The following is a 49,316-nucleotide window of genomic DNA, read 5'->3' as shown; positions in this document are numbered from 1 at the left end:
TGCCTGTCCAGTGGCTGTATAAGCTGCTTGGCAAAACGACGTTTAAGAGCACCCTGATCGGCGGGGTCGCCTCCCTGCCCGGCATGATGTGCACCTGCTGTGCCGCCCCGATTGCGAGCGGCCTGCGCAAGCGCAACGTGTCCGTCGGGGCGGCGCTCGCTTTCTGGCTCGGCAACCCGCTGCTGAATCCGGCAACGCTTATCTTCATGGCTTTCGTGCTGTCCTGGAAATTCACATTGCTGCGCATTGTTCTGGGACTGGCCCTGACGTTCGGCGTGAGCTACTTCGCGAACCGCTTTGCCGGTTCCTCCGAAGTGCCGGAACCGCTGGAGGAAGCAACGGTCGTCAAGGAAACGGACCGCGGACCTTTCCTGTTCCGCTGGGTCAAGAGCCTCGGCTTGATGATTCTAAGCGTCGTTCCGGCATACCTGATTGCCGTCCTGCTGCTGGGTGCTTTCCAGTCCACCCTGTTCCCGGTATGGGTAGGCGGCGGGATCGCTGCTATTATCCTGTTCGCCGTCGTCGGCACGCTGTTTGTCATTCCGACGGCTGCCGAAATTCCGATCATCCAGTCCTTTCTGTCCCTGGGCGTCGGTTCGGGCCCAGCCGCAGCGCTCCTCGTGACGCTCCCGGCAGTCAGCCTGCCGTCCATGCTGATCGTGGCCAAGTCGTTCCCGCGGAAAGTGCTGCTGTTCGTGTTCGGCGCGGTCATCGTGACCGGACTAATCAGCGGCCTGCTGGGCGCTTGGCTGCTGTAATTGCGGTGATACGCATATAAAATCAAAGCAATCCATCCACAGGAATTTCGTGGATGGATTGCTTTTTTTCTTTGGGCTGGATAAATGAATGGGAGGCAAAGAAAAATGTAGGCGATTTTTAGTTGACTACTCAACTTAATTGCGTTATCATTTTCGTAGATCAAGTTTACAAGTCAACTAAACAAAAATCAAAACGCACACTCGTTGCCCAACTGCAGCGGTGTGAGCAGAAGGGTGAGATACGTATGGTTAGCGGAGCATTTCCTTACGAAAAAAAGCGTCAACGCGTTTATGATTTAGAGATGGCTTATATAGAGGTCGGCAGTGGTGATCCGATCGTTTTCCTGCATGGTAACCCTTCCTCCTCTTATCTATGGCGCAACATTATTCCTTACGCACAAAACGCCGGGCGCTGCATTGCCCCCGATTTAGTCGGGATGGGAGATTCCGATAAACTGCCGGTTAGCGGTCCGGACGCCTACACCTTCACCCAGCACCGGGAATACCTCGACGAGCTTCTTAACAAACTTGGGATTTATGATAAGATCACCTTCGTCGTACACGACTGGGGCTCTGCTTTGGGATTTGATTGGGCGCGGCGGCATCCTGGCGCTGTGGACGGTATCGTGTATATGGAAGCGATTATCAAACCCAGCAGCTGGAGCGAAATGCCGGAACAAGGGCGTAAAATATTTCAAGCGCTGCGGTCTGAAGAAGGTGAACAGATGATACTGGAACAAAACTCATTCCTCAATGTCAATCTCCCCGTTAATGTCATCCGTCAGTTAACGAAGGAAGAGCAGGAGCAGTATCACCGCCCCTTTGTCGAACCAGGGGAAGGTCGTCGTCCGATGCTCTCCTGGGCCAGGCAGCTTCCTTTTGACGACGGGTCAACGACGGAGGTGAATGAAATTGTCGCGGCTTATGGCGACTGGCTGGCACACAGCCCCGTCCCCAAATTATTCATCCATGCCGAACCGGGAAGGACTTCGCCATCCCAATTGGATTTTTGCCGCAGTTGGCCAGATCAGACCGAAGTGACGGTGCCAGGGCTTCATTACCCGATGGAAGATGCCCCCGATATGGTTGGGGAGGCCCTTGCCTCTTGGTTGAAAAGGCTGAAATAGAGCTTGGACCAAATCTGCTTGTGGAGAGGAGAACTTGATCAGATGACCTTTTCTCGAAGGGAAGTCCTATCGGATGAATTGCTGTCATGGACAGGTGTAACGGTTAGCCCCCACCGATTCGGCGGAATTGAGTTTCTTTATGGGGGAAAAGAAATAGGTCATATACATGGGGACCATCTGGTTGATCTGCTCTTGCCCAAATCGAAACGGGATGACGTGGTAGCCACCGGTCTTGCCAACCCGCATCATATGTTCCCTCATTCGGGTTGGGTATCTATTCATTTGAAGTCTGAAAAGGACATGACCAACGCAGCTGAACTTTTGCGCTTCAAGTATGAATATTTGGTGAACAAGATAGATGGCATCCGTTCGGAAAAAGAAACAAGCGGCTAAAATCCAGCCGCTTGTTTTTTTGATGTTCTGGGTTGTTTGTGGCAACCATGGTCCGAACGGAAAACGATGACCGCGGGTCACTTATAAATGCGAACCTCCGGTCGCATCGAGCATTTGCCCCGTCACCCAGCGGCCGTCCGGTGAAGCCAGGAAAGCGACGGCATCCGCGACGTCCGCGGCCTCTCCGATTCGTCCAAGAGCGGACATTTCCGCCGCTCCCTGACGGGCTTCCGGCGTGTTCAGCCAAGAGGCGTTCACATCGGTGTCGATAATGCCGGGGAGCACGGCGTTGACGGTAATGCTGCGCGGACCCAGCAGCTTCGCAAGGTGCAGCGTAAAGGTATTCACCGCCCCCTTGGTCATGTTGTAGGACATGATATGCGGAAATGCAATTCGGGTCACACCTGAAGAAATATTGATAATCCGTCCTCCGTCCCGCAGCCGATCCATCGACTGCTGCACGAGAAAGAACGGCGCTTTCACATTCACGGCAAACACCTCGTCAAAGTCTGCCTCCGTTGTTTCTTCCATCGTTTTCGATGTTCCGATACCGGCATTGTTCACCAGAATGTCATACTGGCGGCTGCCTGTCCGCCGGGTCAGTTCGGCATCCAGTGATTCAAGCAGACGATGGACACCTTGGATGTCCTGAAGATCGGCACCGATGGCAAACGCCCGGCCTCCCTGTTCCTCAATCATCTGTACGACCTCGTCCGCTGCATCCCTGCGGCTGCCGTAGTGGACCGCAACAAGCGCACCTTCAGAGGCAAGACGCAGTGCAATGCCCCTTCCTATTCCCCGGCTGCCTCCGGTCACGAGAGCTGTTTTTCCTTCTAATCTTTTCATCCCTGCTCACTCCTTCTTCTCTTCTGTGGTTTGTAAACCCACTGTACACCCTCCCCTTAAGGGGAGAGTCAACACCTGGAGTGAGCCTTTGTCTAAAAATAAAGAATCAAGTGCTAAAGAGTACCGCGCAGCGGGAGGAAGACTTCGGACCTCCGGAATTTTCCGTACATGTCTCGTTCGGCGGCAATATAGACTTCACGGACCGGCTCACCGGGTAACGGTTCATATCCCTGCGAAGCGGCCCATTCCATGACATGCGCTGCTGCAGGACAGTGGGCGGCATAGGGGTTGCAGTCATGAATCAGAGATGCGGCGGTTTCATAGCCGGGCAGCTCTACAATGCGGACGCGACCGCGCTCTGGCGTCGGTTCCTCAAGAGGAAATGCCACTTCGATGTCAATGACTTCCCTTTCGCCGTTCCCGCCCGCGTCATGCCAGAGAAGAATCAACGGTCCGTCCGCTGTTCCGCAGCCGTTAGCCATGACATAGTCCCTGACCTCATTAACCAGCAGGCAGAGGTCCTGCCGCGGGATCGTATCCCTGACCGAGGCGGCCCATTGCGGCTGCAGCTCGCGGAGCGTTACGGCTTCGGATCCATCCACCGCAGCCGCCCCGACTTGTTCCAGCCGCTGCATTCTCCGGTCGATTTCTTCCAGCTGACGCTGTGCTTCCTCGATGGCGGTCTCCAGATCAGCCCGCTTCATAGCGAGCGTATCCGCAGCCGTACCGGGCGTTCCCTCCTCCTGAAGCAGCGGAGCGATCTGCTCCAGTGTCAGCCCAAGCTCTTTAAAAGCTCGAATGCGTTCCACCGTCAGCAAATGATCGGCGGAATAATACCGATAGCCGGAGCTCTCGTCCACAGCGGACGGTTTCAGAATCCCCAGCTCATCGTAATAACGCAGCGTTTTGATCGATATCCCGCTCATTTTGGCAAAAGCGCTGATTTTAAACATGTTCTTCCGTTCCCTTCTGAGGTATGATCTCAGCTTCATTGTATGGAGGTACTGCAGCTGCGTCAATTAGGGATTGGTAAACACCTAACTATTCTGAACTACCCCAAAAAAAGGCTGCAGTCCAGGGCATCCATGATGCCTCCAGATTGCAGCCGTGGTGATCTTAGCTCAATTTTTAACTAGTGAACCGGAGAATATTCCTTCCCTTCGCCGCCTGCGGGAGCAACCTCCGCTGTATGATCCAGCTTTTTGCTGCCCATAAACAGTGCCGCAAGCAGGGCCAGAATCGCAGGCACGCAGGCCCATGCGAACGTCTGGACGATTGAAGAAGCGAGCATCTCGGAAATGTTATGCAGCACTTCAGGCGGAATGAGCGAGCGTGTCTCCGGAGCCAGCAGCGCATGCGGGTCCTTGATATCGAGCCCCGCCGGCATCGCCGCTGCTCCTCCCGCGTTTGCTGCGCCAGCCCCCGCAGAGCCGAACCTTTTCGTCATTTCATGTGTAAACGAATGGCTCTGAATCAATCCGAAAGTCGTGATCCCGATGGTCATGCCGAGCGAGCGCAGGAAGTTCAGCGTCGAGCTCGCCGTTCCCCTTTGGCGGTAGTCCAAACCATGAATGGCTGCGTTTCCGAGCACCGAAAACGACGCGCCGATTCCAAGCCCGATCAGAATCATATAGATCGTCACGATCAGCCGGGTCGAGTTCACCGATAAGGTGGCGACCAACGCCGTGCCGACCAGGAATAACAGCAGCGTCGGAATCAAAATGTTCCGGTACGGCATTTTGTTCATCAGACTGCCGCCCAGCGTCGCCGTGACGACCGAGCCGACCATCATCGGCAGCAGCACCAGCCCCGAATTAGTGGCCGAACCGCCCAGCACACCCTGGATAAAAATCGGAATGTACACCGAAGCCGCGATAAACGCCGCGCCGCTGAACAGGCCGACCAGGACGCTGGTAGCGTACAGCCGGTTTTTAAACAATCCGAACGAAATAACCGGCTCTTTCGCTTTGGTCTCGGCATACAGGAAGGCGATCAGCAGCACCGCAAATCCTCCGAACAAGGAGAGGATTTCCCAGGAATCCCAGGCGATTTCCTTGCCGCCCAGCTCCAGGGCGAACATGAGGCAGATCACCGCTCCCAGCAGCGTAAAGGCGCCGAACCAGTCGATCGGCTGCTTGGAATGCTCATGCGACTCCTTGTAGAAAAACGCCACCATGATGAAGGCGATGACGCCCAGCGGCAGGTTGATGTAGAAAATCCACTCCCAGGCGATATGATCCGTTATGTACGCCCCGAGAAGCGGTCCGAAAATGCTGGACATGCCGAACACGGCGCCGAACAAACCGCCGAGGCTGCCGCGCTTCTCCAGCGGGACCGCATCGAACATGATCGTAAACGCGATCGGGACCAGCGCTCCGCCGCCAATACCCTGAACCGCCCGGTACAAGGCCAGTTCCGTGATCGTGGTCGCCGTGCCGCACAGCGCAGACCCCAGCATGAACAGAATAATCCCGAAGACAAAAAACTTTTTGCGGCCGTACATATCCGACAGCTTTCCGAAGATCGGCATCCCGGCCATTTCCGCCACCATGTAGGCCGAGGTGACCCATACAAACTTATCCATGCCGCCGAGCTCACCCACGATATTTCCCATGGCCGTGGCGACGATGGTGTTATCCATCGAGGCCATCAGGATGCCCAGCAGCAGGCCGGCGATGACGACCGGAAGACTGCTTTTTTGTGCAGGTTTCACGTTCTCAAACACTCCTTTAATTTCTGATTTCTCTGTAACCGATTCTGAGTGTAAACAAAAAAGTATGACAACTGTATGTCATACTTCTGAGTATTTCCGAATCATTTTTTTTAATTTGGCGTGGACAGCCTCCCGAAGCTCCGTGGGCTCCTTCACCTCGGCCCCGTCGCCGAAGCTGAGCAGCATCGGGATGAGCCACTGCGTTCGCTCCATATGCTCTAGGGTAATGCTGAGCAGGAACGAGCCGTCGTCGAGATACGTTTTCTCCGCTCCATAGAAATAGTCCATCGCTCTCGCCAGGCAGTCGGCGGAAAAATGAATTACCGCATGCACCGGGTTTCCTTGGTTGTGCAGCTGCTTAAACGTCACTTCCTCGGGAGCCGCATGCTTGTGCTTCGTAAAATGCTCGCCCATCGCCTGCAGGTCGGCCATCCGGGACAGCCGGAATTTCCGGTAATCCTGGCGGTCCCGGCAGTAGGCGAACAGGTACCAGACGTCGTACTCGTAAATCAGCCGCACCGGCTCCACGACGCGCTCGGTCTTCTCGTTTCTGGCGTTGATATATTTGAAGCGCACGACACAGCATTCCGTGATCGCCGCCCGCAGCAGCCGCAGAGAGTCATTATACAGCTGCCGGCTCGCTAGATTCATCGACAACACCGGCGAATCCTTTTCGTGCTGGATGGTCTTCAACTTTTGAATCGTTTCGGCCGCCTTTTCGTCCTCGAACACGGTCGACATGCTGGAGAGCAGCGTCACGAGCGACCCGACGTCATACGAACCGAGCAGGCTTTTTTCCATTTTATAATCCTTGATAATGCCGAAACCGCCCTTGACCCCTTGGTAGGACACCACAGGAATGCCAGCCGCGCAGATGACATCGATATCCCGGTATATGGTCCGCTGCGAAACGTTGTACTTCTCGGCCAGCGCCGACGCGGTAATAATTTCGTGATTCAGCAGCATGTAAATCATCGATATGATGCGTTCGAGCTTCAATGCGTTTTCCTCCTGCACCTGTTCGCCGCCGTTCTTCAAACGGTTAGCAGTTCTCTACGCCTCATTATAATTTACAGTACTTCTTCAGCGCAAAACTATTTAGCAGGATGAGCGCGATTTTGGCATGGGCCGCCTTCTTTACGCCTCCACGGTCTGCGGCTCGACGTTACCTCTTGCCGTTTGCCGGTTTTGCCGAGCCTTCAGAGCCGAGCCAAGCAGAACAACCAGACTAACCGCGGCAATACCGGTTAACACGGCTGTCGAATGATTCCAATCCAGGCCCCGGCCGAAGAAGAACATTTCACGCAGCCCTTCCACCATAAACCGCATCGGCAGCCAAGGGAACACGTAGTCGCGGTAGAACGATCCCATCATCTCGGCTGGAAGGCTCAGCAGGGGAGCCCCGAAGAAGAGCAGCAGGACAAACAGCACCATCGACTTGAGCCCTGCCCAGGACAGCACGGCGGAGATCATCAGGAAAAAGGCAAAGTAGCATAGTGACAAAAATATCGCAGTAGCCGTTCCGTCCGGAATATGGAGTCCCCAGCTCCCGGCAAACCAGGTCAGACCGAACCCGGCAATAAGTGCCAGAACAGCTCCCGCGACGGTCTGGACTACTCGGGCAGCGAGCAGAGACCGGCGGTAAGCGAAGTTCAGCTTGCTGATGACGAGATAGAATATAACCCCGCCCAAGATGCTGCCCATCCAGATCGGCTGGAATAACGACACCGGCGCGTTGCCGTTCGCCGTATGGGTGCCTGTCTCATGGACATTTTTTACGTCCTTCGCAATAGGCGCCGCCAGCACGGATGCCTGCTGCACCGTAACCTTGCCGCTCTGCTTACCGGCTGCAGCCAGCAGGTCAGCGCGGATCTTCGCATTCATCGTGTCGACGATTTGGTTGAGCACCTGACCGGCCATGGTGGAAGCCGAAGCGCTCATGCCTTGGTTCACGTAAATGCGCAGCTGAGGCTGCACCGGTTTATCCGTGAGCAGCGTCGCTTGATTCTGGCTGAAATCGGCCGGAACCACCAGCGCGGCATAATATTTCTGTTCATCCAAACCGGACATCGCTTCCTTTTCCGTGTTTACATGAACCCATTCAATCGCCGGTCCATCTGCTGAAGCCGTGGATGAAGTCTGCTGTTTAATCATACCGGTCAGCGTTTCTCCCATATTTGTCGCGGTTCCGTTCGGCAGCGTCACGCCTTGATCCTCGCTGACCAATGCGATCGGCAGGCGGACCGGGGTCGGATTTATGGTCGGAATCATCGCCAAACTAAACACAAATATAACGGCGGCTACGATCAGCGGCAGTACCCACACCAGCTTTTGCTTCATCAAAGTCATTTCACTCATCACTCCTATGCCTTTATAGTTTGTTCAAGATAATGAACATCGCGTTGATTATCTCGGGCAAACTCATTATAATAAGAGCGCATAGACGGTTCAATAAACAATAATCCGGAATGTGCGCATTACTCGACACATTCTTTTAAAGTGTCTACCTCGGATTCAAGGAGTGATCACATGGACGGAAACACAGACCGGCGGATCGTGCGGACGCGGCTGGTCATCCGCGATGCGCTGACGGAGCTGATTGAGGAGAAGGGCTTTGAAGCCGTATCTGTAAAGGATATTACGACTCGGGCGAATATTAACCGGGGAACGTTTTATTTGCATTACCGTGACAAATTCGACCTGCTCGAGCAGAGCGAAGCCGAAGTGATTGAGGGGATCATCGCGATCATTACGAAGGCAACGTCAGAGGATCTGGAAACGTACCGGGAAACCGGCATTTCGGTCTCCCTGATCGTTACCGTGTTCGAATATATTGAGGAGCATGCGGCTTTTCTCAAAGCCATATTGGGGCCAAAGGGAGACGTGTCTTTCCAATCGCAGCTGAAAGCGATGTTCCGGAAAAATCTGCTGGAGAAAAATTTATCGCCGCTGATCCGCAAAGAGAACCTGCAGGTCCCTGCCGAATACTTCCTGTCATATGTGTCTTCCGCCCATCTCGGCATTATCCAGCAGTGGCTGATGAGCGGAAGACAGGAAACGCCGGCAGAGATGGCACGCATTCTGTCGCTGCTCACGTTCCGGGGTCCTTTCTTTGCCGCAGGCATAGCCGTATCGGATCCTAAGGCTTGATGCCAACGACGGTAAGCATGTACATCGTTATGGATTCAGCCTCAGACTGAACCCATTGGCGGTACTCCCGCTCCGCGCGCTCATATTCCCCGCGTGTTATGAATCCATCGCGTTCCATCTGCGGCCCCCGGCTGGAAGCGGTATCCGCCCACAGGCCGGACCGCTGCGCATAATCGGGATCATCCCGTCGCACCTCTTCATGGCAGGGCGTGGCCTTGACCTGTGCAAGTCCTGCCTGCTGCAATAAGTCCGGGAGATCGTCCGCAATCCGGTTGTTCAGGCCAGCATCCTCACGCCAGTTCAGATACGCGGAATAAAACGCGAGCATGCTGGCAGGCGGCTGCGGCGACCAGGCGATTTTTTCGTGGTTATAGTCGGCAATGACGATCTTCCCGCCAGGCTTTATCGCCTTTACCATAGCCTTGAGCGCCGTTAACGGATCGGGGAGCCAGACCATGAGCCTTGAGCAGGTGACGATATCAAACCCAGGACAATCCTCCATTGCTTCCTCAAGCGAATAGATATCGCCTTCCGTAAACGATAGCCCGGGAACTTTTCCATGCGCTTGCTGCGCCTGCTTAATCAAACGGGGGTTTTGATCCACCCCGACTACGCTGCCTTCCGGACCTACGGCTTCCGCGATGCCGCGGGTAATAGCTCCCGTGCCGCATCCAACATCAAGGACCGACATGCCCTTCGTTAACATTCCTTGCAGGATGGGATGCGATAATGCCAGCGTTCTGGCCTGAAGAACATTCGTCAGTTTGCCGGATAATTCGGTACGCCGGGTCATCGGCTCATTATTCATTTGCTGCCGCCTCCTTTTAACCGGATAATTGGGTTCTGATTAAGCTTACACAAAGGACTGTTATAGTTCTAATATATAAATCGTATAGATATAATAGATTTTAACTATAAAAACCGTCATCCACGGCAGCCGATCAGGAAAGCTGGAGGCTTCCCTTCCCCATTATTCAGGCGCCGCAACAGAAAAAAGAGCCTCGTTGTCATCAACGTGGGCTCCTTCCCAACCATACCCTAAACTTTATAAGTGCTGACTGTTTCATTCCAGCCGGGATCCGGACTTCCTTAGAACGCAATGGCTGCCGCTGGCTGAACCTTCGCAAAATCACGGAACATCCCGTTGTATTCCTCGATAATCTCCCGGGCGGTCCTGCCGCCTTGGTCATACGTCGTGTGGGCGTCTTCAACGACCACCACCTCGTAGCCCAGCTGTCCAGCGCGCTTGCTGGTAGCTTCAACGCACAAGTCGGTTTGAATTCCGGACACGATCAGCCTCTGCACGCCAAGCGAATTCAGCTTCTCCTGCAGGTCCGTCTTGTGAAACCCGTCGGGCGTAAATTTCTGTACGACGATCTCTCCTTCGGCAGGTGCGATCCGGGACTGGATCTGCCATGCAAAGCTGTTCGGCTCCAGCTGCTCGCCCGGTTCTTCGTTATGCTGAATGTACACGACAGGTACACCGCTTGAGCGCGCGTCCGTGACAAGACCCTGGATCTTGTCCAACAAAGCTTCGCCGTCGAAAACGGGATATTCCGGTACGAACATGCCTTCCTGCACGTCAATGACCAATAATGCGGTACCGCTGCTCATTTTTGCTTTCCCCTTCCAGAATGGAATTCATTGGCTCTGTGTTCATTCCGCATGCTGTCTTGAAATCATCATACCGGAACATACGTTCCTGGTCAATGCGAAATTATGCTATGCCGTGAACCACTCTGGGTAATGCTCCCGCAAATACCGCAGCTTAATCTCGGTCTGGCCTGCCCCGCCGCCTTCATGTCCGTTGAACGGATAGATGACGATGTCCTTGTCGCTTTGAATCCGGTTATAGGTCGCGAAATACATCTGGGGAGGACAGGTTTCGTCCTTGAGTCCAACGCTGGCCAGTACCCGGCACGCGATACGATCGGCCATATTCATCGTGTCAAAATAGCTCAGGTTGTCCATTACAAGATCCGTCTGCTCCGGGTGGCGGTTTAAGTACTCGGCTACCGCAGCAAAAGCTCCGTGGTTGCCTTCGATCCGGCAGACGAGATTGCTGTTGCTCGGCACGTCAACCATCGCCAGCATAGGACGGTCGTCCAGGGCGGATACCGCCGTCCCGAGCGCACCGCCTTGGCTGCCGCCCTCGATCACGATTTTTGAAGCGTCGATATCCGCTTGAGCGCAGGCAAAATCGATCGCCTTCAGCGCATCCATGTATGCATACCGGTAATAATATTCCCATTTGTTATGTACGCCTTTGCTGGCCACGTTCGCCACATATCCGTGCGAGTATGAAGCGCTGTTGCCGGTCCGTCCGCCTTGGTCACGGCAGTCTACCGACAATACAGCCATCCCCATCATCACCCAGTGCATCAGCTCGGAAGGCTTGCCCCTGCTGCCGGTAAAACCATGGTAATGAATCAGGCAGGGATATTTCTCTTTGTTCTCAAAATCGGGAACGATCAGCCAGCCGTAAATTCTCGTCTCATCCATTCCGCAATACGAAACGTCGTATACCTTCACGTGCCGCGCTGGATATTCGATCTGCGTACGCTCCGGGTCCAGCGGGACCTCCTTGGCCTGCCTGATGGTCGTCTCCCAAAACTCGTCGAAATCGTCTTTCTTGGTGAGAGGGGGAAGGTAACTGTACAGTTCCTTCGACACCTCGTCTGTGTAGCCCATCGGTTCCATCCTCCTTCATAACAAGCAGTATACCGGATATGCCCCGTTTTTGCACCGGTATTTGCCTCGGTCCTCTGATAAGATAATTGGCAACTCCGGGCGATCCCAAAGGTCAGAATCAGCTTCTGCTCCACATACCCTGGGGACGTTGTTTAGGCACGTCAAATTCCCCGCAACACGAAAAAACCGTGAATTCTACCGTCCTACGCGGATAGAAACACGGTTTGCCCGCACGCTCTTCAGCTTGCTTGTCATGCCTCTGGCTCGCCCATCAGCCAGCGGTTTGACTCATTCGCTTCCGTAAACTCCTTAATGTCGTAGGAGGCATAGTAACGCTCCTTAATAAAAGGATCCTGCATGACCCAGTCCTCAACCTCTTCGGCGCTGCGTCCGCTGAAGACCATCACCGCACCGTCCTCGTCTGTAAAAGGTCCGCATAACCGCAGACAGCCTAACCGGCTCATCGCCTCAAGATGCTGAACATGCTGCTCTAATAAATCCTCGCGGAGACTCCCGGTTTGTTTATTCCCTAATAACACCAGAAAGCTTCTCATGAGATCCCTCCATCCGAATGTACGTTCTCATTCTATTATAACGGATCGTGACGAGGGATCCATAGTTTGTAGAAAGCGGCAGTTATGCTTGACGATTCATCAAGCCCCGGCCGATCAAATTGGCGGAGACGGGCTTGATCCCGAGTTCCCTGGACCAGACGGACAGCTGCCCGACATGGTGAATCTCGTGAGCGATCATATGCCGGATCACTTCGCCCCATTTGTCCTCAACGGGGTGGCCGTCCGGATGGACATCGCGGAATACGTTGTATTCCCAAGCATCATTCCAGGAATAAACAAACTCCTCTACTTCCGGCTTGAACGCTTCCTGCAGTTTCAGCACCTTGTCCAGACTGCGGTATCCGTCAAAGCTCTCCTGAAAATCAGGCTTTCCCTGCAGGCAGCGAACCCAGCTCCATTCCACATCGACGATATGAAACAGGGTGTGCAGAATTCCGCCTACTCCGCCTGTGCGGGTGCGAAGCAGCTCCTCCTCCGGCACACTCTCACACCAGCGGAACCAATCTTCACGAACCTGCCAATTATATTGGAATAACGTTTTAATGAGCAATCTCTCCTCTTTCGTACCGGAATCTGTCTTTGTCATTCATGCCTAAACGGCTATTTCATTTACTCATATAGCGCACGGGAGCACAATGGAAAATTAAAATATACCCGTTTTATACCGCTGCCTTTCAAATAGAACGAAAGATTATATTTTTGAAGAGGTGTGGAACCACGAGTCACTGCTGCCCGGGCTTGTCATGCACCTCGATGACGATGCTTCCACTTGCTTTCCCGTCGATGTAGGCGTCCAGCTTCCATAATCCTTTGGCCGGCAGATTCAGATAGCCAACAGACTCAACGTACTCCCGCGGCTCCTTCACAGGATCGTCATTCTGGATTTGCGTCTTCCCTTCAAAAGCCGTCACCTGCTCCCCCGTCTCCCGGCTTGTTCCGATGACTTTCACATCTTTATCCAGCAGCCGCCCGGTTTCTTCCGGCGTATCACCCCAAAAGTGGAGGAGCTGCTTGTTGCTCGAATTCGCTTGTACTAAGCCGTCTACGATGGCAAATTTGTCTTTGCTTCCCTTGAGCCCGTACGGCTCCGGATTCCCGTCAGGTCCGGATTTGGAAATCGTAAACGAGGGGCTCTGCTGCCAATCTTCGTATCCCCCTGCTGTTTCTTTCTTAACTTCGCTGCAGCCGGACAGCAGGAAGACAAACAGGAACGTTGCCCATATTAATCGCAAAATGCACTCCTCCTTTTTTTGAGTCAGGGACTGGATAAAGGGATTTTCTCGTAAACCTTCTGCCCGCCGCTCCATTTTAACCGGATATTTTTTTCTCCAGCGACCGGACATGGTCTTTCAGCTCTCGAATCTCCCGGTATAAGTCCTTGTAAACGGAATAAACGAAGGATCCGATTACCATCAGCAGTAAGCCTGCGGTGGGAAAGAGGAATTTCAGGCAGTACCATACAATATAATACGCTTCGGGCGTATCCGATCTCGTCGTTCTGGGGATCCAAAGTGCCAGTCCCGAGAGAAGGAGCACCAGCCCCGCGGTCATGGAACAGACATAGAGGATCCGGTACTTACTAATTTCCATTCCACTGCTCCTTTCACAGCTCCATCCCTTACTATATACCATATTTTTCAAATCAAGTCTGCCTATTACCCATGATCCAAAAAGCACATAGTCCGCCCCAACCATCCACAGGCTTAGCCATAAATAAACCCGAAAGCCTATCCATTCTGGACTACCCTGCTGTCCACCGTGCCGCTGCGGCAATCCAATGTGGATGAACCATTCATCCACCACCCCGGCTATCCATGAAAAAAAGGAGCAGGCATCTCGCCTGCTCCTTCTTACCGTTTGCTCCGGCCGGAAGGGATTAACAGCACCGGCCGGGACGCAGACTTTGCCTTCTTCAAGCGCCGCGTCTTGCTTGGGAATCGGCTCCCTGAAGCAACCGCCGCGGGTATGACCGCCGCGGGTGCGACCTGCAGCAGTCCGGCGCCTACCGCCTGCCGGCCTCCCGGAATCTGAAGCGCGCTGGCTTCAAAACGGCGCTTAATTTCGGCCGGTCTCATCCTAGGGAACAGCGCCCTCAGCAACGCGGCTCCCCCCGTCACATGAGGGGCTGCCATCGAAGTTCCCGACATCTTGCCGTACGTGCCTCCAGGCAATGTCGACAAAATATCGACGCCCGGCGCCGCGACGGAAATGCCGTTCCCCCGGCTCGAAAAATCGGCAACCCGGTTCGCTCGATCCGTCGCGGCAACGGCGATGGTCTCGGGATAGCGGGCCGGGGCATCGATCAGCGGGCTGAACATCGTCCCCTCGTTTCCCGCGGACGCCGAAATGACGGCCCCCTGCTTGGCTGCCCGTTTAATGGCGTCCTGCAGCGCCTTGTTATTGCCTGATCCGGTCAGCCCGAAGCTCATGTTCATCACTTTGATTCCCCGTTTGAGGCACCAGTCGATCCCTTCCACAATGTCGGAAACAAAGCCGTTTCCGTTTTGGTCCAGCACCTTGACGGCGAACAGCTTGACTTTGGGCGCATTGCCGAAAATTTTTTGCCGTCCGGTGGCTGCCGCGATTCCGGCCACATGCGTGCCGTGGCCGTTATCATCCTGAAACGATCCGCCGGTAATCGTATTCACACCGCCCGCAATACACAGATCCGGATGTTTGGCGATGCCCGTGTCGATGATGGCCACCTTGACTCCTCGGCCCATCGTCTGGTTCCACAGCTCGGGCGACTTCACCCTGCTGACATTCCAGGGAATTTTGGCCGTGTCCACCAATGCGCTTTTCTTGGTGGCCTTGTTTGCACCGCCGCGTTTGGCGGCAGCAGCAGGCTTGATCGCGTGAGCCTTCACTTTCGCGTCCCGCTGGACATAGGCGATACGGGGATGCTGCTTTATTTTTTCCATATCCGTGGAGCGGTGAAAATGGCAGCAGATCAGCCGGTGGCTGTCCACGGCCTTCACCGGTTTGATTCCATTTGCGTTGAGTATATCAAGGCACTGCCGGTAATCCTGCTGCGTTTTGAACACGACGATCTGACGACTTGTTGTTTTGCTCGGGCGGCTGACGGCCGTTTTCTTCAATAACTTCTCCAGCTGCTTCACTGTATGCACCTCATTTGGAGGATGTATTCCTGATAGAATATGTGACATCGCCCGCATTGGTGTGCCTTTGCCGTGCTGCCTCAGCGTTAGCCCAGGAATAACCCAAGCCGCAGGGAGAGTCATTAAACCAAATGGTGCAGATACGCTGATATGGGTGCACTCTGTGCCATGTTGGTATATGTCGGCGGGCTAAGCGATGTATTATCCACCTTGTCAGCCCATCTCTCCAGCAATCGTTAAGCATAAAAAAAGCCCCCGTCCTTCCTACGCAGCATTGACGTAAGATAGACTGAGGGGCAGCACCGTTCTCAGATGCTTTGTTCTATCATTTTAATATAAAAATCTATCTCTTTGCTGATCTGTTTATTCGTTACCTCTTTGCGATCTTACTGCTGATCCTTCGTCACCAGTTTCAGCGGCGCCGGGATCGACTTGTCGACCGTTTTGCCCTGCAGCACGTCCTTCGCCGCCTGCACGGCCATCTGGCCGATCAGCTCAGGCTGCTGCGCCACAGTGGCGGTCAGCTTGCCGGCTTTGATCGAGTTCAGCGCGTCCTCGTTGCCGTCGAACCCGATGACCGGGATATTTTTGCCGGAGCTTTGGATCGCTTCGATCGCGCCGAGCGCCATCTCGTCGTTGTGGGCGAAGACGGCTTGCACGTCCGGGTTGCCCTGCAGCAGGTTTTCCATGACGTTCAGACCTTTGGTCCGGTCAAAATCGGCCGCCTGCTTGGCAATGACGTTCAGTTCGGTGTCGGCCACTTCGTGGAAGCCTTTGCCGCGTTCACGGGTTGCGGATGCCCCCGGCACGCCTTCCAGCTCGATGACTTTGGCGCCTTTACCGAGCATCTTCACGATGTATTCGGCCGCCATTTTGCCGCCCTTGACGTTATCCGATGCAACCAGCGCTTTGACGTCCCCTTTGTCTGATGAACGGTCAAGCGTAATGACCGGAATCCCCAAATCGTTGGCGTTCTGCACGACCGTGGAAATCGCGGCGGAATCCGTCGGGTTGATCAGGAGCACGTTGACCCCTTTTTGGATCAGGTCGTCTACGTCATTGCTCTGCTTGGCCGAGTCATTCTGGGCGTCGACGACGATCGTTTCCATACCCTGCTTCTTGGCTTCGGCCACCACACCGTCCTTCAGCGAGACGAAGAACGGATTGTTGAGCGTGGAGACGGACAAGCCGATTTTCATTTCCTTAATATCGCCGCCCGTTTTGGGCTTGGCCCATTCCGGCGGTTCCAGCGAACAGCCTGTGGTCAGAATCAACAAGAGTGCAGCTGCGATTAGCGTTAATTTTTTCATGATGATCTACTCCTTCTTATGCGGATTTCTTCCGGTCGATCAGGACGGCGATCAGAATGACGATCCCTTTGACGACCATTTGGTAAAAGGAAGAAACGCCGAGCAAATTCAGACCGTTGTTCAGTGTACCGATGATAAGCGCGCCGATCAGGGTGCCGACGATGCGTCCGCGTCCGCCGGACAAGCTCGTGCCGCCAAGGACGACCGCCGCGATGGCATCAAGCTCATAGGATGTGCCCGCCGTCGGCTGTGCCGAATTCAGGCGGGAGGTCAGGATGGCGCCGGCCAGAGCTGACAGCAGTCCTGCCAGGGAATAGATCATGATTTTTACGCGCGGTACCTTGATACCGGATACGATCGATGCTTTTTCGTTGCCGCCGATGGCATAGGTTTTACGGCCAAATGGCGTTTTATTAAGAATGACCCACAGAATGACAAAGGTAATGATCATGGTGATCGCCGGTACCGGGATACCGAGCTCGTATCCGCGCCCGAACAGCTGGAACAGCCGGCTGTCGCCAAGTCCTGTAATCGGGTTACCGTCCGTGTACACCATCGTCAAGCCTCTGAATACCGTCATGGTCGCCAGTGTAGCAATAAACGGCGCCATTTTACCTTTTGTAATGAGCAGGCCGTTCACCATACCCATCACGCCGCCGAGAAGACAGCCGATAATGATCGCCAGGATCGGATCAAAGCCCGACACCAGCATATTGGCGACAAACGCACTGGACAATGCAAGAATCGAACCGACGGACAAATCGATGCCGCCTGTCAAGATGACGAAGGTCATACCAAACGCGATAAGCGCGTTGATCGACACCTGGCGAAGCAGGTTCAGAATGTTAAGCGGTTCCAAAAAGCTCGGATTCAGCACCGACACGATGATGATCAGAATGATCAGCCCCAGCAGCGGGCCCAGCTTTTGCGTCACTTGCGATAGTTGGAAACCTTTTGGTTTTTTAGCGTCTTGAATGGTTGTCATGTTACTGTCCCCCTGTTGCTAACGTCATTATTTTTTCCTGCGTGGCTTCTTCGCTGCTCAGTTCCCCGCTGATTTCGCCTTCATGGACGACCAGGATCCGGTCGCTCATGCCCAGCACCTCGGGCAGCTCGGAGGAAACCATAATAATCGCAACGCCGCGTTCGGTTAATTCGTTCATCAGTTGGTAAATTTCCCGCTTCGCCCCAACGTCGACCCCGCGTGTCGGCTCATCCAGGATAAGCACTTTCGGACCGATGCCGACCCATTTGGCGATGACGACCTTTTGCTGATTACCGCCCGACAGGTCGCCTGCCGCGGTTTCCGCAGATTGCGTTTTGATCTGCAGCCGTTTGACCAGCAGGTCGACAAAGTCTTTTTCCCGTTTCCCGTTAATAAAGCCTTTCGACGTAAAGCCGGACAAGCTGGGCAGCACCATATTTTCCCGGATCGAAAAATCGAGCAGCAGCCCTTCATCCTTCCGGTCCTCGGTAATAAAACCGATGCCGCGTTTGACCGCATCGTCAGGCTTGCGGATATGGGCTTTTTTGCCCTTAATCCATATTTCGCCGCTGTCCAAGTGATCGAGCCCGAACAGGGCGCGCATGATCTCGGTCCGCCCCGAACCCATCAGGCCGGAGAAGCCGACGATCTCGCCGGAACGCACTTGAAAGCTGACGTTCTCGAACAATCCCTTGCGGGTGGCGTTCTTCACTTCGAGCACCACATCGCCGGGCGACGGGTTCCGCTGCGGGTAGCGCTCGGTCAGCTCGCGGCCGACCATTTTTTTCACGACTTCGTCAAAGTTGGTATGCGGTATGTCCTTCGTATCCACCGTTTTACCGTCGCGCATGACGGTGATCCGGTCGCAGATTTCAAATATTTCTTCCATCCGGTGCGAAATATAGACGATGGAAACGCCTTCCTTTTTCAAGGCGGCAATGACGTCGAACAGCTTGCGGATCTCCCGCTCGGTCAGCGCGGCCGTCGGCTCGTCCATGACGATGACTTTGGCGTCGGTCATGAGCGCCTTGGCGATCTCGATCATCTGCTGCTGGCCTACCGAGCACTCCCCGGCTTCACGCTGGAAGGGGATGTCTACCGACAGCTTGTCGAATTGGGCCTTTGCCAGCGTTTTCATTTGTTTGGTGCTGAGCAGTCCCCACTTCGTGGTCATTTCCTTGCCGATAAACAGATTTTCAAGGACGGTCATGTCAGGCCAAATGTTTAATTCCTGGTGGATAAAAGCGATGCCCGCTTTTTCCGCTTCCTTCGGGTTTGGAAAATACGTCTCCTTGCCGTCGATCCGGATGACACCCTCATCCCGCTGATGCAGACCGATAAGAATGTTCATCAGGGTGGACTTGCCGGCACCGTTCTCCCCCATCAAGGCGTGAACTTCGCCTTCCCGAAGCTCAAAATCCACACCGCTCAGCACGTGGTTGGTGCCAAAGGATTTAAAAATGCCTTGCATTTGTATGTGCATAAGGGTTCCTCCTCTTTATCCAAAATGGACGCCGGATTGCAGAATGCAGTTGGCGAACGGCTTGGCTTCTCCGGTCCGGATGACCGCCTTGGCTGTGCGGGTCAAAGCTTTAAACTGTTCGTGAGGCACGTCCTCAATCGGGCAATCCGCAAATGTATGGTCAATGTAAGCTTGCGCTTCTGGGTTATCCGTTTTCATTTCCGCGGCGACGATGACCTTTTCGATTTCCATGTCCTCCGCGATGGAACTCACGACCTCCTCAAAGCTCGGATTCCCAAGCCTCAGGGCGATGTCGATTTTGGTGACCCCTTCGGGGATGGGAAGGCCCACATCGGCCACGACGATCGTGTCGGTATGGCCGAGGTCGGCGAGGACTTTGGCAATGTGACTGTTCAGCATCCCATGTTTTTTCATTACAGGTTCTCCTCCACTTCTTGACGTGTCGGCATGCCGCCCTGCGCGCCGAACTTCATGACCGACAGCGAAGCGGCACGGTTGGCGAACCGGACACTGTCCGCAATCGGCTTGCCTTCAGCCAGCGCCACGGCAAAGGCCGCGTTAAAGGTGTCACCGGCGCCGGTCGTATCGACGGCTTCGACTTTGTAAGAAGGAATCACAACCTCTTCCTGTCCGTCAAAATAACGTACACCGCTGCTGCCTTCGGTAATGAACAGCTTGTTCGGATATCGGCGCAGCGCTTCGGATACCCGGCCTTCGCCGAACATGATCGCAGCTTCGTGCTGATTCGGCGTGATGTACGCCGCGTTCTCGATCACTTCGTCCTTGACCGGACGCGCCGGCGCCGGATTCAGCAGCAGCGGGACGCCGTGCTCGGCACAGATCCGGCTTACGTGCTCCACCGTTTCTTCGGGAATTTCCTGCTGGATCAGCACCATATCGGCCGCGGTGATCGCTTGTACAGCCTGGTCGATATAGGCCGGCGTGACCTCATCATTAGCTGCTTTAACAACAACGATACTGTTGTCCCCTTCGGCAAGCACGATGTGAGCCGTTCCGCTTTCCATATCTGTAACCGGTTCCACATAGTCTACAGAAACCTGATTAGCTCGGAAATTGTTCAAAATGGCTTCGCCAAAGTGGTCGTCTCCCACCCGGCCGATCATGCTGACGCTCGCCCCGAGTCGGGCGGCTGCCACCGCCTGGTTGGCTCCTTTGCCTCCAGGCACGGTTTTAAAGCTCTCGCCGAGAACGGTCTCCCCCGCTCCCGGACGTTTGGACGATGTCACTACCAGGTCCATCGAGCTGCTTCCGATTACGCAAATGTTAGCCATCTTAATCCACCTTTCTGGTCGTATCCCGCTCTACAAAAGATACGGGCAGTTGTATATTTCGATTGTCCACGTTTCCCTGCTCGATCAGGCGGATCAGCAGCAGCGCCGCTTCCTTGCCCATATCGTAGGCCGGCTGCCGGATCGTTGACAGCGACGGGGAGAGCAGGCTGCTGAGCGGGATATCGTCAAAACCGATCACCTGCACATCCTCCGGCACGCGCTTGCCGAGGCGCTGAGCCTCATGCAAAACGGCGGTCGCCACGATATCGTTGCTGGCGATGACCCCGTCAGTGTCGAGATGTTTGGCGAACAGCTCTTTGGCCCAGCTTTCCGCTTCCGCAAAGGAAAAGGACGAAGTCTGAATGATGTTGTAGTCGATACCCGCTTCCTCAAGTACCTCCACGGCGCCTTGGAACCGGTCCTGGGCGGGACGGATATGTACAGGTCCGCGCAGGACCGTGATCCGCTTGCTGCCGCGGGCGATCATTTCCTGGGCGGCCAGCCGTCCGCCCTTGCGTCCGTCCGAGTACACTGACGGGCTGTCGCTGGACGTACGGTCCAGAAACACGACCGGGATGTTCAGCTTGGCGTATATATCCGAATCCGGACGGTTGGTTGAAGAGATGACGCCGACCACATTATTTTGAATGAAGGTCTGGATGTATTCCTGTTCCTTCTGCTCGTTCTCGTCACTATTGCCGAAAATGATGCGGAATTCGTTAGCCTGCATGCCGTCCTCCACGCCCCGCGCCAACTGCGGGAAATAGGGGTTCGTAATGTCAGGCAGCAAAAGTCCGATCAGCCTCGACTTGCGTTTGTATAATGATCTTGCAACCTCGTTTGGCGCATAATTCAACGCTCGAACCGCGTCTTCCACTTTCTTGCGGGTATCGGCATGTACGTATCCTGTTTCATTAATGCACCGGGATACGGTCGCAACCGAAACCCCTGCATGGCGTGCTACATCTTTAATCGTTACCATCTGAAATTATCACCTCGAAATGTGGAACCGGTTACACACATAAAGTAACACATCACTTTGCGTTTGACAATAGCGCTTTCAAAATTTTTTGATTGGATAATTTTTGCAGATGGTATAAAATGCAGGCGCGGTGCGGAAAAATAAGCACATTGTGCTTGGTGTCCTCAGTGCCGTATAGGGCGTAAAAGTAACAGCTTTTTTGTGACCGCTACTTCCGCCCCATTCAACAATAGATGCAAAAAAAACAGTAAAGGAGTCAAAAAATCTGCTTTGGCGAACAACGGAAAAAGTGCAGTTCATTTCCGATTCACTGGCTTGCGGCCGTTTCACCGGAAATGAACTGCACTTCTACTCCTATTTATCTTGTAACGCTCTGTACTGCAAAACAAGAGTAAATTTCAGATACTTCGAGACACATCCTGCTTCATCACTGCTGTATTCCTGCTTCATTCCTGCCTTATTCCTGCTTCGTTCCTGCCTTATTCCTGCTTCGTTCCTGCCTTATTCCTGCTTCGTTCCTGCCTTATTCCTGCTTCATTCCGGACCGCTCCACCCATACGATCTCCGCCTGCGGATCGGCTTTGCGAACCACCGCCTTGAAGCGCGGCACATCCAGCAGATGCACACTGTACATCAATCGAGTCTGAGCAGAAACCCGCGCGTAATCGCTGTCACGATCAATCTCACGAGCACGGTCATGGCCGATCCCTGCATCATTCCACGCGAGTCCTTCAAGCCGCAGCCGGCTTTTCATTTCGGCTTCCACCTGCCGGGGATTCGTCGTCGTCACGCCGGCCAATCGGCGAAACCCGAATATGACGATCCCGGCGGTTTCATATGCCGCCAGGCAGGCGAACGCGGAGTACAGCGTCCGCTCCCACCCCAAAGCCGCGCCGGCGGTGACCAGCACCAGGGCGTGGCAGAGCAATAGCAGCCGTTCCACGGAGATGGCCGGGCGGGTGCCCGCCTGATTCCCGGCCGATCGGATGCGGTCGGTTTTTTCGAGGCCAAGCGCGTCCAGCAGGCCGCCTGATTTGACGGCCAGCCCGCCGCCGAAGCCAAGGCACAGGCCGCCTGCCAGCGCGGCAATGACCGGCTCACCGCTGACGGCTGGCAGCGGCGCCAGCAGGAACGCCGACCCGGCAAATGCAAGCAGCCCCGGGAGCACCTGGAGTAATATTTTTTTTCGGCCCAGAAGTGAATAAAAGAACAGCAGCGGCAAATTAAACAGCACCAGCAGCATCCCGAAATGATTATCGGTGTGAAACGACACCAGGCCGGAAATCCCGGTGACGCCGCCGGCGATCAGCTCGTGCGGATGCAGAAACAGCTCAACGCCGATTGAAGCGGCGATGCCGCCGATCACCGATTTGAGAATGGCATGCTTGCTGTTTCTGCCGGAAGCTCCAAATGTTTTTCTCATGACCATACGGCCTGCTTGATCGGATCATGCATAACCTTCCCTCCCTAAACTGAAATGGAAGTCCATTGGATGGGATCGCATTTACCCAAACATTCGTTAGTCTTATCCAGCCACTTCACCATTGCGAACAATGGAACTAGCCTTGCAGCATTCTTTCGGCTTTTTACAGCGCCTCTTCCTTCTGAATCCCCGGTTTTCGGTCCTTAAATTTGATCCAGCGGTTCAAGAAGGTAAAAATCGATTTCGACTGCTTGGTCAGCAGCGGACCCAGGATGGCCAGGATCAGCACGTAGATCGCCGAGAACGGCTGGAGGATTTCCATCAGGCCGCCGTCTTTGCCCAGGTTGGCCATAATGATCGAAAACTCGCCCCGCGAAACGATCGTCAGCCCGATGTTGGCCGATGCTTTGGGAGACAGCGAAGCCGTTCGCCCGGCCAGCATGCCTGCACTAAAGTTCCCGATCAGCGTCACAATGACCGCTGCCAGCGCAAGCCATATGGCACTTCCGCCCAAGGACATCGGATCAATGGACAGGCCGAAGCTGAAGAAAAAGATCGCCCCGAAAAAATCCCGGAACGGCATGATCAAATGCTCGATCCGCTTGGCGTGTTCCGTTTCGGCCAGCACCAGCCCGACCAGCAGCGCTCCGATCGCCTCGGCCACGTGGATCGTTTCGGAAAAGCCGGCGACCAGAAACAGTGCGCCGAAAATGACCAGGGCAAACAGCTCGTTGGAACGGATTCGCAGCCATTTGTTCAGATAAGGCACCGCTTTGCGCCCGAGAATAATGACGGCGAGCATAAACCCGAGTGACACAAGTGCCGACAGCAGCACGCCGCCGATCGAGCTGGAGTCGCTGAGCACAAACCCGGACAGTATCGAGATATACACAGCGAGGAAGACGTCCTCGAACATGATGATGCCTAGAATCATTTCGGTTTCTGCATTGGCGGTCCGTTTCAGGTCCACCAGCACCTTCGCTACGATCGCGCTGGACGAAATCGTCGTAATTCCCGCGATAATCAGCGTCTCGGCGAGCGGAAACCCGCTGAAAAATCCGAGCATCAGCCCAAGCGTAAAATTAATGCCGATATATATTGAACCGCCTACGGCGATCGACCGACCCGACTTGATCAGCCGGCCGACGGAGAATTCGAGCCCGAGGTAGAACAGCAGGAACAAAACGCCGATCCGGCCCATAAAATCGATAAACGGCGCGCTGTCGATAAACCGGAAATCGAAATGCCACAGCTCCATCGCATGCGGACCTACCGCCATGCCGATCAGGATATAGAAAGGGATCACCGAAAACCGCAGCTTTGCCGAGATCAGTCCCCCCAGTGCAATGAGGACTAGCGCTAAACCAATTTCAAAGACCAAATGCTCCATCCTTTCACCCGCTTCCGTTCATCAGAATTTGTTTGAACCGCTTTTGCTGCTCCCGCTCTCCGATGGCGACAACCGTCGCCTCCGCGTTCAGCACGGCTTCCGGGCCGGGATTCACTTGTTTGCCGTTACGTTTATCCAGCAGCGCGATCACCGAAACCCCGGCATTTTGCCGGATGTTCAGCTCACCGATCGTTTTTCCCGTGCATCCATAATGGGGCTCGATCCGGTACCACTCGATCGTCAGCTCGTCAAACGCCATTTCCACCCGTTCGAGCTGCTTCGGTTTGTACGTCATACCGCCGACAAGAGCGGCCAGCTGCCGCGCCTCCGGGTCTTCCAGGGTCACCATCGAGATGCTTTGGTCCAAATCCTCGTACGAAAAATGGTACAGTTCACGCCGGCCGTCATCATGAATGACCACGACCATCCGGTCGCCGCTGGCGGTATCCATTACATATTTCATCCCGATTCCGGGCAATACAGACTCACGAATATCCATGAGAATAGCCTCCTGTAATTACATGTTTATATTTGAGAAACATTTCACATATTATTGGGTTGCTGCAAGTGGCAGAATGCCGCGTTTTTTCGAAAAGGCTCAAGGTAACCGCAACAAAACAAACTCAGACTAAATGCTGCGCCGTATCAAAGGTATACCATTTGCCATCAAAGCCATTGCAATCCGCAGCAAATCCAGCACTGCATCAAAGCCCAAAAAGCCTGGCTGATCCACTATAAAAAACAACGAAATATGCCTAACCGATTTACTTTCAAACTAAATCCAGCCATGGCAGAAAAAAACAAACGATCAACGATAAATCGTGACAAAAATATCAATAACGAAATTCTTCACACGTCAGCCAAGACAACGGCATTGCCACACGCAGCGAACAGCAGCTGTCACAGAGCCAAGCCATCCTGCGGTCTTTCATCCATTTTTGGGTACACGAAACGAACCGTCCCGCTATCGGCTTTTTTACAGTCCAGGTGCTAGAATGCCCCGGCGCATGCCAATAAGGAACCGTCTATTCAGGAAGGAGATTAAGCCACATAACTCGAGGTAAATTTTATCGGAAGCAGCAGTAAATATTTTTTACGGAGAAAAACACACGGAACAAAGGGTAGCCGCGGTTTCGGAATACGCAGCACAAGCAGCAGCGGCAGCACAAAACAGAGAGGAAGGGCTGACGCCAGCATGATCAGTCTCTGCATGAGGGTTGGCGTTTTCCGTACGAGCGGTTTGCTTGGAGGATCGATCCGGCTGTACACCGTCTCGGTTTCCGTCGAACTTGCAGGGGAGGTAAACACTTCTTCTTCCAGGGAAACGGGAAAGGTTGCCATCTGAATGACACCCAGAACGACAATGAACATCATCCGAAGTCTATTCATCCATGCTGCCATCCTATCCCCCCTCTTGTGAAAAATTCATATATGATTATTCTAACACAAATTAGAGGATGTCTTCAAACTGATGGACAAGCTGAGACAAGCTGTGAACACCCTGATAAAAATTTTTGATCGATTTTGACGGGCTGACGCAAGCGGCTGCCTCGATACCAGAACTCCAGAGGTGATGACCGAGACAGCAATAGCAGTAGGACCAAAAAACCGGGGGAACCAAGGGGCTCCACCGGTTTTCTTCACAATCTCACCAAAAAAACTTGCAGATAAGCTTATTCCGCCCAATTCACCGCGATCTCAATCCCTTCCGGTACGCCGGGGTATCGGATCAAGACCGTTTTTGAACCGGGATCATAGGCACAGGCTGCCGGCTGTCCCCCTGCCGTCACGGCCGACGGTTCTGCCGGAACGCGAATACGCGTGCTGACCGTCATTTCGGAAGGGGACTCGGAGACGAATGTCAGCTTGCCTTCGAGGTACTGCTTCTCGCGAATCCGGGATGCGCTGACAAGAATGACCGGCTGGTCCTGCAACTGTGCCGCCGGATGGTCCAGATCATACAGAAGGCGGTCATCACCGGGCTGAAGTTCCACGCGGCTCAGCACGGGCAGCTCCGGATCAAAGAGATCGACGAACGCCCCTTCGAGCTGTGCCGCCGGCTCCGCGACATCGCGCTCGTCGAGCGCATGCGCGATCACATACGGACCGCGCCGGATGTGAAGCAGTCCGCTCTCAAGGTACGCGTCCTGCTCCCCGCGGAACTGAAGCGCCTGACGCACGCTGCTCCGCACCTGCTCGGCGCCTTCCTCCGAGCGGGACAATTCCGCAGGATGCTGCCGGTAGTACAGCACGGCCCCATCGCCAACCCGTTGCTCTCCTTCGCCCGGGTTACGCCCCAGCCCCATCGACTCGAACAGATGCTCTTCCGGCCGGTTATAGGCGCGGCCGGCGTCGCGGTTCCACCATTCCTGCACGTTGTGGAAAGGATCGCTCCCGTCGCCGTAATAGATCAATACGCCTCCCTCGCGGACCCACTGCCCGAGAACCTGATGAATGCCGGGATGCTCCGGCTTCATCAGCTCGTAGCTCAGCAGCAGCACGCGGTAATCCGCCAAATATCCGGGAAAGGTCAGGATATTGTCCAGCTGGACCGGCCGCAGCGGAATGCCTGCTTTGACAAGTGGCAGCGCCATCCCGTAAAAGGCGGACCAATCCAGCAGCTCCTGCTGCACTTCGCTCAGCTCTTCCGTACCGGAGGTGCCGTCGTACTTAAACTCCTGTTTGCGTCCGTCTTCGTCCGGATCGACGTCGCCCCGCTGATACATCGCGGAGTTCGCCAGCAGAACGCCAACGCCGGTCGTCGCCTTGCCTTCCTGCACATCCCCGTCATACCGGTGGATGTCACGCAGCACGTTCATGACGGTAAGCAGGGACGTTTTATAGCCTGCCGGTATAACTTCCTTGCCACTGCCGCCCTCTTTCGGATACCCCAGTTCGAACACCCGCCAAGGCCAAGGACATACCTCGAATTGGGAAACACCCGGATGCAGCAGCGAGGCCACAACCGTCGAGCGGTAATTGTACGCGTAATCCTTCCACGTATAACGCGGATTGTCCTCGATCGGGTCGTGAAGGAACCACATTTCGCGGCCCGTGCCGCGGGTCAGCTCCTGCATGACGCCATACTCCAGAAACGCCGTTTCAAAGGTGCGCTCCTTGCGGATACCCTTATAGACGTTTGCGGTCCGGGCGGTTCCCGTCCAGATTTGGGCGATGAAGCCGTCGCAGGCCGGCATGTTCACGAGCAGCGCTTCCGGGCTGATGATCCGCCACTGCGTGTAGTTGATCAGGCTGTGCGTCGGGACATAGAAGCGGACCGTGCGCCCGTAGTGAACAAGCGCATACTCTTTCATCTGGCTGCAGATCCGGTCCAGCGCCCGGTAGTACACATACGCTTTCAGCTTGGAAGCGCGGTATTGGGCGTCAGGCGACGAGTGCGGAGGAATCCAATCTTCACCGTAGTAGTTCCGCCACTCCCGCTTGAAGGCTTCGGAGTAACCCGAAGCCGCCCAGAATTCCGGCTCCTCCATATGGATGGCCTCGACGCCGCTGTCGATCGCCCGCTTGATGTGGGTCGCCAAATACTCGGCGAACGAGACGGTCGGCACCATGTACGGGACGTCCTTGCCGTGGCTTACTTGATCCCCCGCCCGGTTGACTTGGGCTTCATCCCAGTGATTGCGCCCGTCGAAGCGGCCATACAAATAATCCTGGTACTCCCCCCATGATACGCCGGTCATCAGATGAATCGTGTATCCTGCCTGCTTCCAGCCTTGAATGCGCTCCGGTAAATCATCCGATATGCCGTAGACCATAACGAAATCCGTGCGGAGATCATACTTCGGACCGTAAGGACGGGATTCCTGAAATCCCGTCCACTCCGGTCCTTTGCTTCCCAATCGGCTGCTCAAGGGTGAACCCTCCTTTAGTTAGGCATCGACAATTTGACGACTTCTTTCCCTTTCAGTTCTTCGTTGACATACTTCATGGCGTCATCGTAACCCGTGTTCTTGATCTGCTCGCGAAGGTCGTTGATCACCTTCAGGGCCGCATCGTCCGACTTGGCGAAGATCGCCTGCTTCCATACGTCGCCGATTTGGTCCATGGACGGCTTCAGCGTCTCCCATTGCGGCGATTTGGTGATCACATCCCCCGGATTGAAGGCGGAAATGACGCTGATACCGTTCGGACGCAAAATTTTACGCGCGTTGTCCATCGCTTTCAGGCGTTCCTGGTCTGCCCAAATGTCTCCACCGCCGACCGAATTAATACGGTCCATGCCGGTCATATTTTCCAGACCGATGCTGATGCCTTCGTTCTTCTTCGCCTTGCCCGTCGTGTCCGCCGTAAACTTGTCGAACCATTCCTGCTTGGCGGCCGGTTTGCCGTCAACCATATCCCAATGCGTCCCTTGAATGCCGTAATGCACCAGCATAAAGCCTTCGTCGGAAGCAAGGAAATCGAGCAGCTTCAGCGCGGCGTCGACATTTTTGGCCTTTTTCGTGATGACGGTAACGTTATTTCCTTGAATGTTCAGGTCGACCGGACGGTTCGGTTCAGCTCCGGCCCGCTCGAGAGGTCCGACAGGGACGTAATCGCTGCCCGGATGCGCTTTCACATATTCCTTGGAAGCGTCCAGAATGGCTGGGTAGTGCGCCGACAGTACCGCGATGCGCCCCTGCTTGATTTTCTCGTTCGCGATCGGGTCGGTCTGCGTAAAAGCATCCGGATCCAGCAGTCCTTCGGATATCAGCTTGCGGTAATACAGCGTGTAATCCTCGTAAGCCTTCGTGAAGAACACATGCTCCAGCGTGCCGTCGCCTTTATCCTGGTAATCGGCCCCGTAGAACATTGTATTCCCGATACCTACCGCCCATCCGTCATGGAAGCCGCCGAGCGGAATGACCGGTGCGCCGTTTTCGCTCAGATTGGCGTCCTTGATCTTTTTCAGGAAATTGTAGAAATCGTCCTTGGTCTTCACGGACTGCGGATCGACTCCGATCTTATCGGCAATGTCCTTCCGCACGTAAAATCCGTACAGCCAGTCGTTGACGTCCTTGTCGGTGGCCGGCTGATTCTGGTACAGCATGTACTTCTTGCCGTCAATCCCGCCGATCGCTTTTTCGTACAGCGCCGGCGGCACGTTTTCCTTGGCGATCGCCTTGGCCAGGTTCGGATACTGGTCGATTTTATCCGTCAAATCCACAAGCTGGCCTTCTTTAGCTGCCTTGATGATACCGTCCAGCTCGCCGCCCCAGGCAGGGCCGGTATAAATGTCCGGCAGGTCCTGCGTCGCAAAAATCGTGTTGACTTTCTCGGCCTCGCTGCCTTTCGTGTAGTCGATTTTTACCTTGATTCCGGTTTTCTCCTCGATCGCTTTGAGTACAGGGTTCGTTTCCGAATCGGAGCCTGAGGAACCGTTCCAGTTATTCAGCACCGTGAGCGTAACCGTCTTAGAGTCCGCGCCTTTGTCTCCCCCGTCCGCACTGTCGCCGCTGCCGCTGCTGCTGCAGCCGTACAGCATGCCGGATATCAGGGTAAACGCCATCAGAGAAGCTGCCAATTTAAACCGCTTTTTTCTCATATGAACCCTCCCAATTTGAATGAATGTATATGATATAGTCCCGCATGCAGGACGTCTATCCTTACCCTTTGACGGATCCGATCATCGTTCCCTTGACAAAATAGCGCTGCAGGAACGGATAGATACACAGGATCGGAAACACGGTAATGACGAGCAGTGCCATCCGGAGCGATTCCGGCGTAGCCCCCGCCGCGCTGACATTGACGGTTTGTCCACCCTGCTGCGCAGCCCGCTGCATCGAGGACGACAGCGCCTCCGCTTCGGTCAGCATTTGCTGAAGCAGGGTCTGCACCGGGATGAGGCTTTTGTTGGACACGTAATAGGTGCCGGTGAACCAGTCGTTCCAGTGCATCACGCCGACGAACAGCGAAATGGTCGCCAGTACAGGACCGGACAGCGGCAGAATGATGCGCATGAAGATTTGGAAATCGCCCAAGCCGTCAATCCGGGCGGCTTCTTCGAGCTCTTCCGGGATGCCTTGTATAAACGTCCGGATGATAACGATATGCATAAAATTGAACAGGAACGGAATGACATACACCCAGAAGTTGTTGATCAGGTGAAGCTTCTGCAGCGTAATGAAATACGGGATAAAGCCTGCGCTGAAAATCGTGGGCAGAAAAATGTAAAAGGTGAAAAACGTGCGCCCGGGCAGCGTTTTTTTGGCCAGGGCATAGGCCATCAGCGTACTGAGCAGCACGCTAAGCACCGTGCCGAGCAGCGTCCGTAAAATCGTGATTTTGTAAGCCTGCCAAATCTGCGGATTATCGAACACCTGGGCGTAATTGTCCAGCGTGAATTTCCGCGGAAAGAAATACAGAGCCCCCATCATGGAATCTTTACCGTCATTAAGCGAGTACACAAGCACGTAAATGAACGGATAAATCATGGAAAAGGCGAACAGCGTAAGCAGGAAATAATTCAATACGGTAAACCAGGAAAACGATCGTTTCTCCACGTAGGTTCCCTCCTTAGAACAGTGATACGTCGCTGACCTTCCGCGCAATCCTGTTGACAGTGACGATCAGGACCAGCGCAATCAGGCTCTGGAACAAGCCGACAGCTGCCGCATAGCTTAGCCGGCCCTGCTGGATGCCCTGAGTGATGACATGGACGTCGAGCACGCTGCCAATGGCTGCGGTGGAAGGACCGTTCAGAAGCAGAAGCTGTTCGAAGCCCGCGCTCATCAAGCTTCCCGTTGCCAGAATGAACAGAATGACCGCAACGTTTCGGATGCCCGGCAGGGTAACGTGCCAAATCAGGCGGAAACGGCCGGCGCCGTCGATTTTCGCTGCTTCATACAGCTGCTGGTCAATGCCCGCAATGGCCGCCATGTAGATGATCGAGTTCCAGCCGATGTTCTTCCAAACATCCGAGCCGATAATGACTTCATAGAACCACGAAGTGTTGTACAGAAATTGGATCGGCTCTACGCCCATCGACGACAGCAGGTCGTTGACCGGCCCGCCGTAGGTAGCGAAGAGGCGCTGCATCAAGGTGACGACAACGATCCAGGAAATGAAATAAGGCAAATAGGATAAAGTTTGAACGGTCTTCTTGAATTTCAGATTTCGGATTTCATTGAGGAGGATCGCAAGGATGATGGGCATCGGAAATCCGATGATCAGTTTCATCAGGCTGATGATGATGGTGTTGCGGATAATGTCTGTCGATTGGTAATAATCGAAAAACTGCTTGAAGTATTTCAATCCCGCCCATGGGCTGCCGGTAAAACCGCCCACGAACGTATAGTCGCGGAAGGCGACCTGAATCCCGTAAAGCGGAACGTAGGAGAACAGAAAAAACCAGATGATCCCCGGAAGCATGAACAAGTAAAACAACTTATGCTTCCAGATCCGCTTCCACAGTGTTGACGAACTCATAAGCTCCACCTCTGTTTTCGGATAGTTTGAACGTTCCAGGTTTCGGCAAAGCGCTTATTTCTCAGTCATCCTCCCCTCAACTAAATGTAAGCGATTACACAATGTATTCAGCTGTTCTCTTATCTACTTGCCCCCCCTTGAAACGATGTCGATTCATGGAAGCTCTTGGATTAACCATAATATAATATAAATATTTAACATATTCAATATGTTAATAAAAATAAAAAAGACCTTTTCGTAGTGAAAAGGTCTTTTTTCTATACGGCATCGCTTATTCTGATGGAAAATTAACGCGGTTTTACGGGGCCGGTCGTCTGTCCGACGACCAGCTCGGGAACGAGCAGCGTCTTCGTGTAGCCGCCGCTCCGGTCCGCCCCCTTCCCAATGATGTCTACCAGCGTTTCCGCCGCGCGTAAGCCCATTTCATATTCAAACTGCTTGATATGCGTAAAAACGCTGAGCTCTTCCACGACGGAGGTCGGGTCGTCGAAGCTGACGATCGAGAGGTCGCCTGGGATGGACAGCCCGTTTCTCTTCGCCATCTGCTGGATCTGCACGCCAAGCTTGCCGTTCAGCGTGATATAGGCGGTCGCCAGACCGCTGCGGATATACCGGTACAGCGGGTGCTTCTCCGGCTCATCTGAAGCATGAATCCGAAAGCCGGTAATGATATGGGCCGGGTTAATCAGCGCGCCCTTGTCCTTCAAGGCGTCCATATAGCCTTCGATGCGCTCCTGGACGGTGACGGTCTGCAGCGGAGAATCGGAGCAAATGGCGATTTCGCGGTGGCCCAGCTCCCACAAATGCTCTACGGCAAGCCGCGTCCCCAGCCGCCCGTCAGCCGCGATGTAATTGGTTTCGACACCCGGCAGAAACCGGTCGATCAAGACGAAAGGAAAGCCGGAGAACTTCAGGTTCAAAATTTCGTCGTTGTAATGCTCCTCGTCCACCGGGAACACCAGAATTCCTTCCGCACCGATCTGTTTCAAGGTTTTGATCGCTTCCTTCTCGTGCTCCAAATCCCCCTCGGACAGCAGAATCATCGTCCGGTATCCTTTGCTGCTGAGGCCTCTGCGGACACCGTCGATCAGTCGGACGGCAAAATAATCGTAAATCGAAGGCATCACGAGCCCGATGAGCCCCGTTTTCGGCTTCACCTCTTCCGGAGCCCGGCCAAAGACCGGACGCGGTACCTCAGCCTCTTCCGCGGCCGCCGGCTCGCTGACAAAGCTGCCTTTTCCGGGGACCCGGCTGATGACGTTTTCGTTCGCGAGGCCGGTCAGCGCTTTCACAACCGTAATTTTGCTTACATCAAAGCGTTCCATGAGTTCCTTCTCCGTCGGGATGCGATCACCGGACTTCAGGCCTTCCGACTCGATCAGTTCCCGGATGTACTGCTGTATTTTTTGATACAGCGGGGTCCGTGCGGTAACATTCAACAGGATCACCATACTTTAATTTGAGATTTTGTTATATATATTATCGGCTGGAACATGGGTTCGCAACATTCATCCTGACTAAAAAAATGGTCTATTCGTCTGATTCCTTAATTTGATATATTATATATGTTATATTGAATAACGGATTTTGTATAGCGGGGTATGGTAAAAATGTCGCAATAACGCAAAAAAAGACGGCCGCAATGCGGCAGCCTTTTTTAAGTCCATGCCTTTTCGAAATCGGAGTGAGCTTACACATTCAGCTCCAGCTTGGCATGATATTGACGATACTGCGGGTCCTCGCCCGCGACCATCATGCCCATGCCCCAATCGATATGAGTCTCCCGGCTAGGCGGATCGGCAGGATCGCGGTATTGGAACAGGACGTTTCTGCGCGGCCGGCTGCTCTTGTTGCGGTCGGACCCGTGAATCGTCAGGTAGTTGAAGAACAGCACATCGCCTGCGCTTGCCGGGCATGGTGTGCCCATGCTCACCGGGTAATCGCGGTGATCGAGGTAGTACCTGCCTACATGGGGAAGCGGTCCCTGCTTATGGGATCCGGGAACGACGCACAGGCAGCCGTTTTCCATATCAGCATCGTCGAGATGAACGCTGGCGGCAAGCATCGTATGGCGATCATGAGGGAAATACGGATAGTCCTGGTGCATCGGAAAAGCGGCGCCCTGCTCCGCCGGCTTGACCAGCATTTTGGTATGATGGAGCTGGACGTTGGGACCGATCAGCTGCGTCAGAACGCCCGTCATACGCGGATGCGCTACGGCTCGGGTGAAGCATGCGTCGTGAAACTGCAGATCGTGAAAGCCTTTGAGCACCAGCTTCTTCAATTCGTCCTGGGGAATGTAATCCCCCTGCCAAGTATGGTTGGCGTCCTGCTTGGCCGCAGCCGCCTTGGCAATCGTACGCTCCACCGCATACTGCATCTCCTTGACTTCCTCTGTGGTGAACACGCCGCGGACGAGCAAATAACCGTTTTCGTTATAAAATTCGACGTCTTCTCTGCTAATCATCTTCCCGTTCCCTCCCGTAACATTTGAATGACAAATCATGAATACGCCTTCATTATAGGGATAACTGATACCTGACGTCTTTGCCGGATTGGAACCTGTTTTTGTCGGATTCGGACACGAATGGATGAGGAGGACTTGAAATGGATCATCTCGTCTGGGGAGCCGCCCTGTCTAAACTGCATTCAACCGTCGGAGAACTGACCGAAGAAGATTTATGCATTCGCATACATTATTGGGGAGCCCTTGCGGAGCACCGGAGCAACTTAGAGCATAAGCATTCTTTTTTTGAAATGTGTTATGTCGCGGGCGGTGAAGGAACGTATGTGGATGAAGGGCGGATCCATCCGTTAGCAAAAGGAACGCTGTTCATTTCCAATCCCTACCGCATACACCGTATTGAAAGCACAGGGATGCAGCTCATATGGCTCGCCTTCGATGTGAATGCCGGGCGCACCTCAGCGCCCTGGAACGGTCAATTTGCGCGGCTGGCGCAGTCGGACTGCTATATTCTTCACGGCGCTGAAAACAGCCCGGCCGTCCTGCTCTGGAAAGCGATTATGCAAGCGGCCGCCGAACTGGATACCGCCCGGTTTCCACTGGACCGGCTGGTACTTGCGCTTGTGGCTGCGCTGCCGCAAACCTTTACGCCGGACCGCCAGCAGCACAAGCCGACGCTGCCTCCGCCCCGCTCCGCTTCTCTGAGGCAGGCGCTCCAATTCATCCGTGATAACCTGGAGTCGCCGCTAAAGCTGGAAGATGTGGCGCGGTATTTTCATCTATCGGGAAGACATCTGGCCCGTTTGTTCCAGAAGGAGCTCAAAATGACCTTCACGGCATACGTCCGCCAGGAAAGGATCCGGCTTGCGGCGTACCTTCTGCGCGAGACGGACCACTCTGTTAAGGAAATCGCCGACCTAACGGGTTTTGGCTCCGTTCACTATTTTACCAGGATGTTCTCGGCTGCCGCCGGCATTCCCCCGGCCGCCTACCGGATCGCGCCACAGCAAAAAGGCATGCCCTTCGAAGAGGAGCATGCCTGATTTCAAAATGTGTTCTTAGGCGTAACAGTTGTACGATTTCAATGCGGGCTTCAAGCTCTCCCGGTAATGGGCGGAGCCTCATTGGGACCAAAGGATACATTGATCCGGTGATCCAGCACGACGGCGTCTTCCGTTTCAAACCGGATGTCCGTCGTAATATGAAACGGCGTCTCAATGAAGCGGATGCTCAGCTCCAGCGTATCCGGGGACTTCCATGTAAAGCTTGACACCGTTGAGGTCTGCCGGGGCATGATCAGATCAGACGTGCCTTCCAGCCATTTCCCGCGACCCAAAGTCAATGCAAAGTGCTTCCCGCCGGTCTCATACAGGTCAACCACCGCCTGATCGGACTCAAAACGGACCGAAATCCGGCTCCAGTTCATGTCGTTGTCGTCCAGCACATAGTTTTTGCCGTTGACGGCGGATTCCAATTCCGGTTGAATGCTGTACGCGAGCGGAGCAAGCTGCAGGCTGCGGATCCGTTCCTGCAATCGGTCCTGCGTTTCTTCGTCCAGCGGGAGCTTCTCTCCGGCCATCGCTGGCAGCAGACGCTCCCAGACGGCGTTCATCACTTCCTGCATCTGGTTCGTTCCGCTGGTGACGGCAAGCACCGCCTCCTGCTCCGGCATGACGATGCAGAACTGGCCGAAGGCTCCGTCTCCGCGGTAGGCGCCGTGCCGGCATCTCCAGAATTGGTAGCCGTATCCCTGCGCCCAGTCGCTTTCCCCGCCGTCTCCGTTGGAGATCTGCTTCGAGGTCGCCTCCTCTACCCACGCTTCCGGAATCAGCTGGCTGCCGTTCCATGCTCCTCGCTGCAAAAACAGCTGGCCGAACTTGGCGATGTCTTCCGTCGTGATGCTCAGTCCGAATCCTCCAGTGTTAATTCCCCGCGGACAGGACTCCCAGGTGGGGTTGTGAATGCCCAGCGGCTCAAACAGCCGCTTCTGCAAAAATTGAAGCAGCGTCTGCCCGGTCACGGATTGCAGAATGGCCGACAGCATATAGGTTGCACCCGTGTTGTACACAAAATGGGTGCCGGGCGTATGCTCCACCGGAGCCGCGAGAAAGGCCTTGGCCCAATTCCCGTCCGTGCAGCGGTCAATGGCCCCCATCGTATCCTGGTCATTCCCCGTGCCCATCATCAGCAGATGCCGGATGTTCATGGCAGCCAAATTCGGGCTGACTTCCTCCGGCAGGTCGTCCGGGAAGAACGTAACGACTTTGTCTTCCAAAGACAGCAGACCCTCGTGCACCGCGAGACCGATGGCTGTGGAAGTAAAGCTCTTGCTCAGCGAAAACAGCATGTGCGGCAGCTCCGGGGCATAAGGCCCCCACCAGCCCTCCGCAGCCACCTGTCCGCGGCGAAGCAGCATAAAGCTGTGCAGCTCAATGCCCTTGGCCTGTACCTCGTCCAGAAAATCAAGGATGGCCGCCCCGGGAATGCCCAGCGCTTCCGGTCTGCTTCTTGGTAATTGCAGGCTTGTATTTTCCATGGTTTCACACCCCTTTCGTTACAAACGTACCGCAGCCACATAGCAATTTCAAGCATTTTGTTTCCGCTTACAATCGGATTCCTTTATCGCCTTGCGTTGACCCTGTCCTGCTGTGCTATTATAATCCCTGATACCAAATCAAGATGGGAGGCTGACATGTCATGAAGTACCGCAAATTGGGCGGCACAGGCTTGGAAGTATCTAATCTTTGCCTGGGCACGATGGCTTTTGGAAGATGGATCGATGAGGAAGCGTCGGTGCAGATCCTGGATCACGCGATCGACCAGGGAATCAACTTTATCGACACCGCCAACTATTACGGCAAAGGGCAGGATGCCGATGTTCCGCACGGAACAGGCGAGAGCGAGGACATTATCGGCCGTGCCCTGAAGGGCAGACGGGATCAGGTCGTTCTGGCGACGAAAGTGGGCATCCGGTCGGGGTTCGGGAAAAATGACAGCGGCCTGTCGCGAACCCATATTTTGCGCGAAGTCGATAAGTCGCTGCAGCGCCTTCAGACGGATTATATCGACCTGTACCAGGTACATATTTTCGACCCGCACACGCCGCTGGAAGAAACGCTTCGGGCTCTGGACGACCTTGTTCGCCTGGGAAAAGTAAGGTATATCGGCTGCTCCAACTATGCCGCCTGGCAGATTGCCAAAGCGCATGCGATCAGCGAGCGGATGAACCTCGAAAAGTTCATTTCCGTGCAGCCGCAGTACAACCTGCTCTCCCGGGAAATCGAACAGGAGCTTCTGCCGTTCTGCGCCTCGGAGGACGTCGGCGTCATGGTATACAGTCCGATGGCCCGCGGGATGCTCTCCGGCAAGTACAAAGCGCCAGGGGATGCCCCGCCGGAGAGCCGCGCCGCCAGCGGGGAGAAGCCGCTGCAGCAGTATTTTACCGAGCGGAATTACGAGCTTGTCAAAAAATACGCGGTGCTTGCCGGACAATACGAAGTCAGCCTTTCCCAATACGCGCTGTCGTGGGTGCTTAATCAGCCCGCGGTCACAGCCGCCATCATCGGTGCCAGCAAAGTGCATCACGTGACGGATGCCGCGCAGATCAGCGACTGGTCCTGGACGCCGGAAATGCTGCGGGAAGCAAGTGATGTCCGCAGTTCTACGGATGAATCACAGCCTCATTAAAAAACAGTCCCGGCCGATATCTTGGCCGGGACTGTTTATTATCATCTTCACTCGCGCGCCAGTCAACGGATGGCGATTATAACTAGGCACGTTCGGGCTCCCATTCGGCATTCAGCACAAATGTTGCCCGTATTTCGGTTTGATGGTCCAGATCCGGCGCTGCCGGAAGATCCCTATCCCCGCTATACTTCCGGCGTTGGCGTCGGCGCCGCGTATTTCCCGTTGGAATACGTCTGGTCGATGATGCCGCGGATCTCTTTCACGCTTTTGCCCTCTTTAACCAGCGAAGCTGCCGTAAGCGCCGTCTCGACGCACACGCCGCAGCGGGTGCCGTGATCGTCCCATACCACGCTTCCGTCCGGGTTGACTTCTTTAATAAAGCAGTTCAAATTGCTTTTGTGGCCTGCACTTTCCCCGCATCCGCAGTAACATGGAATTTGGCTGAGCACTTCCTTTACCCCGGCTGCCGCCATATAGGCCGTTCTGACGGTATCGTTCGCCGGCTGCAGAAACGAAGGAAGCTGCTCCTTCCCGCCGGTCGTCTCCTGCAGATCGCCGTTTGCGGCCATCTGCTGGTGTGCGCCGTGATCGTGCTGCATCGTCTGCTCCGCCGAATCCGGGCTGCCCTTATCCGAGCAGCCGGATACCAGCAGCCCGCCCAGGACGATTCCGAGCACAGACAGCCTTGCCTTACTGCCCATCATCATGTATCTCTCCTTTGATTGTTGTCCATTTTACATAGTATACCATGCCGCTTGCCGGATATATAAATTCGGATGACTTCGCAGCCGGTTACGGTTCCTCATCATGTCTGACCCGAGTGCCGGCGGGGCATGGACATTTTCTTAACAGTAATTATTCCGTTTAAGATGCCGTTTTGATATAATACAGGTATCTAGCCTTTATTTCGGATTTTCACAGAAAGGTGATTGCCATGGAACAGTCCATCCATCCGTCCCAGGAATGCGACGCAACCTGCACGGGCTCAGACAATGAATTGGGCAAAATCAAAGAAGCGCTGATCGATGATCAAGCTGCCTCGCAGGTCGCCGATTGGTTTAAAGCCTTTAGTGATCCCACGCGGGTCAAGCTGATCGACGCGCTGCTGCAAAGAGAACTGTGCGTGCATGACCTGACCACCCTGCTCGGCATGGGCCAATCCGCGGTGTCCCACCAGCTGAGGTATTTGCGCAATTTGCGGATCGTCAAACGCCGCAAGGAAGGCAAAACGGCCTATTACTCGCTTGACGATACGCACATCGAACAGATTTTCCTGCAGACGCTGCAGCATACCCAGCATGGATAAATATTTCTAATCCAAGACCCTCTGCCTTTGGCGGAAGGGTCTTTTCTTTTTTTGCTTTCGCGGCCAACCGAACCATCCGACGTCCCTCTTCATTTTTTCCTGAGAAGAAACCAAGGGTTGCCGGCTCCATTAAAGGTCAATGCTGATAACAAGAAATCCATTGATCAGGAGGCAGCTCCATATGAACAGAATGAACAGAAGCCTGCTATCCGCTTTTCTCTTTCTCTCGGTATCCTTATATGCCGGATGGAGCTTTGTATGGCCTGCAGGAGTGGCTGATGCAGAACGTGCCGATACGTTCTTCGGCCATGATTCTATTCAACAACCTAAGGTTGTTAACGGCAGCGACGGCCAAACCGGGCGGGACCCTTCCCTGGATCCGTCCCTTTTATCGGCAATGCTGCTGGCAAAGGATCCCGTACAAGCCGCGGTGCAGTTTTCCAGAACCCAATGGCTGGACGGAAGCATGAATAACAGCCCGGACGTCGTCATTCTGGCCGATCCCCAGGATAAACCAGGCGCACTTGCGGCAAGCCGTCTTCTGCTTTTTTCAAAGAATGGAACGATGCTGTTTACAGGCAAATATGTAACACCGGAGGCCACCCTAATCGAGCTTGTCCGGCTTCGTCCTTCCGGTCTTGCTTCGCAAAGCGGAGTGCAGGTGATTGCAGCGGGGGACATACATCAGCGGGTTATCGATCAGCTCCGCAGGCTGGGCCTTCGCACCGAGCGAATTCAGGCTGCGGCGCCCGAAGCTCTGGCGGGAGCGGTGGATGCTTATACGGCACAGCTGTCCGGCAAACATAACCGAGCCATAATCATGCTCCCCTTGGATCAAAAGCCATTCTCCTCCTCTATGCTCCACCTTTTGCAGGAAAAGGAGGGCTCCCTCCTTTTCGTCAAGCGGTTTTTCATTCCAAGGGAAACCCTTCAGGCGTTAGAACAGCGAGACGGCGGTTCAAATATCTACATTCCAGGTTCGCTGGAAGCGGTCTCCAAACAGGTGGAGCGTAGGCTGCAACGTTATGGAGAAGTGACAAGAATATCGGGGGACTAGCAGGAGCTACCCAAACGGCAGCGGGCGGCACCGCATACAGCGGACCGCCCGTTATTTTGTACACCACAATATTGGAATCGTTCATTATTTCAGCTTCAGCACCCGCATCGCATTTAGGACGGCCAGCAGGGTAACGCCGACATCGGAGAAGACGGCTTCCCACATCGTTGCGATGCCAAAAGCTCCAAGCAGCAGGAAGATCCCTTTGACTGCCAGCGCAAAAACGATGTTCTGCCATACGATTTGGCGCGTACGCCCCGCAATGCCAAGCGCGGTGACGATCTTGGACGGCTCATCGGTCATAATGACGATATCCGCCGCCTCGATGGCAGCATCCGATCCCAGGCCGCCCATCGCGATCCCCACGTCGGCTCTCGCCAGCACCGGCGTATCGTTCATGCCGTCCCCGACAAAAGCGATTTTTTCTTTGGGTTGCTTCAGCCGGCTCAGCCGTTCCATATGCTCTACCTTATCCTGTGGAAGAAGCTCGGCATGCACCTCGCTCACGCCAAGCAGCTTCCCGACCTTCTCCGCCACCGGGCGCGCATCGCCTGTCAGCATAACCGTCTGTTTGCCCCGCTGTTGAAGCGCGCCGACCGCCTGAGCCGCATCTTCCTTCACCTCGTCCGAGATGAGCAGATAACCGGCGTATTCTCCGTTCACGGCCACATAAACGACGGTGCCCGGCGCATCCGGCTGCTGAGCCGCAATGCCTTCCTCCTTGAGCAGCTTTGCGTTGCCGGCCAATACTTCCACACCGTCCAATTTCACGTGAACGCCGTGTCCCGCAGCTTCATTGTAGTCCTGTATGCGTGACGCATCTAATTCTTTCCCGTAGGCTTCCCTGATCGATTCGGCAATGGGATGGCTCGAATGAAGTTCGGCGAAGGCTGCATATTCCAGCAGCTGTTCAGGGCTGATTCCGACGTGGGCCGGACGGGTTTCGGTCACCCGGAACGTCCCCTTGGTCAGCGTGCCGGTCTTGTCGAACACAACGTATTTCACATCATTCAAGGCTTCCAGGTAATTGCTCCCCTTGACCAGGATGCCCGCTTTGGAAGCGGCGCCGATGCCTCCGAAAAATCCGAGCGGAATCGATACGACCAGCGCGCAGGGACACGAAATGACGAGAAAGATCAGCGCCCGGTAGATCCAGTCGGAGAATGTCGCGCCGCTCACCACGAGCGGGGGTACGAGCGCAAGAAGCAGGGCGACGATGACGACGACCGGTGTATACAAACGGGCGAACTTCGTGATGAAGTTCTCGGTAGGGGCCTTGTTGCTGCTGGCGTTTTGGACGAGGTCCAAAATTTTGGCCGCGGTGGACTCCCCGTAAATCTTGGTCACCTCGATCGTAAGGACGCCATTTTTGTTGATGAAGCCGCTCAGCACCTCATCGCCCGCTTCCAGCTCACGCGGTACGGACTCGCCGGTCAGCGCCGAAGTGTCCGCCATCGACCGGCCCTCAGTCACTTTGCCGTCGAGCGGGATCTTCTCTCCCGGTTTGACGATAATCAAATCGCCGACCTGGACTTCCTCGGGCGTCACTTGTTTCGTTCCGTCCCCTGTCTTCAGGTTCGCATAATCCGGCCGGAGATCCATCATGGCGCTGATGGACTTGCGCGAGCGGTTAACCGCGATGCCCTGGAACATTTCTCCGATCTGGTAGAAGAGCATGACGGCAACCCCTTCGGGATACTGTCCTACGCAGAACGCCCCAATCGTCGCAACCGACATCAGGAAGTACTCGTCAAACACCTGGCCCCTAAGGATGTTGCGGAGCGCCTGCAGGACGATGTCTCCTCCGGTAATGAGATAGGCCACCAGAAACATGGCAAGCTCGACCCACCCCGTAACCGGCAGCAGCATCGCGGCCGCCGTGATCACCGCCCCTGCAGCCAGGCGGATCGACATGACCCGGATGCCGGAACTGCCGTGATCATGTGAATGACCGTGATCATGGCCGTGGGCATGATCATGTGAATGACCGCCCGCTCCGTGGTCATGACCTTCGTTGGAATGACCGTGATCATGCGCGTGCCCATCATGATGATGGCCGCGGGACCTTTGCGGATGATTTCCTGCCGCTTTCTGAGCCAACTCGCGCACGCTGACATGCGGCTCTAATTTTTTGACTTTCTTCGTAATCTCCGATATCAATTGGCCTTGATCTTCTGAGGATTCAAAAGTCAGCGTCTGCTTGACGAAATTTACGGAGCAGGAAGAAACCCCGTCCATCTTCCGGACCCCATCCTCGATCTTCATGGCACAGTTTGCACAATCCAAGCCCTCGAGCAGCAGCTCGCGCTTCACCTTAGAGACGGCTTCAGTCATCAAAATGCCTCCGATCCAATCACGAATATAATATGAGCATATATTCATATATAAACTTGTTAAGCACATTATATTCAGGGATGGAGAAGAATGTCAATCAGCTTTTCCGGGCTTTTCCACCAATGATGGAAAAAACGAAAAAAAGGCAGAGGCTGTTCCCCTGCCTTTTCTTGCAGCTCAACCGGTCTCATCCGAGACGCAAGACATCATCAGCTCCCGGTATTTCCCCGGCGTCACGCCCTCGATCTTTTTAAAAGCCCGGATAAAGACAACGTCGCTCGTATATCCGACCAATTGCGCGATTTGGGCATTTGTGAATTCCTTGTCTGCCATATGGCGTTTGGCAAGCTCAATCCGTTTCTTGGCGATATGGTCGCTGAGATTGATCCCGCTCTGTTTCTTGTAAAAGGTCGAGACGTACTGCGGCGTCATGTCGAAGTGATCCGCCACCATGCCAAGCCCCATGTTCGAATCGGTGAAATGCTCATCCACGAACTGATCCATGTCCTGGAGAAGCTGGGCGCTGTGGCCGCTCTTGTCCGCAACCATGCTCTCCGCCAAAATTTCATACAGCCGCTTCATCCGTTTGTGCATTCCTTCGGCCGTTTCATAGGAGAAGATGTCCTTCACCAGATCGATATCGGGTCCGAGAATGTCATTCTGGTCCACGCCCGTGGCGTTCATAATTTTTAAATATGTACTGGTGATGTTAAAGAACAGGCATTTCCCGTATTCCGGCGTAATGCTGCCCGATTCGAAATTCATCGCGTAAATCGTGTCCAGCAGCTGCAGGGCATGGTCGGCGTCACCGCTCCTTACGAAATTAATCAGCTGTACCTCAATATCGACCGGGTAGTAATAATGGGAGTGCACATCTGTAATGTCCTGAAAATAAATGATCGTCCCGCCGCCCTTAACAATCCGGAATTCCAGGGCAGACGCCGCTTCCGCATAGCTCTCGCTGATGCTCTTCGCACCGCTGTGAGGCAGGCCCACCGCTACGGTAACATCGATCTTGAAGCGTTCCTCGATCATGCCTTTGAGCCCTGTGGCCAGCTCACGGGTCACCCTCTCGCCGCCCTCGGCCTGTTCCGCGGCAAAGTTGCACACGATCGCTACCCGGTCCCGGTCCAGCTCAACGGCAAACGCCTTGTGCGGATACTCGATCAGATCCGTGCCGATATTGGATACGATAAAGCGGGCAAGCGCCCACTGCTCCTCGCTCGGCTCCGCGTTGAACCTTGCGATGCTGTCCAATTGGACGACCATGACCGAGAAATCGTCACTGACGAACGTAATATCCATAAACCGCAGCGACTGGCCGCCTTCCCGGGACGCGTCGACATCCATCTGCCCACGGAGCAGGCGCAGCAGAAAGTTGGAGCGGATGACGGGCGTCTGCTGGGCGAGCAGGCTGCGTAAATTTTTTTCGGTATGCAGGGAGCCTTCAATAGACTGCAGGATCAGCTCGTATTCATTGACCTGCGGCCTTCCGCTCCATTCATTGCCCCTGAGAATGGCATTGACCGTTTTACGCAGCGGACTGTAATTTCGGTAAGCGAAGATGAAGGCTGCGGTCAGTCCCACGGCCAGGCAAAGGGCGAACAGGATCAGCGCCCACTGCTTGATCAGAATGATCTGCTGCATGAAGACGCTTTTGGGCGTAACGAGTACGTATTTCCATCCTTCCTTTTCGGATGAGGTATACGATACCATTTTCTGATCGCCATTAATCGTTTGGTTGAACAACCCGCCGGTCCCCGTGATCCGGGACAACAATTCGCCCGGCAGCGGCTGGCGGTCTGTCGCCATGATCGTGCGTCCGTCCGAATTTACGATGTAGATCGAGCTGTCGCTCGCGGATTCAATCTGGGCAAACATTTCCTTAATCTGACTCTCGTCGATCAGAATGACGAAGGTTCCCGTTATATCGCGCCGGTCCCGCCCCGGAAGCGACTGGGCGAAGGTGATGACGTTCAGCGGCGTTTTCTCGATGCTCTGCATCGGATCATACTCGGCGGTCCGCAGCAGCGTGGCCGATGGAAGATAATCCATCGTATGGAAGCTTGTGAGCATGCTTTCCCGCCAGCGGTCGTAACTCATGCCCTGATAGCTGTAATACATATCGTAAAATTTGTGCGAATCGGTGAGAAGCCCGGGCCTCAGCACCAGATCGCTGTTGCGGAAATAGACATAGTAATCCAGGATAAAGTTCGTCAGGCTCCCCTGCCTTGACATGGTGTTCCGCATAAATTCGATGAACTGGTACCGGTCGGGACCGCCTGCATCCTGGTCCAGTTTGAGCAGATACTCCAGCTTCGGATCGAAAATGATCTGCTGGGCCAGCTTTTGCACTTCGCTTAATTTGCTGTCCAGGGACAGCTTGAGCTGCTCCAGCATCGCTTGATTGGAACGGTTGGCACCGCTTTCCAAACTTGCTTCGACTTTGGTGTACAAGAAGGCTCCCATCGAGACCGGGATGAGCAGCAAAACCAGATTGGAAATCAGCATCGTCATCCACACGCTTCGCAGATGACCGATTCCAAGCGGACGAAGCAGCCGTTTCACCAAGCATTCCCCCTACCTTGTTCATGTATCGACCGACATGCGCATCAATGAAACTTGTATGTTCATTATAATGCAAGGGACAGGGCTCCGGGCAGTTTTTTATTCCTTGATGGCGCCGATCAGCACCCCTTTGACGAAATATTTCTGCAGGAATGGATACAGGCAGATAATCGGCAGGGTCGAGACGATGATGGTGGCGTATTTGATCGTTTCGCCGATCGCATACTTGTCGTCCGCAGCCACGCCGGTGGACATGGAATCGGTGGAATTGGCGATGAGGATTTCGCGCAAAACGAGCTGCAGCGGGTACATCGTCCGGTCACGCAAATACACCAGCGCCGAAAAATACGAGTTCCAATGCCCAACCGCATACCAAAGAATCATGACTGCGATGACCGGCATCGACAGCGGAATGACGATTCGAAACAAAATGGTCATCTCGCCGGCTCCGTCGATTTTGGCCGATTCTTCGAGCGACACGGGTACGCCCTGGAACGCCGTCCGCATAATAATCAGGTTAAACGTGGAGATCGCTCCCGGGATCAGCAGCGCCCATGGCGTATTCATCATGCCGAGCTTGCCGACAAGGATGTACGTCGGGATCAGTCCGCCGCTGAACACCATCGTCAGGACGATCGCAAACATCATCAGGTTTTTAAAATACAGGTTCCGGCGCGACAGCACATAAGCCCCCAGAGCCGTCATAAACAGGTTAATGGCCGTTCCTGCGGCTACGTAAAACAGCGTATTCCGGTACCCGCTTGTGATCATCGGGTTCTTGAAGACGGCTTTGTAAGCCTCGAAATTAAATCCGAGCGGGCGCAGGAGGATGCCCCGGTGCTGGATAAAGCTCGCCGCATCGCTCAATGAAGCGAATAATACATACAGGAACGGGTACAGTGTAACGAAGCAGAGCAGCAGCATCAGCAGCGTATTGATCACGCCGAATACCTTTTCGCCGTTCGTTTGTGCAATCATCGGACGATCCCTCCTACCACAGTTTGTTTTCGGACACGCGCTTGCTGATGGCATTTGCCGACACGATCAGAATCAGGCTGATGACGGAATTGAACAGGCCGACCGCCGCGGTAAAGCTGTAGCTCGCCTCCAAAATCCCTTTTCGGTATACATAAGTGGAAATGACATCGGCCGTTTCGTAAGTCAGCGGATTGTACAGCAGAAGCACCTTCTCGCTGCCTACCGACAGCATGTGCCCCATATTCAGAATGAGCATGATGACAATCGTGGGCATGATGCCCGGTATGGTGATGTGGAACGTTTGTCTCCAGCGGCTTGCGCCGTCGATTTTGGCCGCCTCATACAGCGTTGGGTCGATATTGGCGATCGATGCCAAATAGATGATGGAGCCCCAGCCGATGCCCTGCCAAATGCCGGACGATACGAAAATAAAGCGGAACCAGCCGGCCTCCTTCAGAAAATCGATCGGATCGACGCCGATGAACCCCAGCAGTTGATTGATCAATCCGTCACGGCTTAGGAAGTCAAACATCATCCCCGCGACCACGACAATCGAAATGAAATGCGGTAAATAGGAGATCGTCTGCACGAATCGCTTGAACGCCATTTTGCGGATCTCGTTCAGCAGCAGCGCCAGCAGGATCGCCGCCGGAAAACCAAACAGCAGATCATAGACATTGATGAGGACCGTATTGCGGATGAGCCTCCAGAAATAAATGCCGTTAAAAAAGCTGTCGAAATGCTTAAAGCCGACCCATGGGCTTCCCCAGATCCCTTGTGCCGGCGAGTAATCCTTAAAGGCGATCAGGAGACCGTACATCGGTCCGTAATGAAAGATCAAGTAATACGCAATGACGGGGAGCGCCATGACATAAATGATCCAGTTGCGGCGGAGATCCTTACGGATGGTTTGCCCCGTGGTTAGATCGGTCCGGCTGCGCAGCGGGCGCTTCTTCATCAGTTTCTTATCGGTTACCTGCCACATGTAACCCCCTGCCTTTCCTGCGGAATGTGGTGTTGGAACAAGGGGCGAGCCGGGAAGCGGACATCCCCTGCCCGGCATCTTCGCCGCCTTATGCTTTTTGATTAACGCTTATTGAACCGGTCAAGGGCGGACTGCTGGATTTTGATCGCGTCGTTAATGCCCATCGCCTCGATTTTCTTCACGTACTTATCGAAGTTGTCGATCGGCTCCGCGCCCATGATGAATTTGAGGAACATCTCGTCCTTATACGTGTTGATGTCCGTCATGATCGAAGCGAATTGGGAGCTCTCGTCCTTGGTCGGCGTCACGAGCGGCATTTTGCGTTCCCCGGTCGGCTGGGACCATACGGTCAAAGCATCCTTCTGGTTCGGGAGGGCCAAATACTGCATCTGGAATTCATCGCTGAGCACGAACGGAGCGCTCCACGTCGATCGGTTGTGCTTCGCAAAGGATTGCTGGAGACTGACGCCGCTAGGCGGGTTCAGCACCTCCGGCAGGAAGACCGGCTTGCCGTCCTTCAGCGTGTACGCTTCTCCTTCTTTGCCGTAGTTGAACAGGAGATCGCCCTGTTCTCCGTAGGCATAGTCCAGCCACTTGACCGTTTCGGTCGGGTTCGTATTGCTGGTCGAGATGGCGGCGCCGATGCCGTTCGTGGCGAAATCCTTTTGCCCCCAAATCGGCTTATCGCCTTTGTTCAGTACCGGATACGGAGCGGCCACCAGGTTGAATTTCGGATCCTTATCCTTCATCAGGTTGGCGTATTTGCCGATGCCGCCGCCGTTATACGTTGGAGCTGCGCCCAGCTGGTTGCCGGTCATTTTGGCATCGAACAGCTTGTCGTTCGGAGCGGCGAAATCCTTGTCGAGCAGCCCTTCCTTATACCATTGGTTCATCGTGGCCAGGAATTCCTTGTACTCCGGCTGGATCGGTCCGTATTTGACGCTGTTGTCGATCTGGTAGAAGCCGTAGTTGATGCCCCATGCGCCAAGGAAAGGCGCATCCGTGCCGATATCGTCCTTCGTAAAATACAGCGGAATTTCATCGGCTTTCCCGTTGCCGTTCGGATCCTTCTCCTTAAACGCCTTGAGGACTTCATGCCATTCGTCGATCGTCGTCGGCATCTGAAGGCCGAGCTTATCGAGCCAATCCTTGCGGATCGACGGGCCGTAGAAGACACGGACCTTATCGCCGCCGCGGAAGAACGGGAACATGTAGAGGCTTCCGTCGTCGGTGGTCACCTGCTTTTTCCAGTCGGGATGCTCATCCAGCAGTTTTTTCAAATTCGGTGCATATTGGTCGATCAAATCGTTCAGCTTAATAATTTTGTTGTCCTGGATCGCCTTCTCCGGTCCCCCCGGATACCCGATCCATGAAGTTTCGATCACGTCCGGAAGTTTCTCGGAGACCATCATGAGGTTGAACTGCTCCTGAGCCTGGGTGGAGTCGGTCGGCGGATGCTGGAAGTCCACTTTCACGCCAGTGATCCGTTCCAGTTCCTTATACATGCCCATTTCCGCGTACGTTTTCATTTGGGCGGCTGCAGCGGGATGCATGCTGACCCAATAGGTCAGGTGGGTTAATTTTTCCGGTTCGGCTGTTTTTCCGCTAGTGGACGCCTCCCCTTTCGCCTGATCGTTCCCCGAGGTGCCGCCGCAGGCCGCAAGCGACAGAACCAGGGCGGCTGCAAGCACCGCAGTGCCCCATTTTTTAGCTGCTTTTTTTCTCATGTAAGCGCCTCCTTTTTGAAATAAATCCAGTTGACCGGACTCTTGTTTATGTGAAGCTGCCGGTACCCAAAGTATAGGGAACCTGCCTGTTCCCGCGATACTGCCGCTTTGAAAGGAGCGCAGTATTTTCGTAAGATGACGGACTGATCTTTTTAATGCTACCTTAACTTTTCTTCATCCGGGCGGCTAATCCTGGACCCGCACAAGCCTTAAGGCACGCAGCTTTACCGCGTCGGCATGCCAGATTTCCGTGAATTTGGGAGACGGGTCCTTCAGCTTGGAAGAACGGAGCGTCAGCGTATGGATTCCGGGCTCCAGCCATGTCACTTGCCCCAAACGGGATTGGATCGGGATATAGGGATGCTGGCATGATGGAGAATCCGGATCCTCCCCCTCTTCCGCCGGATCGGTAACCAGGCAGCTGCCATCCGTCTCCAAGACGACCGGTTCCGGATACAGCCCGGGCCAATCCTGATCGTGCCGCTTGAAGCTGATCAGCATCAGTTCATAGGTGCCCGGCTGAACGAGCTTGAAGGTCCACTCCG

At 54.5% G+C, this 49,316-nt stretch carries 44 protein-coding genes and 1 pseudogene; 8 read left to right on the top strand and 37 right to left on the bottom strand.

The annotated features are described in order from the left end of the window. From BCV73_RS08690 to BCV73_RS08680, 3 genes are all read left to right on the top strand, one after another. Window positions 1-758, top strand: a 758-nt coding sequence (locus BCV73_RS08690) for a permease (RefSeq protein WP_256992783.1), incomplete at its 5' end; no start/stop codon positions are given. Window positions 759-1,003: 245 nt separating this feature from the next. Continuing rightward, window positions 1,004-1,885 (top strand): haloalkane dehalogenase, encoded by an 882-nt coding sequence (locus tag BCV73_RS08685; RefSeq protein ID WP_089550166.1) that lies wholly within the window; start codon window positions 1,004-1,006, stop codon window positions 1,883-1,885. 42 nt (window positions 1,886-1,927) lie between these two features. Continuing rightward, window positions 1,928-2,278: a luciferase domain-containing protein gene (locus BCV73_RS08680; protein ID WP_089546768.1), complete on the top strand. Its 351-nt coding sequence runs from the start codon at window positions 1,928-1,930 to the stop codon at window positions 2,276-2,278. Window positions 2,279-2,359: 81 nt separating this feature from the next. Here the strand turns inward: BCV73_RS08680 and BCV73_RS08675 are convergent, their stop codons facing one another. From BCV73_RS08675 to BCV73_RS08655, 5 genes are all read right to left on the bottom strand, one after another. Continuing rightward, complete coding sequence (locus BCV73_RS08675) at window positions 2,360-3,124, bottom strand: glucose 1-dehydrogenase (protein ID WP_076167334.1); 765 nt, start codon at window positions 3,122-3,124, stop codon at window positions 2,360-2,362. Between the two features lie 113 nt (window positions 3,125-3,237). After that, complete coding sequence (locus tag BCV73_RS08670; protein ID WP_143811839.1) at window positions 3,238-4,116, bottom strand: MerR family transcriptional regulator; 879 nt, start codon at window positions 4,114-4,116, stop codon at window positions 3,238-3,240. Window positions 4,117-4,256: 140 nt separating this feature from the next. After that, entirely contained in the window at window positions 4,257-5,774 is a 1,518-nt protein-coding gene (locus BCV73_RS08665) for an MDR family MFS transporter (protein ID WP_244169231.1), read from the bottom strand. A gap of 141 nt (window positions 5,775-5,915) precedes the next feature. Beyond that, window positions 5,916-6,836 (bottom strand): helix-turn-helix transcriptional regulator, encoded by a 921-nt coding sequence (locus BCV73_RS08660; protein WP_089550165.1) that lies wholly within the window; start codon window positions 6,834-6,836, stop codon window positions 5,916-5,918. Window positions 6,837-6,974: 138 nt separating this feature from the next. After that, entirely contained in the window at window positions 6,975-8,180 is a 1,206-nt protein-coding gene (locus BCV73_RS08655; RefSeq protein WP_076169445.1) for a YhgE/Pip domain-containing protein, read from the bottom strand. A 186-nt stretch (window positions 8,181-8,366) separates the two neighbouring features. Here BCV73_RS08655 and BCV73_RS08650 point away from each other — a divergent pair, with 186 nt between their 5' ends. After that, window positions 8,367-8,987: a TetR/AcrR family transcriptional regulator gene (locus BCV73_RS08650; RefSeq protein ID WP_076167339.1), complete on the top strand. Its 621-nt coding sequence runs from the start codon at window positions 8,367-8,369 to the stop codon at window positions 8,985-8,987. Here the strand turns inward: BCV73_RS08650 and BCV73_RS08645 are convergent. From BCV73_RS08645 to BCV73_RS08530, 24 genes are all read right to left on the bottom strand, one after another. Further along, window positions 8,977-9,795, bottom strand: a complete 819-nt coding sequence (locus BCV73_RS08645) for a methyltransferase domain-containing protein (RefSeq protein ID WP_089546766.1) — start codon at window positions 9,793-9,795, stop codon at window positions 8,977-8,979. The genes BCV73_RS08650 and BCV73_RS08645 overlap by 11 nt on opposite strands. A gap of 281 nt (window positions 9,796-10,076) precedes the next feature. Continuing rightward, window positions 10,077-10,601 carry a cysteine hydrolase family protein gene (locus BCV73_RS08640; RefSeq protein WP_089546765.1) on the bottom strand — a complete coding sequence of 175 codons (525 nt, stop codon included), beginning with the start codon at window positions 10,599-10,601 and terminating at the stop codon, window positions 10,077-10,079. A 108-nt stretch (window positions 10,602-10,709) separates the two neighbouring features. Next, on the bottom strand, window positions 10,710-11,678 hold the full coding sequence (locus BCV73_RS08635; RefSeq protein WP_089546764.1) for an acetylxylan esterase: 969 nt from the start codon (window positions 11,676-11,678) through the stop codon (window positions 10,710-10,712). Window positions 11,679-11,929: 251 nt separating this feature from the next. Next, window positions 11,930-12,232, bottom strand: coding sequence for a YciI family protein (locus BCV73_RS08630; protein ID WP_089546763.1), 303 nt, complete (start codon window positions 12,230-12,232; stop codon window positions 11,930-11,932). An 82-nt stretch (window positions 12,233-12,314) separates the two neighbouring features. Further along, complete coding sequence (locus tag BCV73_RS08625) at window positions 12,315-12,839, bottom strand: DinB family protein (protein WP_481855783.1); 525 nt, start codon at window positions 12,837-12,839, stop codon at window positions 12,315-12,317. Window positions 12,840-12,975: 136 nt separating this feature from the next. Then, window positions 12,976-13,485 carry a hypothetical protein gene (locus BCV73_RS35715; RefSeq protein ID WP_089546762.1) on the bottom strand — a complete coding sequence of 170 codons (510 nt, stop codon included), beginning with the start codon at window positions 13,483-13,485 and terminating at the stop codon, window positions 12,976-12,978. Window positions 13,486-13,561: 76 nt separating this feature from the next. After that, window positions 13,562-13,843, bottom strand: coding sequence for a hypothetical protein (locus BCV73_RS08615; protein ID WP_089546761.1), 282 nt, complete (start codon window positions 13,841-13,843; stop codon window positions 13,562-13,564). A 260-nt stretch (window positions 13,844-14,103) separates the two neighbouring features. Beyond that, window positions 14,104-15,372 (bottom strand): S8 family peptidase, encoded by a 1,269-nt coding sequence (locus tag BCV73_RS08610; RefSeq protein WP_179231928.1) that lies wholly within the window; start codon window positions 15,370-15,372, stop codon window positions 14,104-14,106. Between the two features lie 386 nt (window positions 15,373-15,758). Next, the gene (rbsB, locus tag BCV73_RS08605) at window positions 15,759-16,682 is read right to left on the bottom strand and encodes a ribose ABC transporter substrate-binding protein RbsB (RefSeq protein ID WP_089546759.1); all 924 of its coding nucleotides are present in this window, start codon (window positions 16,680-16,682) and stop codon (window positions 15,759-15,761) included. 16 nt (window positions 16,683-16,698) lie between these two features. Further along, window positions 16,699-17,667: a ribose ABC transporter permease RbsC gene (gene rbsC / locus BCV73_RS08600; protein WP_076167363.1), complete on the bottom strand. Its 969-nt coding sequence runs from the start codon at window positions 17,665-17,667 to the stop codon at window positions 16,699-16,701. Window position 17,668: 1 nt separating this feature from the next. Next, window positions 17,669-19,150: a sugar ABC transporter ATP-binding protein gene (locus tag BCV73_RS08595; RefSeq protein WP_089546758.1), complete on the bottom strand. Its 1,482-nt coding sequence runs from the start codon at window positions 19,148-19,150 to the stop codon at window positions 17,669-17,671. Between the two features lie 15 nt (window positions 19,151-19,165). Beyond that, entirely contained in the window at window positions 19,166-19,564 is a 399-nt protein-coding gene (rbsD, locus tag BCV73_RS08590; RefSeq protein WP_089546757.1) for a D-ribose pyranase, read from the bottom strand. Further along, the gene (gene rbsK / locus BCV73_RS08585) at window positions 19,564-20,442 is read right to left on the bottom strand and encodes a ribokinase (RefSeq protein WP_076167372.1); all 879 of its coding nucleotides are present in this window, start codon (window positions 20,440-20,442) and stop codon (window positions 19,564-19,566) included. The genes rbsD and rbsK overlap by 1 nt, the downstream gene beginning before the upstream one ends. A gap of 1 nt (window position 20,443) precedes the next feature. Further along, on the bottom strand, window positions 20,444-21,424 hold the full coding sequence (locus BCV73_RS08580) for a LacI family DNA-binding transcriptional regulator (RefSeq protein WP_076167374.1): 981 nt from the start codon (window positions 21,422-21,424) through the stop codon (window positions 20,444-20,446). A gap of 523 nt (window positions 21,425-21,947) precedes the next feature. Further along, window positions 21,948-22,847 (bottom strand): YitT family protein, encoded by a 900-nt coding sequence (locus BCV73_RS08575; protein ID WP_089550163.1) that lies wholly within the window; start codon window positions 22,845-22,847, stop codon window positions 21,948-21,950. A gap of 163 nt (window positions 22,848-23,010) precedes the next feature. After that, window positions 23,011-24,237 carry a cation:proton antiporter gene (locus BCV73_RS08570; RefSeq protein ID WP_076167377.1) on the bottom strand — a complete coding sequence of 409 codons (1,227 nt, stop codon included), beginning with the start codon at window positions 24,235-24,237 and terminating at the stop codon, window positions 23,011-23,013. A 4-nt stretch (window positions 24,238-24,241) separates the two neighbouring features. Then, window positions 24,242-24,736 carry a cation:proton antiporter regulatory subunit gene (locus BCV73_RS08565; RefSeq protein ID WP_076167379.1) on the bottom strand — a complete coding sequence of 165 codons (495 nt, stop codon included), beginning with the start codon at window positions 24,734-24,736 and terminating at the stop codon, window positions 24,242-24,244. Window positions 24,737-25,278: 542 nt separating this feature from the next. Further along, window positions 25,279-25,626 carry a hypothetical protein gene (locus tag BCV73_RS08560; RefSeq protein ID WP_143811838.1) on the bottom strand — a complete coding sequence of 116 codons (348 nt, stop codon included), beginning with the start codon at window positions 25,624-25,626 and terminating at the stop codon, window positions 25,279-25,281. A gap of 284 nt (window positions 25,627-25,910) precedes the next feature. Continuing rightward, window positions 25,911-28,109 carry a hypothetical protein gene (locus tag BCV73_RS08555; protein ID WP_089546756.1) on the bottom strand — a complete coding sequence of 733 codons (2,199 nt, stop codon included), beginning with the start codon at window positions 28,107-28,109 and terminating at the stop codon, window positions 25,911-25,913. A gap of 14 nt (window positions 28,110-28,123) precedes the next feature. Further along, window positions 28,124-29,782, bottom strand: a complete 1,659-nt coding sequence (locus tag BCV73_RS08550) for an extracellular solute-binding protein (protein ID WP_076167383.1) — start codon at window positions 29,780-29,782, stop codon at window positions 28,124-28,126. 61 nt (window positions 29,783-29,843) lie between these two features. Continuing rightward, on the bottom strand, window positions 29,844-30,740 hold the full coding sequence (locus tag BCV73_RS08545; protein ID WP_076167385.1) for a carbohydrate ABC transporter permease: 897 nt from the start codon (window positions 30,738-30,740) through the stop codon (window positions 29,844-29,846). 13 nt (window positions 30,741-30,753) lie between these two features. Then, window positions 30,754-31,665, bottom strand: a complete 912-nt coding sequence (locus BCV73_RS08540; protein WP_089546755.1) for an ABC transporter permease — start codon at window positions 31,663-31,665, stop codon at window positions 30,754-30,756. A 287-nt stretch (window positions 31,666-31,952) separates the two neighbouring features. Continuing rightward, window positions 31,953-33,116: a GntR family transcriptional regulator gene (locus BCV73_RS08535; protein ID WP_256992782.1), complete on the bottom strand. Its 1,164-nt coding sequence runs from the start codon at window positions 33,114-33,116 to the stop codon at window positions 31,953-31,955. A gap of 239 nt (window positions 33,117-33,355) precedes the next feature. After that, the gene (locus tag BCV73_RS08530) at window positions 33,356-34,132 is read right to left on the bottom strand and encodes a phytanoyl-CoA dioxygenase family protein (protein WP_089546753.1); all 777 of its coding nucleotides are present in this window, start codon (window positions 34,130-34,132) and stop codon (window positions 33,356-33,358) included. A 140-nt stretch (window positions 34,133-34,272) separates the two neighbouring features. Here BCV73_RS08530 and BCV73_RS08525 point away from each other — a divergent pair, with 140 nt between their 5' ends. Then, window positions 34,273-35,172: an AraC family transcriptional regulator gene (locus BCV73_RS08525; protein ID WP_089546752.1), complete on the top strand. Its 900-nt coding sequence runs from the start codon at window positions 34,273-34,275 to the stop codon at window positions 35,170-35,172. 50 nt (window positions 35,173-35,222) lie between these two features. On the opposite strand, the gene BCV73_RS08520 is transcribed toward BCV73_RS08525, so the two are convergent. After that, window positions 35,223-36,665 carry a serine hydrolase domain-containing protein gene (locus BCV73_RS08520; protein ID WP_089546751.1) on the bottom strand — a complete coding sequence of 481 codons (1,443 nt, stop codon included), beginning with the start codon at window positions 36,663-36,665 and terminating at the stop codon, window positions 35,223-35,225. Between the two features lie 161 nt (window positions 36,666-36,826). Here BCV73_RS08520 and BCV73_RS08515 point away from each other — a divergent pair, with 161 nt between their 5' ends. Further along, the gene (locus BCV73_RS08515; protein WP_089546750.1) at window positions 36,827-37,816 is read left to right on the top strand and encodes an aldo/keto reductase; all 990 of its coding nucleotides are present in this window, start codon (window positions 36,827-36,829) and stop codon (window positions 37,814-37,816) included. A gap of 182 nt (window positions 37,817-37,998) precedes the next feature. On the opposite strand, the gene BCV73_RS08510 is transcribed toward BCV73_RS08515, so the two are convergent. Continuing rightward, complete coding sequence (locus tag BCV73_RS08510; RefSeq protein WP_481855782.1) at window positions 37,999-38,523, bottom strand: PCYCGC motif-containing (lipo)protein; 525 nt, start codon at window positions 38,521-38,523, stop codon at window positions 37,999-38,001. Window positions 38,524-38,750: 227 nt separating this feature from the next. Between BCV73_RS08510 and BCV73_RS08505 the strand changes: the two genes are divergently transcribed. Continuing rightward, window positions 38,751-39,122 (top strand): ArsR/SmtB family transcription factor, encoded by a 372-nt coding sequence (locus tag BCV73_RS08505; protein WP_076167400.1) that lies wholly within the window; start codon window positions 38,751-38,753, stop codon window positions 39,120-39,122. 181 nt (window positions 39,123-39,303) lie between these two features. Continuing rightward, window positions 39,304-40,179 carry a hypothetical protein gene (locus tag BCV73_RS08500; protein WP_089546749.1) on the top strand — a complete coding sequence of 292 codons (876 nt, stop codon included), beginning with the start codon at window positions 39,304-39,306 and terminating at the stop codon, window positions 40,177-40,179. An 84-nt stretch (window positions 40,180-40,263) separates the two neighbouring features. On the opposite strand, the gene BCV73_RS08495 is transcribed toward BCV73_RS08500, so the two are convergent. The 6 genes and pseudogenes from BCV73_RS08495 to BCV73_RS35710 form a co-directional block, all read right to left on the bottom strand. Then, window positions 40,264-42,513 carry a heavy metal translocating P-type ATPase gene (locus tag BCV73_RS08495; RefSeq protein ID WP_089546748.1) on the bottom strand — a complete coding sequence of 750 codons (2,250 nt, stop codon included), beginning with the start codon at window positions 42,511-42,513 and terminating at the stop codon, window positions 40,264-40,266. A 177-nt stretch (window positions 42,514-42,690) separates the two neighbouring features. After that, the gene (locus BCV73_RS08490) at window positions 42,691-45,081 is read right to left on the bottom strand and encodes a helix-turn-helix domain-containing protein (RefSeq protein ID WP_244879228.1); all 2,391 of its coding nucleotides are present in this window, start codon (window positions 45,079-45,081) and stop codon (window positions 42,691-42,693) included. Window positions 45,082-45,180: 99 nt separating this feature from the next. Continuing rightward, on the bottom strand, window positions 45,181-46,059 hold the full coding sequence (locus BCV73_RS08485) for a carbohydrate ABC transporter permease (protein WP_089546747.1): 879 nt from the start codon (window positions 46,057-46,059) through the stop codon (window positions 45,181-45,183). A gap of 13 nt (window positions 46,060-46,072) precedes the next feature. Next, window positions 46,073-47,017 carry an ABC transporter permease gene (locus BCV73_RS08480; protein WP_089550160.1) on the bottom strand — a complete coding sequence of 315 codons (945 nt, stop codon included), beginning with the start codon at window positions 47,015-47,017 and terminating at the stop codon, window positions 46,073-46,075. Window positions 47,018-47,145: 128 nt separating this feature from the next. After that, window positions 47,146-48,771, bottom strand: coding sequence for a type 2 periplasmic-binding domain-containing protein (locus BCV73_RS08475; RefSeq protein ID WP_076167410.1), 1,626 nt, complete (start codon window positions 48,769-48,771; stop codon window positions 47,146-47,148). 186 nt (window positions 48,772-48,957) lie between these two features. After that, window positions 48,958-49,316 (bottom strand): annotated as a pseudogene (locus BCV73_RS35710) (alpha-L-fucosidase); the annotation flags it as partial.

This window comes from Paenibacillus sp. SSG-1 (assembly GCF_002224835.1).
GTDB lineage: Bacteria > Bacillota > Bacilli > Paenibacillales > Paenibacillaceae > Paenibacillus_AQ > Paenibacillus_AQ favisporus.
The sequence above is the reverse complement of the archived record's forward strand: the minus strand, read 5'-3'. Positions and strand labels throughout refer to the sequence as shown.

Excerpts from the sequence above, each read along its gene's own strand:
- BCV73_RS08525 (WP_089546752.1), top strand. The coding sequence starts at position 34,273 with ATGGATCATCTCGTCTGGGGAGCCGCCCTGTCTAAACTGCATTCAACC.
- BCV73_RS08650 (WP_076167339.1), top strand. The coding sequence starts at position 8,367 with ATGGACGGAAACACAGACCGGCGGATCGTGCGGACGCGGCTGGTCATC.
- BCV73_RS08615 (WP_089546761.1), bottom strand. The coding sequence starts at position 13,843 with ATGGAAATTAGTAAGTACCGGATCCTCTATGTCTGTTCCATGACCGCG.
- rbsD (WP_089546757.1), bottom strand. The coding sequence starts at position 19,564 with ATGAAAAAACATGGGATGCTGAACAGTCACATTGCCAAAGTCCTCGCC.
- BCV73_RS08500 (WP_089546749.1), top strand. The coding sequence starts at position 39,304 with ATGAACAGAATGAACAGAAGCCTGCTATCCGCTTTTCTCTTTCTCTCG.
- rbsK (WP_076167372.1), bottom strand. The coding sequence starts at position 20,442 with ATGGCTAACATTTGCGTAATCGGAAGCAGCTCGATGGACCTGGTAGTG.
- BCV73_RS08485 (WP_089546747.1), bottom strand. The coding sequence starts at position 46,059 with ATGATTGCACAAACGAACGGCGAAAAGGTATTCGGCGTGATCAATACG.
- BCV73_RS08535 (WP_256992782.1), bottom strand. The coding sequence starts at position 33,116 with ATGGTGATCCTGTTGAATGTTACCGCACGGACCCCGCTGTATCAAAAA.
- BCV73_RS08550 (WP_076167383.1), bottom strand. The coding sequence starts at position 29,782 with ATGAGAAAAAAGCGGTTTAAATTGGCAGCTTCTCTGATGGCGTTTACC.
- BCV73_RS08480 (WP_089550160.1), bottom strand. The coding sequence starts at position 47,017 with ATGAAGAAGCGCCCGCTGCGCAGCCGGACCGATCTAACCACGGGGCAA.
- rbsC (WP_076167363.1), bottom strand. The coding sequence starts at position 17,667 with ATGACAACCATTCAAGACGCTAAAAAACCAAAAGGTTTCCAACTATCG.
- BCV73_RS08675 (WP_076167334.1), bottom strand. The coding sequence starts at position 3,124 with ATGAAAAGATTAGAAGGAAAAACAGCTCTCGTGACCGGAGGCAGCCGG.
- BCV73_RS08645 (WP_089546766.1), bottom strand. The coding sequence starts at position 9,795 with ATGAATAATGAGCCGATGACCCGGCGTACCGAATTATCCGGCAAACTG.
- BCV73_RS08575 (WP_089550163.1), bottom strand. The coding sequence starts at position 22,847 with ATGAGAAAAACATTTGGAGCTTCCGGCAGAAACAGCAAGCATGCCATT.
- BCV73_RS08680 (WP_089546768.1), top strand. The coding sequence starts at position 1,928 with ATGACCTTTTCTCGAAGGGAAGTCCTATCGGATGAATTGCTGTCATGG.
- BCV73_RS08580 (WP_076167374.1), bottom strand. The coding sequence starts at position 21,424 with ATGGTAACGATTAAAGATGTAGCACGCCATGCAGGGGTTTCGGTTGCG.
- BCV73_RS08595 (WP_089546758.1), bottom strand. The coding sequence starts at position 19,150 with ATGCACATACAAATGCAAGGCATTTTTAAATCCTTTGGCACCAACCAC.
- BCV73_RS08635 (WP_089546764.1), bottom strand. The coding sequence starts at position 11,678 with ATGGGCTACACAGACGAGGTGTCGAAGGAACTGTACAGTTACCTTCCC.
- BCV73_RS08625 (WP_481855783.1), bottom strand. The coding sequence starts at position 12,839 with ATGACAAAGACAGATTCCGGTACGAAAGAGGAGAGATTGCTCATTAAA.
- BCV73_RS08640 (WP_089546765.1), bottom strand. The coding sequence starts at position 10,601 with ATGAGCAGCGGTACCGCATTATTGGTCATTGACGTGCAGGAAGGCATG.
- BCV73_RS08510 (WP_481855782.1), bottom strand. The coding sequence starts at position 38,523 with ATGATGATGGGCAGTAAGGCAAGGCTGTCTGTGCTCGGAATCGTCCTG.
- BCV73_RS08530 (WP_089546753.1), bottom strand. The coding sequence starts at position 34,132 with ATGATTAGCAGAGAAGACGTCGAATTTTATAACGAAAACGGTTATTTG.
- BCV73_RS08665 (WP_244169231.1), bottom strand. The coding sequence starts at position 5,774 with ATGGCCTCGATGGATAACACCATCGTCGCCACGGCCATGGGAAATATC.
- BCV73_RS08515 (WP_089546750.1), top strand. The coding sequence starts at position 36,827 with ATGAAGTACCGCAAATTGGGCGGCACAGGCTTGGAAGTATCTAATCTT.
- BCV73_RS08630 (WP_089546763.1), bottom strand. The coding sequence starts at position 12,232 with ATGAGAAGCTTTCTGGTGTTATTAGGGAATAAACAAACCGGGAGTCTC.
- BCV73_RS08540 (WP_089546755.1), bottom strand. The coding sequence starts at position 31,665 with ATGAGTTCGTCAACACTGTGGAAGCGGATCTGGAAGCATAAGTTGTTT.
- rbsB (WP_089546759.1), bottom strand. The coding sequence starts at position 16,682 with ATGAAAAAATTAACGCTAATCGCAGCTGCACTCTTGTTGATTCTGACC.
- BCV73_RS08685 (WP_089550166.1), top strand. The coding sequence starts at position 1,004 with ATGGTTAGCGGAGCATTTCCTTACGAAAAAAAGCGTCAACGCGTTTAT.
- BCV73_RS08520 (WP_089546751.1), bottom strand. The coding sequence starts at position 36,665 with ATGGAAAATACAAGCCTGCAATTACCAAGAAGCAGACCGGAAGCGCTG.
- BCV73_RS08670 (WP_143811839.1), bottom strand. The coding sequence starts at position 4,116 with ATGAAGCTGAGATCATACCTCAGAAGGGAACGGAAGAACATGTTTAAA.
- BCV73_RS08475 (WP_076167410.1), bottom strand. The coding sequence starts at position 48,771 with ATGAGAAAAAAAGCAGCTAAAAAATGGGGCACTGCGGTGCTTGCAGCC.
- BCV73_RS08495 (WP_089546748.1), bottom strand. The coding sequence starts at position 42,513 with ATGACTGAAGCCGTCTCTAAGGTGAAGCGCGAGCTGCTGCTCGAGGGC.
- BCV73_RS08560 (WP_143811838.1), bottom strand. The coding sequence starts at position 25,626 with ATGAATAGACTTCGGATGATGTTCATTGTCGTTCTGGGTGTCATTCAG.
- BCV73_RS08570 (WP_076167377.1), bottom strand. The coding sequence starts at position 24,237 with ATGGAGCATTTGGTCTTTGAAATTGGTTTAGCGCTAGTCCTCATTGCA.
- BCV73_RS08505 (WP_076167400.1), top strand. The coding sequence starts at position 38,751 with ATGGAACAGTCCATCCATCCGTCCCAGGAATGCGACGCAACCTGCACG.
- BCV73_RS08565 (WP_076167379.1), bottom strand. The coding sequence starts at position 24,736 with ATGGATATTCGTGAGTCTGTATTGCCCGGAATCGGGATGAAATATGTA.